The sequence below is a fragment of the Patulibacter medicamentivorans genome (genome assembly GCF_000240225.1).
Classification (GTDB): domain Bacteria; phylum Actinomycetota; class Thermoleophilia; order Solirubrobacterales; family Solirubrobacteraceae; genus Patulibacter; species Patulibacter medicamentivorans.
In genome coordinates, this window is sequence record NZ_AGUD01000299.1 from 1 (window position 1) to 54213 (window position 54213).

Genomic DNA, 54213 nt, shown 5'->3' on the forward strand with positions numbered 1-54213 from the left:
CCCCGAGCGCGACCCGCGCCAGCGACCCGGCGACGTTGAGGCCGGCGACCGTCGCGGCCGCGACGGGGCTCCGCCGGCGCGCCAGCCAGCGGTAGGTCGAGGCCATCGCGCGGCGCTGGCGGGCGTCGCCCCAGGCGGCGGCCGTCGCGGCGCTGACCTCGTGCCGGACGTGCGCGTCGGGGACGTAGCGAGTCGCCCAGCCGGCCCGGTTGGCGCGCCAGCAGACGTCGAGGTCCTCGGCGTACATCCACATCGCCTCGTCGAAGCCGCCGATCGCCCGCCACGCCTCCGCCCGCACCAGCAGCAGCGCCCCGTGGGCCCACGGCACGCGGCGACCGCGGTCGGCGTCCCAGGCGCCCTCGAGGACGTGCTGCCGCCGCAGCCGTGGGCTGCGATCGACCGCGCCGGCGTTGAATGCGGCGGTGAAGCGGACGCTCGGGAAGGGGTGGACCGAGTGCTGCGTGGCGCCGTCGGGCATCACCAGCCGCGGGGCGAGGATGCCGGCGCCCGGGTCGCGCTCGCCGGCCCGCAGCAGCGCCTCCAGGGCCCCGGGCTCGAAGGCGATGTCGGCGTTCGCCGGGGCGATCCAGGCCGCGTCGCTGCCGCGGGCGCCGAGGTTGACGGCCGGGCCGAAGCCGAGGTTGGCGCCGGGGTCGATCAGCGTCGCCCATCCGTGGCGTTCCCGGACGATCTCGGCGGAGCCGTCGCCGGGCGCGTTGTCGACCACCGCGACCGTCGCGCGGCCGGCGTCGACCTCGGGACGCAGCGACGCCAGGCAGCGGTCGAGCAGCTGCGGCGTGCGGTAGGAGACGACGACGACGTGGACGGGTGCGGTCACGGGCGGCGGCGGGTCGGCGGGGCGGGGCGGGAGCTCATCGCGGACGCCAGCGGTCGACGTCGTCGGCCCGCTCGGCGACGATCGCATCGTCGTCGATCAGCAGGTCGAGGTGTCCGAGGACCTCGGAGATCACGAGGAACGGCTGCTTGAGGGCGGTGTCGCCCCACATCCGGCGGGCCAGGTCGAACGCCGAGGCGGGCTCGCCCTCGCCCAGCAGGCCGAGGATCTTGCCCTTGCGCCGCTCGTGCAGCCGCAGCCGCTCGGCGACCAGCCCCGCCACGTCGGTGACGGCGTCGCCGTGGCCCGCCAGCACGACCGCCGGCGCCAGCGCCGCGGTCTCCCGCAGGCTGGCGACGTAGCGGCGCAGCGTCGAGACGCGGGCCTCGGCCTCGGGGGCGGGCAGCCGCGGGTCGAGCGCCGCGGGATCGCAGGCCAGGATCGGGTTCGACGAGATCGCCCCGATCAGGTGGTCGCCGCCGATCGCGATCGAGCGTTCGCGGTCGAGCAGGACCGTGTCGGTCATGCTGTGGCCGGGACGGTAGAGGACCTCCAGCGAGCGACCCGCGAACGGCAGTCGATCGCCGGCGGTCAGGGCGCGGCCGACCGGCACCGGGTCCCCGGCCCACGCCTGGTGGCCCTGCTGGAGCGCGACGAGCGCGACCGCGACGTCGGACGGCAGGCCGTGGCGCTGCATCGCGCGGGCCATGAAGCGGGTCTCGCGGCGGCCGATTCCGGCCGGGTCGGCGAGTCGCGGGGCGAGCAGGTCGATCGCGGCGACCTCGGCCCCGGAGCGCTCGACGACGATCGCCGCCAGGCCGACGTGGTCGACGTGCTCGTGGGTCAGGACGACCCGCTCGAGGTCCTCGATCCGGTGCCCGCGAGCGGCCAGGCCGGCCTCGAGCGCCACCAGCGCCCGCGCGCTGCCGGGTCCGACGTCGACCAGCGTCAGCGGGTCGTCCTCGATCAGCCAGGCGTTGACGTCGCCGACCGGGAACGGCGTCGGCAGCGGGATCGGGTGGACGCCGGCCGCGGCCGCCAGCGGATGGCCGGGACCGCCGGGCGCGGGGGAGGAGCTGCTCACCGCGGGACCATCGCTCGGACGCCGGGCCGGCCCGTCCTCACGAGCGGATCAGCCCGAGGACCTCGTCGCGCTTCTGCTCCATGTGCTCGACCGAGACCAGCGATTCCAGGCACAGGCGCAGCAGCGGCTCGGTGTTCGACTGGCGGACGTTGAAGTGCCAGTCCTCGTAGTCGACCGAGACCCCGTCGACGTGGGTGATCGTCGCGTCGGCGTAGCGGCGCTCGATCTCGGCGATCCGGCCGTCGCCGTCCTCGACCGTCGAGTTGATCTCGCCCGAGATGAAGTACTTGGCGCGGTAGTCGCCGACCAGCTCGGAGAGCTTGGCCCCCCGCTCGCTGAGCAGCTCGAGGATCAGCAGCGCCGGGATCGTCCCCGAGTCGGCGTTCGAGAACGCCTCGAAGTAGTAGTGCCCGGAGACCTCGCCGCCGAAGATCGCGCCGGTCTCGCGCATCCGGGTCTTGAAGAACGCGTGGCCGACGCGGTTGATCAGCGCCGTGCCGCCGGCCGCCGTGACGACGTCGGCGACGGCGCGCGAGGCGCGGCAGTCGTAGAGGATCGTCGCGGCCGGGGTCCGCTGCAGCAGCGCCTCGGCCAGCAGCGCGGTCAGGAAGTCGCCGTCGACGAACTGGCCCTGGTCGTCGATGAAGAAGCAGCGGTCGGCGTCGCCGTCCCAGGCGATCCCGAGGTCGGCGCCGGTCTCGCGGACCTTGCCGATGATGAACTCGCGGTTCTCGGGCAGCAGCGGGTTCGGCTCGTGGTCGGGGAAGTTGCCGTCGGGCGTCCAGTAGGCGGTCACGAGGTCGAGCCCCAGCCGCTCCAGCACCGGGCCGACCATCGGGCCGGCCATCCCGTTGCCGCCGTCGACGACGACCTTCAGCGGCTTGATCGCGGCCGGGTCGACGAACTCCAGCGCGGCGGCCTGGAACGGCTCGTAGACGTCCTCCTCGACGACGTCGCCCGGCGTCGAGGCGGGCTCGCGGGCGAGGAACGCGACGTCCTGCGCGAGCTTGCGGATGTCCTGGATCCCGCGATCGCCGGACAGCGCCAGCGCCCCGCGCTCGACGAGCTTGGCGCCGGTGTACGCCTTCGGGTTGTGCGAGGCGGTGCACATCAGGCCGCCGTCGAGCCCACGGCTGCCGACCGTCCAGTAGAGCATCTCGGTCCCGACCTGGCCGACGTCCAGCACCGAGGCGCCCTCGCGGACGATCCCGTCGCGGTAGGCGCGCGCGAGCTCCGGGGCCGAGAGCCGCATGTCGCGGCCGAGCCCGACGCGGATCTCGGTGACGGGCTTCTCGGCCAGCTTCGCGATCACGTGGGCGAAGGCGCGGCCGATCCTGTGGGCGACCTCGGCCGTGATCTGCTCACCCGCGATGCCGCGGATGTCGTAGGCCTTGAAGATCTCCGAGGGGACGGACATGGGGCGGCATCCTATGGGTGGGAGGCCGCCGACGGCCGGGTCGCGGTGACGCCCGCGATCAGCGGACGGCGCCACGCAGGTAGCCGCCGATCTCCCGCACCAGCGACCGCTCGAACAGCAGCGTGCCGGCGAGCAGGAGCACGAGGAACGTGCCGATCGAGGCGCCCAGCGGCAGGTCGGTCCGCAGCAGCCCGTAGCCGGCGGCGGTCGCCGGCAGCACCGGCAGCAGCGAGCGCAGCGCGAGCCCGATCGGCGACCAGTGCCCGAACCGGCGGCGCACGTAGATGGTCCGCACGGCCAGCTGCCCGAGCGCCTGGGCGACGGCGCTGATCGCCAGCCCCTCCAGGCCCCAGAGCAGCACCGGCGGGATCTGGAGCACGACGAAGAAGACGATCGCCATCACGCCGTTGACGGCCATCGGGCGGGCGTCGCCCTGGACCAGCTCGTACTGCCACCAGTTGGTCCCGAGGTGGGCGATCGCGATCGCGATCGCGAACCACTGGACCACCGGGATCGCGTCGCGCCACTCGTCGCCGTAGAGCAGCGGCACCAGCTCGGGGCCGAAGACGACCAGCAGCGCCGCGACCGGGACCGCCCACGCCAGGCCGACGCGGTTGGCCTTGCCGAAGGTCTCGTGCAGCACGTCGGGCTTGTCCTGCGCGGCCGCGATCGCCGGGTAGAGCACGGTCGAGACCGCCTGGTCGAGGCGCTGGGCGAAGAACGTCAGGTTGGCGGCCAGCGTCACCGCGCCGACGGCGACCAGGCCGATCTCCCAGCGGGCCAGGACCATCAGCCCGAGCGAGACCAGCGACGCGGTGACGGCGCTGAGCCACAGCGGCACCGAGATCCCGCCGTAGCGCCGCAGCGCCTCGCGGTCGAAGCGCGGGCGCAGCTTGTAGGGGCTGATGACGATCGCGATCAGCGCCGTGCCCCAGGCGCCGACGAGGATCCCGAGGACGATCGCCCAGGCGCCGAGGCCCGCCACCGCGAGGCCGATCGCGACGATCGTGCCGATCACCGGGTCGACCGACTGGATCAGCCGCAGGCGGCCGAACTGCATCGTGCGGTTGAGCATCCACAGCGGCGCCTGCAGCGTCTGCGCCGGCCAGGCGAGGGCGGTCGCCATCCCGAGCAGCAGCAGCCGATCGTCGCCGTACATCAGCGCCAGCAGCGGCGCGACGGCGACCGTGATCACCATCAGCAGGGCGTTGACGGTGACCTCGATCGCGAAGACCCGCTGGAAGGCCTGCTCCTGGTCCTCCTCGTTCTGGCCGACGAAGATCTCGTTGGCGCCGGTCGTGCGGAACGCCGCCAGCAGCGCGCCCGCGACCAGCAGCGCGCCCCAGAGCCCGTACTCCGAAGGGCCGACGACGGCCGGCAGGACCAGGTTGCGCCCGGTCTGGACCGCGCCCATCACGGCCATCCAGACGCCGCTGATCAGGACCCCGCGGGTGGCGTGCTCGCGCAGCGAGCGGCGACCGAGCTGGACGCCACGCGCCCGCGCGGCCTCGGCAGCGGACCCCGGTGCCGGCGTCGGCGCTGGGCTGCCCGGAGGCGGAAGGGGCGATGGAGTGGGAGAGACGCTCACCAGCAGGGCCACGGACCGGAGGTCGCGGACGGACCCTCCGCGACGACCGGGCCAGTGTACGGCTCGCGGGCGGCGTTGTCCGGGGTGAACGTGCATGCGCCACGGTGCGTACAGCGGTCCGCCGGCGGGCTGCGTTCGCGCGCGGGGTCGCGCCCGCTTACACTCCGCGCCGTGGCTCAGCCGATCACCCGCGAGTTCCTGGCCGATGTGCTGGCGCTCGTCACCGCCAAGGACCCCGTCGTCGAGTTCGGATCGATGCAGGTCGAGGCCGACCAGGACATCGACCTGCGGCGGTTCTTCCCCGACCGGCCGTTCATCGGCACCGACTTCCGCGAGGGGCCCGGCGTCGACCGGGTCGAGGACCTGCGCGGCCTGACCTTCGCCGACGGCGAGATCGGCACCGCGGTCAGCCTCGACACCCTCGAGCACTGCGCCGACCCGGTCACGGCGGTCCGCGAGATGCACCGCGTCCTGCGCCCGGACGGCGGCCTCTGCCTGATCAGCTCGGTGATGCTGTTCGGCATCCACGGCTACCCGAACGACTACTTCCGGTTCACGCCGGAGGGCTTCCGTCAGCTGCTGGAGCCGTTCGACGACGTCTGGGTCTGCGGAATCGGCGAGCCGGGGATCCCGCGTGAGGTCTTCGGGGTCGGGATCCGCGGCGGCTCGCTGGACGCCCTCTCGCTGGACCGGATGCCGCAGCTGGCCGCCCACCAGAAGTGGTGGGACGACGCCGCCGGGATGGTCCGGATCGGGCCGCTGCGCTACCCGCCGCGGCAGCTGGCCAAGGAGCTGGCGCGCGAGTCCAAGCGGCTGGTCCGCGAGCGGCTGCGCGGGCGCTCCTCCTCCACCCGCGGCTGAGCGCGGGCGCCGCCGCCCCCCGCTCGACGGGGGTTCGCGCCGCGGGCGGCGCCGGGCCGGTCGCGAGCTGCCTACGCCGCAGTAGCCTTTCGACCTACCGACCAGTAGCCTGGTGGCGACCCGCCCCCGTCCCGTGGAGCACCCGGTGCCTGAGACGATCATCACCCCGGCTGGCCTCGGCCAGCCGCTGGAGCTGCCGCGCGGCGCGCGGCTGGCCAACCGCCTGGCCAAGGCCGCGATGAGCGAGCAGCTCGGCGACCGCGCGAACGCGCCGACCGAGGACCTGGTGCGGCTCTACGAGCGCTGGGGCCGCGAGGGCGCGGGGCTGCTGATCACCGGCAACGTGATGGTCGACCGCCGCCACCTCGGCGAGCCGCGCAACGTCGTCGTCGAGGACGATCGCGACCTCGACCGCCTGCGGCGCTGGGCGCGGGCCGGGCAGGCCGGCGGCTCTCGGGTCTGGGTCCAGATCAACCATCCCGGTCGCCAGGCGATGTGGTTCGCCGGCGGCAACCGGCCGGTGGCCCCGAGCGCGATCGCCCCGAAGATCCCCGGCTTCGTCACGCCGCGGGCGCTGACCGGTGCCGAGATCGAGGAGATCGTCGGCCGCTACGCCGCGACCGCCGCGGTTCTCCGGCGCGCCGGCTTCGACGGCATCCAGCTGCACGGGGCGCACGGCTACCTGATCTCGCAGTTCCTCTCGCCGCTGGCCAACCAGCGCGACGACGAGTGGGGCGGCGATCCGGAGCGGCGCCGGCGGTTCGTGCTCGAGGTCCTGCGGGCCACCCGGGCCGCCGTCGGTCCGGACTTCCCGGTCGGGATCAAGCTCAACTCCGCGGACTTCCAGCGCGGCGGCTTCAGCGAGGAGGAGTCCGCCGACGTGCTCGCCGCCCTCGCCGCCGAGGGGATCGACCTGGTCGAGATCAGTGGCGGCACCTACGAGGCGCCGGCGATGGTCGACGCCGCGCCGGTCCAGCGCGAGAGCACGCGCAGCCGCGAGGCCTACTTCCTGGACTACGCCGAGCGCGTCCGCGAGCGGGTCCCCGGCGTGCCGCTGATGGTCACCGGCGGCTTCCGGACCACGCGGGCGATGGGCGACGCGATCGGCGACGGCAGCTGCGACCTGGTCGGGCTCGGGCGGCCGCTGGCCGTCGAGCCGGACGCCGCGGCCGGCCTGGTGGCCGGCACCCGCCCGCGGATCGACGCCGGCGACAAGCGGATCGGGATCCGCGCCATGGACGGCGCCGTCGACCTCTACTGGCACACCCGCCAGCTGCACCGGATCGGCGCCGGTCGCGAGCCGCGCCCCGGCGAGCCGGCCTGGAGGACCGTCCTCGCGATGGTCGTCGACAACGGCTGGGGCGCCCTGCGCCGCCGCCGCGGCGGCTGAGTCCCGCGCCGCCCGACGCGGCTGCCGCGACCAGGCCGCCGCCGAGCTAGCCGGCCGCCGCGCGGCGCAGGGCCGGCACGACGTCCGGCCCGGTCAGCGGCCCGAGGTGCCCGGGGACGACGATCGCCGGCTCCAGGTCGGCGAGCTTGGCGATGCTGGCCCGCGCCCGGTCGCTGTCCTGGTTGTAGGGGTCGAGCGGCACCGCCGGCGGCTGCGGCTTGCCGTACATGCTCGTCATGTAGATGCAGTCGCTGACCAGCGCCACCCGGTCGCGCTCGCGGAAGAGCCCGATCAGCCCCGGCGCGTGGCCCGGCAGGTCGACCACGCGGAAGCCCGCGACGTCGTCGCCCTCGGCGACGGTGCCGGCGATCGGCGTCGGACCGCCCTCCCACGAGATCCGCATCAGCGTCCGGTGCAGCAGGTTGACCGGCAGCGGCAGCTCGTTCATCCGCCAGTAGTCGCGGTGGCCGCCCGCCTCGGCCGCGGCGACCTCCAGCCGGTGGCAGTAGACCGGGGCGTCGACGTGCGGGGCGGCGCCGCGGTGGTCGTTGTCGGCGTGCCCGAGGACGATCCGCTTGATGCCCCCGCGGGCCGCGCCGGCCGCCGCGATCGCCTGCGCCATGCGCTTCTCGCCGGCGTCGAAGACGGTCACGCCGCTGCCGTCGGGCTCGTCGATCAGGACGACGTTCATCGCGCCGCCGAAGCCGCCGCGCAGCAGCGAGACGCCGTCGGCGATCGGTTCGAGCGTGGGCGTCTTCGACATCGAGGCTCCTTCGGGCGACGGGACCGCAGCTGCTGGTACCGTGCGGTACCGATGTCGCACGCTACCAGCGGCGGCGACCGCGATCCACCGAACGCATGAAGCAGCGCACGACCCCCGCCGACCCGATCGCCGCCGCGCGGACCGCCGACCAGCGTCGGCGGCTGCTGCGCGGGATCGCGACGGCCGTCGACGAGAAGGGCTTCGCCGCGACCACGATCGCCGACATCGTCGGCCACGCCCGCGTCTCCAAACGGACCTTCTACGAGCACTTCGACGACAAGCTCGACTGCTTCCTGGCGTCGTACCGGGCCGGCAGCGCGCTGCTGCTGCGACGGATGGCTGCCGGTGCCGAGGGCGACGGCCCGTGGCCGCAGCGGATGCAGGCGGCGATCCGCGCCTACCTCGGGGTGCTGGCCGACACGCCGGCGGTCACGCGGACGTTCGCGATCGAGATCCAGGCCGCGGGTCCCGAGGCGCTGGAGCTGCGGCGCGAGATGCACCGCCGGTCGGCCGAGCAGCTGCGGACGCTGGTCGACGAGGTCCGGCGCGAGCACCCCGAGCTGCGGCCGCTCTCGCCGGCGATGGCGGCCGCGATCGTCGGCGCGATGACCGAGCTGATCGTCGTGGCGCTGGCCGACCGCGGCGACGAGACGCTGCGCGACCTCGACCGCGAGATCGTCTTCCTGCTGCACGCGGTGCTGACCGCTCCGGAGCTGCCGGAGGAGGTCGGGGCACCGCATCCCCAGACCACCGATCCCGAAGGACCCATGCCATGACCACACGCGCCGCCATCGTCACCGGGGCCAGCAGCGGCATCGGCCTCGCGACCGCGCGGATGCTCGGCGAGGAGGGCTACTCGCTGACGCTCGCCGCTCGCCGGGCAGACAAGCTCGAAGCCGCCGCCGACGAGCTGCGCGAGGCCGGGTTCGCCGTCCACCACGTCGCGGCGCCGCTGCAGGAGGAGGACGCGGTCAAGCGGGTGGTGGCCGAGCACCGCGATCGCTACGGCCGGCTCGACGTGCTCGTCAACAACGCCGGGATCGGGATCGGGGCGTCGGTCGCCGAGATCGAGACCAAGAAGCTCGACCTGCAGCTGGACCTCAACCTGCGCTCGATCATCCTCTTCTACCGCGAGGCGGTCGGGCTGCTGCGCGAGGCGGGCAAGGAGCACTCGAGCGCGCTGGTCGTCAACACCGCCTCGATCGCCGGCAAGTACGGCCAGGCGTGGATGTCGGTCTACGCGGCGACGAAGGGCGCCGTCGTCAACTGGACCGAGTCGATGCACAAGGAACTGGCCCAGGAGGGGATCAAGAGCACCGCGCTCTGCCCGGGCTTCGTCGACACGCCGATGACGGACTTCGTGAAGGGCACGGTTGCCGCGGAGGAGATGATCACCCCGCAGGACATCGCCGAGTCGGTCCGGTTCCTGCTGCGGGTCTCGCCGGCCTGCTGCGTGCCCGAGATCCAGTTCGTGCGGCCCGGCGACGCGATGTAGCGGGTCGGCTGGCCCGTCCGTGGGGCGTGCCGGCGCGGGCCCCACGGGCCGACGCGCGGATCCGGCTTCGGTCAGCCGCGGGCGCGGCGGGTGCGCATCCGCAGCTGTCGCAGCGCCGCGCGCGCCGGGCCGACGGTCGCGTCGGTCCGGTAGGCGACCAGGTGCGAGCGCTCGTAGTGCAGCTCGTGGCGGACCAGCCCGGGGGCGGCGCGGGCCAGCAGCCGCCGCAGCGGCATCGGCTGGTGCAGCTCGAGGTCGTCGCCGTCGGTGTCGAGCAGGTTGGCGACGACCAGCCCGCCGAGGCCCTCCATCCGTGCCAGCACGGCCTCGGGGTCGCTGGCGTGCTCGACGACGTCGAAGGCGTAGACCGCGTCGAAGCGCTCCAGCGGCGGCAACGCGTCGAGGTCGAGGATCGGCGCCCGCAGGCCGCGATGCTCCAGCCGCCACGCCAGGTACGCCGTCGAGGGGTTGGCGAAGTCGGCGAACGTGACGTCGTAGCCGTCCTCCAGCAGCGACAGCCCGTCGGCCCCGATCCCGCAGCCGAAGTCGAGCAGCCGCGCGCCCGGCGGGACCAGCTCGCGGAGGGTCGCGTGGTAGGGCGCCTTGGCCCCCGACATCGCGAACGCGGTCAGGTCGTAGAGGTAGCTCTCCGACGTCCGGTAGAAGCGCTCGGCGTCGGCCACCGAGCGCCACTCGTCGCGGACGCCGGCGTCGTGGTTCTGGAGCCGGTCGAGGTCGAAGCGCGGGCCGAGATAGGCCTGCAGCTCGGCGAGGTCGCGCTCGGGATCCAGGGCCACGGCGGCATGCTCGCAGCCGCGGCCGGGCGACGTCCTGCGGGTGGTGGAACACTTCGCCGGTGCCCGAGCCCGAGATCAGCGTCGTGATGCCGACGGGCGGCCGGCGCGACCTTCGCGGGCCGCTCGACGCGGTCGAGCGGGCGCTGGTCGGGCAGCGGGGCGAGTTGGTCGTGGCGATCGACGCCGGGGCCGCCGAGGACGCCGCCGCCGCGATCGCCGGCGACGTCGCGGCGCGCGGCCACCGCAGCGTCCGGGCGGCGGTTCCCGGGGCCTCGGCGACGCGCAACGCCGGCTGGCGCGCCACCGCGGCGCCGGTCGTCCTGTTCGTCGACGACGACGTGCGGCTGGATCCGACCGCGATCGCCGCCCACGCCGCCGCCCACCGCGAGGGCGATCGGACGCTGGCCACGATCGGCCGGCTGCGGTGGCCGCCGTGGCGGCGGACGACGCCGTTCGAGCTGTGGGTCGAGGACGCGCTCCAGTTCGGCTTCCACGAGATCCCGGCCGACGGCCGGACCCGCTGGTGGCACCTCTTCACCTGCGACTGCGCGGTCCGCCGCGAGCCGCTCGAGGCGATCGGCGGCCTCGACGAGCTGCGGTTCCCGTTCGGCTACGAGGACCTCGACCTGGGCTTGCGGCTGGATCGCGAGGTCGGCGGCCTGGCCGTCCGCCTGCTGGCCGACGGCGGCGCGATCCACGACACGCGGATGACGCTGGGGGAGTGGCGGCAGCGGATCCGCCGGATCGCCCGCGCCGAGCGCTCCTGGCAGGCCGCCCACCCCGACGTGGCGACCGTGCTGGGGCCGCGGTTCGAGCGCGTGGGCCGCGACCAGACGCCGCGCTCTGGTCCGTTGGCCGGCCGGCTGGCCCGGTGGCTGCCGGAGGCCACGCCGGGGATCGGGCCGTGGCTGCACGAGCGGGCGCGGGTCTGGTGGGAGCACGACCTGGCCGCGCGCTTCCGGGAGGAGTGGGCGCGGTTGGAGGGGGACGGCGGGTAGCGGTCGTCCGAGTCCGTGGGCGGGGTGTTGGGCCCGCGTAGTCGCGGTCGGTTGGGCGTGGTGGCGTCATTTCGCCCCGGGCCGGTCGAGGTGGCGTCAGCCGTCCGCGCTCGGCAGGGCGAAATCCCCCCACTGGCAGGTGACCCGAACGGGCGGGTGGCCCGCCGTCCACTCGCTCCTCGATGACGGGCTGGAGTGCCGTGCCGGTCAGCCGAGCGATCAGCGCTCGCCGACCGCCGACGAGAGGCGGCAGACACCCCGATGCCACCAGCCCGCCGAGCCGCGACCGGTGACCAACCCGCCGATCACCGTTGGCGCGGAACGGCGCAGCGCCCCTACGCTTCCCCCGAGACCCCAGCGCCAGCCGAGGCCCCGGCGTCCGTCGTCGCGCCGGGCTCGCCGATCCGGCGCAGGACCCGCGCCGGGATCCCGCCGGCCATCACGTTCGCCGGCAGGTCGCGGTTGACGACCGAGTTGGCGGCGACGATCGTGCCCTCGCCGATCGAGGCGGTGATCGTGCACTTGTTGTTGGCGCCGGCGCCCTCGCCGATCACGATCGGCCGGAAGACGAACGGCTGCTCGTACCAGCGCTTGTCGGGGTCGTCCCAGCCGTGGCGCCCGTCGTAGATCGTCGTTCCCTGGGCCAGGCCGACGCCGTCGCCGATCTCCAGCCGGGTCGTGATCTGGACCAGCGCGGTGTTGGTGAAGATCACGCGCTTGCCGATCACGACCTCGGCCTCGGGGCCCAGCTCGATCGTCGTCCCGCGCCGGAACTCGGCGTAGGGGCCGACGACGAGCCGGCCGCCGTAGGGCGCGATGAGCTGGAAGCCCGGTCCGATGTGCGCCGTCGGATCGATCTGCAGGTCGACGATCGGGTGCCGCAGGTAGAGCCACCGCCGGCGCAGCTGCGACGCCCAGTGCGGTGCGCGCAGGTCGAGGTCGCGGGCGAGGCGCAGGTGGATCCGTCGGAGCAGGTTCATGTCGGGCGTCGGGCGGTCGCGAGCAGGTTGCCTCGGGTCAGCGGGTGCAGCGGCCGCAGCCGGTCGGCCCACGCGAGCAGGCGCCGGGCCTTCGCCGACGGCACGAACCCGAACCAGTGGAGGTCGCCGTGGCGGACCTGGACGTCGTCGAAGCCGGCCGCGGTCAGGGCCGCGCGCAGCTCCCTGGCCGACAACTCGCCGACGTGCATCTGGTGCTCGATCGGCTTGCGGGGGTCGAGCGGCCACCGGCGCCCGCGGGGCCACAGCGCCCGGACGGCCCGGTAGGTGCGGTCGTAGACCAGGCGGTTGGGCATCGTGTGGACCAGGAGCGTCCCGCCCGGTCGCAGGACCCTGCGGGCCTCGACCAGGGCCTGGGCCAGCTCTGGCCCGGTCAGGTGCTCGACGACGTCGAGCATCGTCGCGTGGTCGGCCAGCGCGTCCGCGAGCGGCACGTCGCGAACGTCGGCCTGGTGGAACTCGACCCGTTCGGCGACGCCGTGGGCGGTCGCCGTGTCGTGGGCCAGCCGGATCGCGTCCGGCGAGTACTCGACGCCGATCGCCTGGCGGGCGCCGGCCAGCAGCGCGGCCACGACCAGCTCGCCGCGGCCGCTGCCGAGGTCGACCAGCGTCGTCTCGGGACCGACGCCCAGCGTCTGGACGACCCAGGCGTAGATGCCGTCGACGGCGCGCCGCTCGTCCCAGGCGACCGCGTCGCCGCAGGCCTCGCGGAAGTACTCCTCGTCGTAGGCGGACGCGGGGACGCGGGGCGGGGTGAGCTTGGCGGGAGGCATCGTCTAGGCGGTGAGGCCGCGACCCAGCAGGTACCGGGCGGCCTCCTTCGCGAGCCGGCGCTCGAAGAGCCCGACGGACGCGAGGACGATAGCGCCAAAGACCCCGATGCGGACCCCGACGGGCAGGGGGTAGCAGGCCAGCGCGGCGGCGCTCGCGAGCACCGTCGGGGCCAGGGCGCGGCCGGCATGGCGGGCCATCGAGAGCCCCGGGAACAGCCGCCGCGCGAGCACGGCGCGGGTCAGCAGGCCGATCAGCGCGGTCAGGGCCAGCGCGATCCCGTAGCCGTCGACCCCCTGCCAGGCGAGCAGCGGGACCGTGAGCGCCACGAACCCGCCCAGGTGGACCGCGGCCAGCGCCAGCAGCGAGCGGGCGTGGCCGCGCACGAGCAGGAACTGCCAGAGGTTGGTGCCGACGTGGCCGATCACGATCGCGATCCCGAACCAGCGCAGGACCGGGATCATCGGCTCCCACCGCTCGCCGAGGATCACGTGCACGAGCGTGGTCGGGAACAGCGCGCAGGCGGCGCCGACCGGGCCGGCCCACAGCAGCGACATCTGGTTCGCCTTGCCGAAGGCCTCGACCAGCAGCCCGCGGTCCTCGCGGCGGGCGCTGATCGCGGGCATCACCGCGTCGGCGATCGCCGCGTCGAGCCGCTGGGCGGCGAGCGCGACCGTCGATGCGAGCGTGATCGCGCCGACCGCCGCGGTCCCGACCAGCAGCTCGGCGGCGATCACCGATCCGAGCAGCACGACCGCGGCCGAGCCGGTCGCGGCGGCGACCGGGGCGGAGACCTTGAGCCGCGACCGCAGCCGCTCGACGTCGCGGATCGGCCGCAGCGGGAACGGGCAGGCGCGGACCGCCAGCGCGGCGGTCGCCCAGGCCCCGACGAGGCCGCCGATCACCAGCGACCATGCCCCGAGCCCGGCGACGGCCAGGGCGACGGTGATCGCCGTTCCCAGCAGCGGCTCGATCGTCTGCATCAGCCGCAGGCGACCGAACTGCAGCGACCGGATCAGCGGCCACATGCCCGCCTGCAGGACCATCGCCGGTGCGGCGAGGGTCGAGGCGAGCACCAGCCACAGCATCTCCACGTCGCCGTAGACCACGGCCATCACCGGCGCGGCCAGCACGATCAGCCCGGTCAGGATCGCGTTGACCCCGAGCTCGAGCGTGAAGCCGGCCCGGAAGCTCCGCTCCTCGTCCTCGTCCTGGTCGGCCAGGTAGGCCTCGAGGATCCCGACCTGCTTGAGGACCCCGGCGGCCCCGATGATCGCCAGCACGCCGCCCCAGAGCCCGTACTCCTCGGGCGCCACCAGCGCGGCCACGAGCACCCCGCGCAGCAGCTGCACGACCGTCGCGAAGGCCTGGAAGGCGGCGTTCCAGGCGATCCCGCGCGTCATCGCGACCCGCATCGAGCGGGGGACGGGCAGGGCGGCGCGGCGCCGCGGCCGCTCGGATGGGACGGGATCGGTCATCGACGAGCAGCGCGAGTCTAGGCCGGCCACGTCCGCGGGGCCCGGCGGTCGCGGCCGACCCAGCCCGTTCGCCGACTCAGCCCGCTCGCCGTCCGCGCAGGACGTGCTGGAAGGTCACCAGCGACCGCAGCCGCCGGGGGACGACCCCGGGCAGCCGCGGATCGACGCGCGTGGACCGGAACGGCCGCAGCTTCATCACGCGGTGGACGTCGGCGTCGAGGTCGGCGACCGGCACTCCGGCGTCGGCGAGCAGCTCGACGGCGTTGAGGAAGCTGAACCAGCGCAGGTGGGTGCGGTCGAAGATCCCCATCTCGTGGCGCGGCCAGCGGTCGTGGCGCAGCAGCGACCAGTGGGTCTGCCAGTAGCCGACGTTCGGCAGCGAGACGACGGCGACGCCGCCCGGCCGCAGCAGCGCGGCGGCCGAGGAGAGGACCTGCTCGGGGTCGCGGACGTGCTCGAGGACGTCGGCGCAGACCACGCAGTCGAAGCCGTCCCCGACCAGCGCCCGGGCCGCGTCGGCGTCGGCGAAGGCGGCCTCGAGGTCGGCGACCTCGACCCGGTCGAGGCGCGTGGCGGCTCGCTCGGCGTAGACCGGATCGACCTCGACCCCGATCACCTCGACGGGCCCGCGGGCCTTCAGGCCGGCGCCGAGCGCCCCCGACGAGCAGCCCAGGTCGAGGACCCGCCCGACGTCCGCGGGCACCATCGCCTGGACGTCCGGACGAGGGTTCTCGTAGGCGAAGCGCCGCAGCTCGTGGGAGACCTCGGGCTGGGGCGCTTCCGCCATCCCGGGCTCAGCCGCCGTAGGTCGAGTGCAGCACGACGTGGGGGACCGTGAAGCGGTCCTTGCCGCGGCCGGCGTGCATGTCGAACTTGCCGTGCACGGTGGTCGTGTCGAAGCCGGCGGTGTAGTGCATCGCCTGCCAGGTCTTGACCGTCGGCATCCAGAACACGACCGCGGCGTCGCGGTTGGCCAGGAAGCGGGCCGAGCGCCACGGCAGCAGCGCGCCGCGCTTGTCGTACTCCTCGGCGGAGATGAAGGTCCCGCCCGGCTTGACGAGGTTGCGGATCCGCTCGAGCGCCAGCAGCTGGTCGCGGAGGTGGATCAGGACCGAGCCGCAGAAGACGATGTCGAACTGCCCGTACTCCTCGGGCGTCGCGAAGTAGATCGACTTCACGACCCGCTGGACCTTCGACTGCTTGACCTCGTGGGCCAGGTGGAAGCCGGCGCCGCGCTGGTCGTCGCGCATCTCGCTCTCCGGCGGGCGGCGACGCGGCGGCCAGTCCAGCTGCCGCTCGTCGTCGAGGTCGAGGGCCACGACCTCGGCGCCGCGGCGCTCGAACTCGAAGGCCCAGAAGCCGTCCCAGGTTCCGACGTCGAGCACCCGCTTGCCGGTGAGGTCGTCGGGTAGGCCGTAGTGCTTGACGTCCTCGCGGAGGTCGAACCAGCCATCCGTCACGACCCCCGGCGCGAGCTCGAGGGTGTGGTACCAGGGGCGGGAGTCAGCGGCTTGGCGGGCGTCCATCGCGGCGGAGTGTAGAGCCACGTCGCGGCGTCGCAAGCTCGAAGCGCGGCGAACTAGCACTTCGGAGCGATGTGGACGCCGTACTTCAACAGATCGATGACGACAGGGGCCGCGGCGGGCCCTAGACTCCGGCGCCGTGGAAGGCCAGCACACTCCCGATGACCTCCCAGTCGTCGTCCTCTGCGGCGGACGGGGCACCCGTCTAGGGGCGGGTCAGACCCTGCCCAAGCCGCTGGTCGACGTCGGCGGGCGGCCGATCGTCCAACACGTCGTGTCGATCTACGCCGCCCAGGGGCAGCGCCGGTTCCTGCTCGCCGCGGGCTACAAGGCGGACCTCCTGAGCGAGGCGGTGGCCGCGATCCGGTGGCCGGAGGGGGTCGAGGTCCGGTGCATCGACACCGGCGTCGACACCGAGACCGGCGGCCGCGTCTACCGGCTCCGCGACCAGCTCGCGGGCGAGCCGTTCCACCTGACCTACGCCGACGGGGTCGCCGACATCGACCTCACCGAGCTCGACGCGCGCCATCGGGGCGGCGGCCGCTCGGCGACCGTCACCGTCGTCCGGCCCGAGCTGCAGTTCGGCGTCGTCGACATCGCCGACGACGGCGCGATCACCGGATTTCGCGAGAAGCCGCGCTCGACGCACTGGATCAACGGCGGCTTCATGCGCTTCGAGCCCGACGTCTTCGACGTCCTCGACGAGGACTGCGTCCTCGAGCGCGAGCCGCTGGAGCGCCTCGCCGCCGCGGGCCGCCTGCACAGCCACCATCACGAGGGGTTCTGGGCCTGCATGGACACCTACAAGGACGCGCGCCGGCTCAACGAGCTGTGGGACGCCGGCGTCGCGCCCTGGGGCGACCGTCAGCTGCTGGTGACGCTCGGCCTCGACGCCGGGGTGTCGCGATGAGCGCCGGCACCGTCGACCAGGACAAGGTCGCGGCCGCCCGCGCCGCGATCGCCGAGAACCCGGTCTGGTACCACGCGATCGAGCTGGCGCCGGGCGTCGTGACGCCCGGCTTCGTCGACCACCGGCCGATCACCGCCAAGGTGCTGCCGGACGACCTCTCGGGCATGCGCACGATCGACGTCGGCACCTTCGACGGTCACTGGGCGTTCTCGATGGAGCAGCGCGGCGCCGCCGTGACGGCGCTCGACCTGCCGGACTTCGACGCGACCAGCTGGCCGCCGATCCACCGCGAGCGGCTGCTGCGGGAGGCCGCCGAGCGCAACATGCAGCTCGGCCGCGGCTTCAAGCTGGCCAAGGGGATCCTCGGCTCCAGCGTCGAGCGGGTCCAGGTCGACGTCCAGAAGCTCGAGGTCGACGATCTCGAGGGCGAGTACGACCTGGTCTTCGTCGGGGCGATCCTGCTCCACCTGCGCGACCCCGTCGGCGCGCTCGAGCGGCTCGCGGCCCAGCTGAAGCCGGGCGGCCGGCTGGTCATGATGGAGGCGTTCTCGAAGACGGCCACGCTGCGCGCGCCGCGGCAGCCGATGGCCAGCTTCCAGACCCTCAACACGCCGTTCAACTGGTGGGTCCCGAACCTCGCCACGCTGAAGGCGTGGCTGATGACCGCCGGCTGGGTCGACATCAAGCGCCACGGCTTCCTCCGCCCCCCGGGCGAGAAGGAGATGCGCCAGACCTACATCCAGATGTCGGCCCGCAAGCCGTGAGGCCCGAGGCGCTCCAGCGGCTCGCCGAGCTGCCCGACGACGCCGTGGTGCTGGACGTCGGCGGCTGGGCGTCCCCGCTGGCCCGCGCCGACTGGGTGATCGACCTGCTGCCGTACGAGACTCGCGGGCTCTATGGGCACAGCGCGCCGGCCGACGAGCGGTTCACGGCCGACAGCTGGGTCCAGGCCGACATCTGCGGTCCCGATCCGTGGCCGTTCGAGGACGACCAGTTCGACGTCGTGCTCTGCTCGCACACGCTCGAGGACGTCCGTGACCCGGTCTTCGTCTGCCGCGAGCTGTCGCGGGTCGCGAAGGCCGGCTACGTCGAGGTCCCGGCGCCGATCGAGGATTTGACCTACGGCGTCCAGGGCCACTGGGTCGGCTGGTCGCACCACCGCTGGATCAGCGAGGTCGAGGCGACTCCGCTGGGCCAGGGGTTCGTGCTGACCCACAAGCCGCACCTGCTCGCCGCCGAGGGCCGCCACCTGCCGCCCGGCACCCACGAGCGGGTGCCCGAGGACCAGCGGGTGCTCGCCTGGTGGTGGGAGGGGTCGATCCCGGCTCGCGAGCGGGTCCACGTCGCCGCCGAGGAGTTCGACGCCTGGCTGGCCGGGCTGCTCGCCGACTGCGCGGCCGCGGCCGCCGTCCCCGTGCCGCGGGCCGGGGCGTTCGAGCACCCGATCGGTGCCGACGATCGACGATTCACGCCACGCAGGATCTCCGCCGCGCTCGGACGGCGGACCGGCTTCTGGAAGGATGCGCGCCGATGACGGGGTTCGGACAGTCGATGAGGGGTCGCTCGGTGTTCGTCACCGGGGCCTACGGGATGCTCGGGGCGTGGCTGGTCCGCGCGTTGCTGGAGCGGGGTGCGCACGTGACCGTGCTGCGCCGCGACCAGGTGCGCGCGTCGATGCTGCGGCTCGACGGCCTGGAGGACCAATGCGCCGTCGTCCAGGGCGACCTGGTCGCCGAGGGGGTGGTCGAGCGCGCGATCGGCGAGTACGAGTGCGACACCGTCTTCCACCTCGCCGCGCAGACGATCGTCGGCACCGCCAACCGCTCGCCGGTCTCGACCTTCGAGGCCAACATCAAGGGCACCTGGGTGCTGATGGAGGCCTGCCGGCTGCAGGGCGTCGAGCGCGTGATCGTCGCCGCCTCGGACAAGGCCTACGGCCCCCACGAGACGCTGCCGTACCAGGAGCACTTCGCCCTCCAGCCGAAGTTCCCCTACGACGTGTCGAAGGCGGCGACCGACCTGATCGCCCGCTCCTACTGGCACACCTACGGCGTGCCGACGGCGGTCACCCGGCTGGCGAACATCTACGGCGGCGGCGACCTGAACCGCTCGCGCCTGCTGCCCGAGGCGATCGCCGCGGTCCTTCGCGGGCGCGCGCCGGTGATCCGCTCCGACGGCTCGCCTGAGCGCGACTTCCTCTACGTCGAGGACGCCGCCAACGCCTACCTGGCGATCTGCGACCAGCTCGACGCCGACGCCGATCGCCCGGACGAGCCGCTGCAGGCCCGCGGCCATGCGTTCAACGCCGGCGGCGACCGACCGCACAGCGTCAAGTCGGTGATCGACGCCGTCGTGCGGGTCAGCGGCGTCGACCTGCAGCCGGACATCCGCGGCAAGGGCACCCCGTCGGGCGAGATCGACCGTCAGTACGTCGACTCGACCAAGCTGCGCGAGCAGACCGGCTGGGCGCCGCTGGTCGGCCTCGACGAGGGCATCGAGCGCACGATCTCCTGGTACCGCGAGCACCCGGACGCGATCGCGACGTGATCCCGGCGGACGGTGCGGGGGCGGCGGACGGGGCGGGTCGGCCGGATCGCCCCGCCGCACCGGACGTCTCGGTCGTGATCGCGACCGCCGGGCGGCGCGTCGGACTGCTCTGGGCGCTCGACGCGCTGGCCGCCCAGGAGCTTCCGGCCGGGACGACCTACGAGGTCAACGTCGTCCACGGACCGGAGCGGACACCGGTCCTGGAGGCCGCGCGCGAGCACCCGCTGGTGCGCTCCGGGATCGCCGCGATCATCGCCTCCGAGGGCTTGGTGGCGTCGCAGAAGCGCAACATCGCCTGGCGGTTGGGCCGCGCGCCGCTGATCGCCTTCACCGACGACGACTGCCGGCCGCGACCGGGCTGGCTGGCCGCGTTCCTGGCCGCCCACGCCGAGCACCCGCAGGGGCTGCTGCAGGGCGGGGCGGCGATCGATCCCGACCAGCACGAGATCGCGATGCGGGCGCCGCGCCCGCGCCTGCAGCGGTTCGCCCCGCCGACCGCCTGGGCCGAGCTCTGCAGCATGGCCTTCCCGCGCGGGCTGCTCGAGGCGGTCGACGGCCTCGACGAGGGCTACGGCAGCGTCGGCGAGGACACCGACCTGGCGTGGCGGATGCGTGAGCGGGGAGCGCCGTGGGTGGCCGTCCCCGACGCCGTGGTCGATCACGCGGTCGAGACGCCGGGCCTGCGCGGCTGGCTGCGCACGAGCACCCGCTTCGGGGAGTCGACGCGGCTCAAGCGCCGCCACCCGGAGCTGCGCGGCCACTACCCGCTGGGCGTCTTCTGGGTCCCCAACCACGCTTGGCTGCTGGTCGCGGCCGCCGGGGCCGGCTGGGCGCTCGCCCGCCGCGACGTCCGCCCGGCGGCGTTGACCCTGCCCTACGTCGCCTGGCACGTGACCCGCTACGGCCGCAGCTGGCGGGGGGTGGCGCGGGGGATGACGGAGCTGCCCGGCGACGTCCTGGTCGATGGCGCGCGGGTCGCCGGCTTCGTCGTCTGGTCGGCGCGCGAGCGGACGGTGCTGTTGTGAGCGCGCTGCGCCCGACGCTGCTGCACCCGACCTTCTGGCCCGAGGTCCGGCGCGGGTCCGAGCGCGCGATCCGGCTGCTGGCCGACGGGTTGGTCGCCGAGGGCCACCGGCCACGGCTCGTCTGCGGCCAGCCCGGCCGGACCCCGACGCGCGGGGTCGAGGACGGGCTCGAGATCGTCCGCCTGCCGCGCCCGTCGCGGCGGACGTTGCTGCGCCATCGCTACGACGAGCACGCCGCCCACCACGCGCTCGCCGCGCCGCTGCTGGTCGCGAACCCGGGACAGCTGCTGCACGCCTTCTACCCGACCGAGGCGGTGCTGGCCGCGCGCGTGATCGGGTGCCGGCGGCGCCTGCCAGGGCGGCTGCCGCGGCTGCCGCTGGTGGTCAGCGTGATGGGGCCGCCCGACCGGCCGTGGGCGGTCGCGCAGCGCGGCCGCCTGGAGGGCCTGGTCGACGCCGCCCGCGGGGCGGCGGTGGTGACGACGCTGAGCCGCTTCGCCGCCGACCGGCTGTGGCGGACCTTCGCCGTCCGCAGCGAGATCGTCGCGCCGCCGGTCGACCTCGACGCGTTCACGATCGACGAGGCGGTCCCGCGGGACCCGGTCCCGACGCTGCTCTTCTCGTCCGACCCGGCCAGCGGGGCCAAGCGGCTGCCGCTGCTGCTGGACGCGCTGGCGCTCCTGCGCCGCGAGCGCCGGGACCTCGAGCTGCTCGTGTCCCGGCCGCGCGACCCGGCGCTGCAGCGCGATCTCGAGGCGGTGCCGGGGGTGCGCCTGCGGGACCTCGACGAGCGACCGGCGCTCGTCGACGCCTATCGCCGTGCCTGGGTCACGGTGCTGCCCTCGTTCAACGAGGCGTTCGGCCTGGTGGTCGCCGAGAGCCTGGCCTGCGGCACGCCCGCGGTGGCCTTCGCGGGGGAGGGGCCGGCGGAGGTCATCACCGACGACGCGGTCGGCCGGATCGCGCGCGAGGCGACTCCCGAGCGGCTCGCCCGCGCGATCCGCGAGGCGCTCGAGCTGGCCGCCGTCGACGGCGTCCGCGATCGCTGCCGGGCCGCCGTCGACCACCTCGGCGTCGCCGGGCACGCGGCGCGCACGCTCGAGCTGTACGCGGCCGCGCTCTCCGCCTGACGTCCTGCGGTTCCGGACGAGTGGTGGTCCGCCGCGCTGACGCGGCGGACGTCGTCCACGGGCGCGCCGGCGACCGCCGATCGGCGTCGAGCTGCCGGCGGTAGCGCCGCGTCGCACGGCGATGAGCCGCCGAATCCGGGTGCTCGCGTACGACGTTCGCCAGGGTCGGTCGGGGAAAAGAGTGGGGTGGGCACCCCACTGGCGGTGGTGGGGTTCCACCTGGGACGATCCTCTGGTGATCGCCGGCCGACCAGGCGACCGCGTCCGCGTGTCCGGGGGGTCACGTAGGGCTGCGAGCCGGTCGGTCGGATCGATCGCCGCGACGGTCCATGAGACATCACGGACTCCTGAGAGTGGGACCGCGGGTCCTCGGCCGCGCCACGGGGGGTGCGCCGTCGAGGACCCGCCGTCGCCGTTCGCGTCGGTGCGCCCGGCCTGACGGCGGCCGCGCCGCGCGGCGCTCCGCGTCGGCGTCGGAGCGACCCCCGCGGTACGCTGGCCTGCATGGCCGGGCACTCGAAATGGGCGGGGATCAAGCACAAGAAGGCGATCGTCGACTCGCGTCGCGGGAAGCTCTTCACCAAGCTCGCGCGCCACATCACCGTGGCGGCGAAGGAGGGCGGGGGCGACCCGGTCGGCAACGCGGCGCTGGCGCTGGCGGTCCAGAAGGCGAAGGACGCCTCGATGCCCAAGGACAACATCCAGCGGGCGATCGACAAGGGCACCGGGGCCGGGGCGGACGCGGCCAACTTCGAGGCCGTGATGTACGAGGGCTACGGCCCGGGCGGGGTCGCGGTCCTGGTCGAGGCGCTGACCGACAACCGCAACCGCACGGGGTCGGAGGTCCGCCACATGTTCTCCAAGCACGGCGGCAGCCTCGGCGAACCGGGGTCGGTCGCCTACCTCTTCGACAAGAAGGGCGTGATCGTCGTCGACGGCGACAAGCACGACGAGGACGACCTGATGGTCGCGATCGAGGCCGGCGCCGAGGACATCGAGGAGGACGACGGCAGCTTCGAGGTGATCTCCGAGCCCGGCTCCCTGACCGCGGTCCGCGAGGCGCTCGACGCCGCCGGCATCGAGTACGAGCGCGCCGAGCTGGTCTACCGCCCGCAGGTCCGCACGCCGCTCGACGAGGAGCAGGCGACGAAGCTCGCGAAGCTGATCGACACGCTCGACGACAACGACGACGTCAGCGAGGTCCACGCGAACTTCGAGGTCGACGACGACGTGCTCGAGCGCGTCTTCGGTTGAGCAGGCGGCGCGGACGCCGGCGCGGCGCGACCTGCGGCGACAGGAACGCACGTTCGCGTGCAGGCGTCCGACGCTCCCCGCAGAATGACGGTGTGGTGATCGTCTTGGGCATCGACCCCGGCCTGGCCAACACCGGCTTCGGCGTCGTCCAGCGGCGCGGCAGCACGCTGCTCGCGCTCGACGGCGGCGTGATCGCCACCGCCGCGGGAGGCGAGCTTCCCGACCGGATCCGGCGGATCCACCAGGCCGTCGCCGACCTGCTCGACCACTACCGCCCGGACGCGCTGGCGATGGAGTCGCTCTACTTCGGCAAGAACGCCTCCAGCGCGCTGCTGGTGGGCCAGGCGCGCGGTGTCGCGCTGCTGGCCGCCGCCCAGCGCGGCGTGCCCTGCAGCGACTACACCCCGCAGCAGATCAAGGGCGCGGTCTGCGGCCGCGGGGGCGCCGACAAGGGGCAGGTCCAGCGGATGGTCCAGGCGCTGCTGCGACTGCCCGAGCCCCCGGCGCCCGACCACGCCGCCGACGCCCTCGCGGCCGCCATCTGCCACGCCAACCACGCGCCGCTGCGAGCGGCGCTGCCGGCGTGATCGCGCTCCTCCGCGGCACCGTCCACGAGCGCCGGGCCGACGCCGTCGTGCTGCTGACGCCGGGCGGCGTCGGCTACCAGCTGGGGTGCTCCACGACCACGATCGCGGGCCTGCCGCCGATCGGGGCCGACGTCGAGCTGCTCTGCCACCTGGCGGTCCGCGAGGACGCGATGACGCTCTACGGCTTCGCGGACGAGGCCGAGCGGGATCTCTTCCACCTGCTGGTCGGCGTCCAGGCCGTCGGGCCGAAGATGGCCCTGGCGGTGCTCTCCGGCGGCACCCCGGACGAGATCGCCGCCGGGATCGCCGGTGGCGACGCCAAGCGGCTGCAGCAGGCGCCGGGGATCGGCAAGCGGCTGGCCGAGCGGATCGTCGCCGAGCTGCAGGAGAAGCTGGCCGGGCATGCGACGCTCGGCCGCGACGCATCCCTGCCGGCCGGCCTCGGCGACCCGCGGTCGCCGGTCGGGGAGGCCCGTGAGGGCCTGCTCGGGCTCGGGCTGCCGCTGGCCGAGGTCGATGCCCTGCTCGCCGTCGCCCGGGGCGAGACGGCCGCCGAGCTGATCGCCGACGCCCTGCGCAGGTCCCGCAAGTGAGCTACGGCGACCCCGACGACCCGCTCGGACGTCCGCTCGGCAGCGGGATCCGGACGCCGGACGACCTCGGCGCGGGTGCCGCTGCCGCCGACGACGGCTGGACGCCGGTCCGCCTGCCCGACCCGACCGCGCGCTCCGGCGAGGACGTCGAGGACCTGTCGCTGCGGCCGCGGTCGCTGGACGACTTCGCCGGGCAGGACCACGTCCGCGACCAGCTGCGGATCGCGATCGACGCCGCGCGCGGTCGCGGCGAGCCGCTCGACCACGTCCTGCTGGCCGGCCCGCCGGGCCTCGGCAAGACCTCGCTCGCCCGGATCCTCGCCGAGGAGCTCGAGGCGCCGTTCGTCCTGACCGCCGGCCCGTCGCTGGAGCGCAAGGCCGACGTCGCCGCGCTGCTGACCGCGCTGGAGCCCGGCAGCGTCTTCTTCGTCGACGAGCTGCACCGGCTGCCGCGCGCGCTCGAGGAGACGCTCTACCCGGCGATGGAGGACCGGCAGCTGCCGGTCACGATCGGCCAGGGCCCGGGCGCGCGGGTCGTCACGCTCGACCTGCCGGCCTTCACCCTGGTCGGCGCCACCACCCGCGCCGGCCTGCTCTCGCGGCCGCTGCGGGATCGCTTCGGCCTCCAGCACCGGCTGGAGCCCTACCTGCTCGACGACCTGGTGGCGATCGTCCACCGCTCGGCGCGGCTGCTGGACCTGCGGGTCGACGAGGAGGGGGCCGCCCTGATCGCGCTCCGGGCCCGTGGCACGCCGCGGGTCGCGAACCGGCTGCTGCGACGGGTGCGGGACTTCGTGGAAGTCCGCGCCGCGGGCCGCGTGACCGCCGCGGCCGCGACCGAGGCGCTCGACCTGCTCGGCGTCGACAGCCTCGGCCTCGATCGCCTCGACCGCGAGATCCTGCGCTCGATCTGCGCGATGTTCGCCGGCGGGCCGGTCGGGCTGGCGACGCTCTCGGCCGCGGTCGGCGAGGAGGCGGACACGATCGAGGACGTCTACGAGCCGTACCTGCTCCAGCGGGGCCTGCTCCAGCGCACGCCGCGCGGCCGCGTCGCCACGCCGTCGGCCTTCGAGCACCTCGGGTTGACACCGCCCACCGGCTGATCTTCGGGTCCGTCGCTGTCTCCAGGTCGACGGCGGCGGGCCGGGCGCAGAGCGGACCCGCCGTCGGACCGCCTATCTTGCGTGATCCCCGTCACGCGCCGATCGCGTCGCCGAAGAACCGGCGCGCGATCCGACCGCGGCTCGGTCCGGCCGGACGACGGGTACCCTTCCGACTCGCGCCATGACCGATCGTCGCCGCAACCTCCTCATCCTGCTCGCCGTCGCCGTACTGGTCGTCGCGTCGGGCGTCGCGCTCGCGGCCAAGCCGACCAAGCTCGGACTGGATCTGAAGGGCGGCGTGCAGCTGATCTACAAGGTCAGCCCGCTCCGCGGCGAGACGCTGGACTCGAACTCGATCCAGCGCACGATCGACGTGATGCAGAAGCGGGTCAACAGCCTCGGCGTCGCCGAGGCCGAGCTGCAGCAGTCCGGCAAGGACCAGATCGAGGTCTCGCTGCCGTCGGCCGACAACCCGGAGGAAGCACGTCGGACGGTCGGCACGACCGCCCAGATGTGGTTCTACGACTGGGAGGCCAACATCGTCGGCCCCGACGGGCAGCCGAGCCCGACGGACCAGGCGGTCACCGGCGGGCCGTTCGCCGGCTCGCGGCAGTCGCCGGCGGCGCTCACGCAGTACGACGCGATCATGCGGGTCAAGAACCTGAAGCCGCAGGCGCTTCAGGCGGGTGCCCCGGGCGGCCAGTGGTACCTGGTCGACGACAAGGCGAAGACCGTGCTGGCCGGCCCCGAGGGCACCGAGCGCGAGCTGGCGACCAGCACGAAGACGGAGCGGATCCTCCGCAACCAGCCGCCGTCCAAGCCGCGCCGGTTCGTCAAGGTCCCCGACGGCTACCGCGTCATCCAGGCCGAGAACGAGGTCGCCCGCGACGGCAAGGTGACCGAGGCCGGCAACCGCTGGTTCACGATCCTCGACCGCCCGGCGCTGCTCGGCAAGGACATCAAGAACCCGGCCCAGGGCTTCGACAGCCGGCCGGGCGCCGGCAACCAGCCGAACGTCGTCTTCGAGTTCTCCTCGCACGGGCAGGACGTCTGGAAGAACGTCACCAAGACGATCGCCCAGCGCGGGCAGGCCAACTGCGCCCCGGTCGTCGGCGAGAACCGGGTCCAGACCGGCGACCGCTGCTCGAACCACTTCGCGATCGTCCTCGACAACCAGCTGGTCTCGACGCCGAAGATCGACTTCATCGACAACCCGAACGGCATCAGCGGCTCGGGCGGGTCGGAGATCTCGGGCGGGTTCACGATCAAGAGCGCCCAGGCGCTGGCGACCCAGCTGCAGTCCGGCTCGCTGCCGCTGAAGCTGACCGAGATCTCGCAGCAGCAGGTCTCCGCGACCCTCGGCCAGGAGGCGCTCGACCAGGGCCTGCTGGCGGGCATCGCCGGCTTCATCGGCGTCGCGCTCTTCCTGCTCGCGTTCTACCGCGCGCTCGGCGTGATCGCGATCGTCGGCCTGGTCGTCTACTCGGTCTTCTTCCTGGCGCTCGTCAAGCTGATCCCGATCGTCCTGACGCTGCCGGGCATCGCGGGCCTGATCCTGACGATCGCCGTCGCCGCCGACGCCAACGTCGTCATCTTCGAACGCGTCAAGGACGAGCTGCAAGCCGGCAGATCGGTCCCGCGCGCGATCAAGGACGGCTACCGCAAGGGCCTGTCGGCGATCATCGACGGCAACGTCATCACGTTCCTCGTCGCCTTCATCCTCTTCATGGTCGCGACGGCCGGGGTCAAGGGCTTCGCGCTCAACCTCGGCGTCGGCGTCCTGATCTCGATGCTGACCGCGATCGTGCTGACGCGCGCGATCCTGGGTCTCGTCGGCCGCTCCCGGCTGATCACCCACCCGTCGATGCTGGGCGCCCGCAAGCGCGATCCGATCTGGCACCGCTTCGACTTCGTCAAAGCCTCGAAGTGGTTCTTCGCGATGTCGGGCGTGATCCTCGCCGTCGGCGCGCTGGCGATCGGCTCCAAGGGCCTGAACTTCGGCATCGACTTCGAGTCGGGCACGCAGATCAAGGCGACCGCCCGTCAGGGCACGACGGTCGACCAGGTCCGCGACTCGCTGCGGCCGTTCGGCCTCGCCGACGCCAAGATCCAGCAGGTCAAGCTCAGCGGCAAGGCGGCGCAGAAGCCCGGGACGAGCTTCCAGATCGCCACCAAGGACCTGACCGGCGGCAAGCTGCAGCAGGTCAGCAACGCGCTGGCCAAGGACGTCGGCGTCGACCAGCGGACCGGCCTCAGCACCAACAGCGTCGGGCCGACCTTCGGCCAGACCGTCGCGCGCCAGGCGATCATCGCGATCATCGCGTCGTTCGCCGTGATCGCGTTCGTGATCTGGTTCCGGTTCGGCCTCCGCTACACGATGCCGATCCTGATCGCGGTCATCCACGACCTGCTGATCACCGCCGGCATCTACGCGCTGACCGGGGCGGAGATCACCGCCTCGACGGTGGCCGCGCTGCTGACGATCATCGGCTACTCGCTCTACGACACGATCATCGTCTTCGACCGCGTCCGCGAGAACCTCAAACGGCTGCCGTCCGCGGCCTTCAGCCAGATCATCAACCGCTCGATGAGCGAGGTCCTCGGCCGCTCGCTGGTGACGTCGTTCTCGGCCGGCCTGCCGACCCTGGCGCTGCTGCTGTTCGGCGGCGACACGCTCAAGGACTTCGCGCTGGCGATGCTCGTCGGCACGCTGTCGGGCGCCTACTCGTCGGTCTTCATCGCCTCGCCGGTGCTGACCGAGTGGGTCGAGCGGCTGCCGGCCTTCAAGGCCCGCCGCCGGCGGCTGATGGCGCAGTACGGCGGCACGCTGCCCCCGTACCCCGACAGCGCCAAGGGCGCCGGCGAGGTCGATCCGTTCGCCCAGCGCGAGAAGCGCGCGCGGCTGACGGCGCCCGAGCCCGAGGGCGCGGCGGTCTCGGCCAGCGAGTTCCGGCAGATGGTCGCCGACCTCGGCATCGACGAGGCGACCAAGCGCGAGCCGAAGGCGGCCGCGGCCAAGCAGAAGGCCGACAAGGCGGAGAAGCGGCAGTCGCGGCGGGCCAAGCCCGAGCCGGCCGCCGAGCCGCCCGTCCGTCCGGCCGGACCGCAGGCGGGCTCGACCCCGGGCGAGTCGCCTGAGGGCGCGCCGACGGTCGACCACCCCGACCGGGCGGCCGACCTCAGCCCGGAAGAGGTCGTGATGCGCGACGAGAAGCCGCGCGGATCGAAGAAGAGCAAGCAGCCGCGTCGTCACGGGAGGCCGCGATGAGGCCGCCGGCGACCAGCACCAACGACGCGACGGAGGTCCTCTCGTGGCGATCCTGACCTGGGTCCTGATCTCGCTGGCCGTGTGGCACTTCGCGGTCTTCGTCCCGGACAAGTTCGCCGGCGGGATCGTCGGCGCCTTCGCCGCGGCGATCTTCGGCGGGATCGTCGGCGGCCTGCTGCTGAGCGGCCTCTCGCTGCCCAGCCGTGCCGACACCGACGTCGCGACCGTGCTGCTGGGCATCCCCGGCTGCCTGGTCGCGCTGGCGGCGCTCTGGCTCGTCGGCGCCCGCGCCGAAGCGCAGCGGGAAGCCTGACCGGCCAGGCGGGCGCCGGGGCCGCGGGCGCGGCCCGATCTCGTCGTCCCCACCCCGTAGCCTCGGGGTCCGTGGACGTTCGCTTCGAGATCCCGCCCGCCTCCGAGGACGCTGTCGCCCGCCTGCGCGAGGCGACCGGCCTCGGCGACGTCGCCGCCCAGGTGCTCGTCCGGCGCGGCCTCGGGGATCCCGAGGCGGCCCGCCACTTCCTCGCCGCCGACGAGCACCATCCGCTGTCGGCGTTCGACGGCCTGGGGGACGCGGCCCGGCAGGTGCTGCGCCACGTCCGCGCCGGCAGCCGGATCGTCGTCCACGGCGACTACGACTGCGACGGCGTCTGCGCGACGGCGACGTTGGTGCGCGCGATCCGGCAGATCGACGGCGACGCCAGCTGGTTCCTGCCGCACCGGATCGACGACGGCTATGGCCTGGCGGCGGACACCGTCCGGCGGCTCGCGGCCGAGGGCGCGGGGCTGGTGATCACCGTCGACTGCGGGATCACCGCGGTCGACGAGGCGGCGCTGGCGCGCGGGCTGGGGCTCGACCTGATCATCACCGACCACCACCGGCCGCGGGCCGACGGCGTCCTCCCAGACGTCCCGCTGGTCCACCCGGGGATCCCGCCGGCGGACGGCGGTCCCGACGCGGCGGCGACCCGCTATCCGGCGCCGCAGCTGTGCGGGGCCGGCGTCGCCTGGCGGCTGGCGGGCGCGCTGCTGGAGGCCGCGGGCGCCGACCCGGCCGACGCCGACATCGACCTCGACGTGGTCGCCCTGGCGACGATCGCAGACGTCGTCCCGCTGACCGGCGAGAACCGCTGGATCGTCCGCCAGGGCCTGGCGGCGATCACCGACGCCCGCCGTCCCGGACTGCGCGCCCTGCTCGACGTCTCGTCGACCGCGCCCGCCGACGTCGACAGCACCGCGGTCGGCTACCGGCTGGCCCCGCGGATCAACGCCGCCGGCCGGATCGGGCACGCCGACACCGGCGTCGCGCTGCTGCTCTGCGACGACCCGGTCGAGGCCCGTCGCCTGGCCGACCGCCTCGACGGCGCCAACCGCGACCGCCGCGAGCTCGAGGCCCGGATCCTGCGCGAGGCCGAGGAGCAGGCCACGGCCCAGGGCGAGCAGCCGCTCTACGTGCTGGCCGGCGAGGGCTGGCACGCCGGGGTGGTCGGGATCGTCGCCTCGCGGATCGTGGAGCGGTTCCAGCGCCCGGCCGTGCTGCTGAGCATCGACGGCGAGCAGGCCAGCGGCTCGGCGCGCTCGGTCCCCGGCTTCGACCTGCTGGCCGGCCTCGACGCCTGCGCCGAGCACCTGACCCGCCACGGCGGACACCGCGCCGCCGCCGGCTGCACGCTGCCGACCGACGCGATCGGCGACTTCCGGGTGGCGCTGGTCGCCTACGCCGCCCAGCACCTCGACGTCGCGGCGCTGACGCCGGTCGAGCGGGTCGACGCGGTCGTCGGCGGCCAGCAGCTGGGGATGGCGCTGGCGGAGGAGCTGGCCCGGCTCGGTCCCTTCGGCGAGGGCAACCCGGAGCCGGTGCTGCTGGTCCCCGCCGGCTGGGCGGAGGCTCCGCGTCCGCTCGGGGCGGCCGGGCTGCACATGGCGTTCACCCTTCGCAGCGGCGGGTCGCGCGTGGCCGCCGTCGCGTTCGGCCGCGATCGGCTGCCGGTCGCCGACGGGCCGCTGACCGGCAGCTACGCGCTCGAGCGCCACGCGTTCCGGGGCTCGGTCACGCCGCGCCTGCGGGTCCGCGAGCTGGCGGCCCCGGCGCCCGCGGCGATCGACCGGCTGGACGGCGACCCGGCCGACGTCGCGCTGGCGGTGCTCGACGCGGCCGACCCGTTCCCGATCGCCGACGGCGACGGCCGTTCGGGGGGCTGGGGCGCGGCCTTCGCCGACCGCTCGGCGGCCGGTCCCGCGGCCGCGATCGCCGCGCTGGTGGCCAGCGGCGACCCGGTCACCGTCGTGACCGCCGACGCGGCCCGCCGGGCCCCGCAGCTGGCGTCCGTGGTCGGCGGCTTCGCGCTGACCGACTGGTGGTCGGTGGCCCGCACGCCGCGGACGCTGGACGGCACCGTCCACCTGGTCGCGCTCGACCCGCCGAGTGACGCCGTACAGCTGGCGGCGGTCGAGGAGCTCGACGGGCTCTCGCGGTGGCGGGCGTGGGGGGACCCTGAGCTACGATTCACCGTGGATGCGTTGCGACGCGAACACGATCTGCGCTCCGGCGCACAACCGCTCTACCGGCGCCTGCGCGACGGCGGCCCGACCGCGGTCGCGGCGCTCGCCGGTGACGAGCGCTGCGGCTGGTGGCTGGGCCTGCTGCTGCGCGTCCTCGAGCAGTCGGGGGCCGTGGTCGTCGACCGCGCCGAGCGAGTCGCCGCGATCGGGCCGGGACCGGTGCGGCCGCTCGAGGCCGGCGACACCCACCGTGCGTGGACCGCGCGCCACGAGGAGCGGCAGCGATGGCTGAGCGGCACGACGACCGTCCGGGTGCCGTCACCGGCACCGTGAGCGTCGCCCGCGACGCCGACGACCAGCGCAACGGGGGCGGCGTTCCCGTCACCGACGAGCGGACCCGCGAGCGGATCGGCCTCAGCGCGGCCGACCTGGCGGCCGGCCACCACGTCCCGACGCCACCGGAGCCCGCCGACGACGAGGCCGAGCGCGGGCCAGAGGCGCTGACCGCCGAGGAGCTGTCGCTGCGGGCGGACCTGCACGCGGTGATCGCCGAGCACGCCGAGCCGGATCGCTCGCCGGTCGACCTCGAGCGGGTCGACGACGCCTTCCGCTTCGCCTGCCTGCACCACCGCGACCAGCGGCGCAAGTCGGGGGAGGCGTTCATCGCCCACCCGACCGAGGTGGCGAAGATCTGCGCCGGCATGCGGCTCGACACCGACGCGATCGTCGCGGCGCTGCTGCACGACACCGTCGAGGACACCGCCGCCGAGCTGGAGGAGATCGAGACCCGCTACGGCTCCAACGTCCGGCTGCTGGTCGACGGCGTCACCAAGCTCGACGGGATCCAGTTCACCAGCCGCGACGAGGCGCAGGCGGAGAACTACCGCAAGATGGTCGTGGCGATGGCCGCGGACGTCCGCGTGATCCTGATCAAGCTCGCGGATCGGCTGCACAACGCCCGCACGCTCGAGCACCACAAGCGCCCCAAGCAGCTGGAGATCGCCAAGGAGACGCTCGAGGTCTACGCACCGATCGCCCACCGGCTCGGCATCCACGCGATCAAGTGGGAGCTGGAGGACCTGGCCTTCGCGACGCTGCACCCGCGTAAGTACCAGGAGATCAAGGGCCTGGTCAACCAGCAGCGCGGCGAGCGGGAGACCTACGTCGCCAAGGCCGGCGAGTACCTCGGTCGTGAGCTCGAGGCGGTCGGCATCGATGCCGAGATCTCCGGCCGGGCCAAGCACTTCTACTCGATCTACCTGAAGATGACCCGCAAGGGTCGCGAGTTCAACGAGATCTACGACCTGACCGCGATGCGCGTCGTGGTCGACTCGGTGAACGACTGCTACGGCGCGATCGGCGTCATCCACGCGCTCTGGAAGCCGCTGCCGCGCCGCTTCAAGGACTTCGTCGCGATGCCGAAGGCCAACATGTACCAGTCGCTCCACACCACGGTGGTGGGGCCGGAGGGGCGGCCGCTGGAGATCCAGATCCGCACCAACGACATGCAGCGGACGGCCGAGTTCGGCGTCGCCGCGCACTGGATGTACAAGGAGAGCGCGCCCGAGCGCGGCACCGCGACCGCGCGCCCCGGCGAGCTCGCGGCCGCCGCCGGCAACGCCAAGGAGGCGCGCTCCGACGGCGACAAGTTCTCCTGGCTGCGCGCGATGCTCGACACCTCGCGCGACAACGACGATCCCGCCGAGTTCATGGACGACCTCAAGGTCGCCCTGTTCGAGGACGAGGTCTACGTCTTCACCCCCAAGGGCGACGTCAAGTCGCTCTCGCGCGGGGCCACGCCGGTCGACTTCGCCTACGAGGTCCACACCGACGTCGGCCACCGCTGCGTCGGGGCCAAGGTCAACGGCAAGATCGTCCCGCTCAGCTACCAGCTGCGGTCGGGCGACATCGTCGAGGTCCTGACCGCCAACCGCGAGCGGGGACCGTCGCGCGACTGGCTCTCGCTGGCCCAGACCAGCCGCGCCCGCAGCAAGATCAAGGCCTGGTTCAAGGCCGCCGGTCGCGAGGACTCCGAGCACCAGGGCCGCGAGCTGCTGCAGGAGCAGCTGCGCAAGGCCGGCCTGCCCGCCCAGCGGATCGTGGGGTCGCCGCTGCTGGCGGACGTCATCCACGAGATGGGCTACAAGAAGGCCGACGACTTCTACATCGCGGTCGGCGGCGGCAAGGTCAGCCCGAAGGTCGTCGTCAACAAGGTCCTCAAGCACCTCAAGGAGGGCGAGGCCGCCGACGACGAGCCGGCCGGCCCCGTCGAGCAGCTGCTGCGTCCCGACGTCGCGCGGCGCCAGCCGACCGGCACAGCGTCGAGCTACGGCGTCACCGTCGACGGCGTCGGCGACGTGATGCTGCGGATGGCCAAGTGCTGCCGCCCGGTGCCGGGCGACCCGATCGTCGGCTACGTCTCGCTCGGCCGCGGGATCACGATCCACCGCGACGACTGCCAGAACGCCCAGCAGCTGCGCAAGGACCCGGAGCGGTTCGTGCCCGTCGACTGGGCCGGGCAGCACCAGCAGTCGTTCAAGGTCGAGATCCAGGTCGACGGCTACGACCGTCATCGGCTGCTCGAGGACCTCACGCGCGTCTTCGCCGAGACCGGCGTCAACATCGTCAGCGCGGTCTGCACGACCACCCCGCCGATGGTCCGCAACCGGTTCGTGGTCGAGGTCGGGGACACCAAGGTCCTGCGCTCGACGATCAACCGCCTGCGCAACATCGACGCGGTCTTCGACGCCTTCCGGATCACGCCCTCCGCCTAGGCGGGTGGCGTGAGGCGCACGTAGACGCTTCGGATCTCGGTCGAGGTGGTGGGGATTCGTGGCGCTCCACGCGGTCGAATGACGCCACCTGCTGGCGCGCGCGGCGGCATGACGCCGCGACCCATGGCGGCGCCGTCAGGGCGACGCGCTTCGCCATCCCGAGCGGCCCCGGCGGGCGGTCGCGGGGGCGGCGCCGGTAGGGTGCCGATCCGTGCCGAACGCCGAGCAGAGCCCTGACGCGCGCGACGACGACGCGATCCTCGCCGAGGCGCTGGGGCAGCCGTGGTACCACACGATCGAGGTCCGTCCCGGCGTCTTCACCGACGGCACCGTCGACCATCGCGAGATGTCGCGCGTACTGCTGCCGGGCGACCTGCGCGGGCAGCACTGCCTGGACGTCGGCACCTTCGACGGCTACTGGGCCTTCACCATGGAGGAGCGCGGCGCCGAGCGGGTCGCCGCGATCGACCTCGAGCGCTTCGACCAGGCCGAGTGGCCGCCCCGCAACCGCCCGCGGCTGCTGGCCGACGGCGGCGACGCCGAGCCGGGGGAGCGGTTCAAGCTCGCCCATCGCCTGCGCGCGTCGCGGGTCGAGCGGGTGCTGACGCCGATCTACGAGATCGAACCCGGCCGCACCGGCGGGACCTTCGACCAGATCGTCCTCAGCGACCTGCTGCTGCACGTCCGCGACCCGATCGGCGCGCTCGAGGCGGTTCGCACCGTGCTGCGCCCCGGCGGTCGGCTGCTGGTGGCCGAGGAGGTCAACGTCCGGCTCTCGATCGCCTCGCCGCGGCGCGCGGCCGCTCGGCTGCAGACCGGCTGGACCGACTACGGCTGGTGGCAGGCCAACGTCGCCGGGCTCCGCGAGTGGCTCCACCAGGCCGGCTTCCGGATCCGCGCCCGCGCCTTCTACACGCTCGACGCCAAGGGCGCGATGGCCGTCCCGCACGTCGCCTACGAGGCCGAGCTGGACCCGACGGCGCCGCAGCTCCGTCGCGGCGGGCGGATGCCAGGCGCCGCCCGCTAGCTGACGACGTGCAGCGCGCCGGGCCCGACGCCCAGCTCGGCGCTGGTCAGCTGGCCGGCGTAGTCGCCGTCGACCTGGAACGGCAGCGCGCGGTCGTCGGCGCTGCGAAGGGTGGCGGTGGTCAGGTCCCTGGCCGGGTGGACCGCGCGCGATCCGGTCACCTCGAGCCGCGGCACCAGCGCCCGGGCCATGATCCCGGGCATGATCGTCGGGCGGGTGTGGCGCAGGACCGCGCCGCTGATCCGACTCGAGTCGAGGGTGACGTCGTGCAGCAGCCGCACCGGCGAGCTGGCGAAGTAGGTGAACTCGCGGGCGTTCTGGAAGACGGCGGTCGCGCCCTCGAGCGCGGCGCCGTCCGGCAGCTCCAGCACCAGCCGCGGCGGGCGGACCGTGTAGTGCCGGAGGAAGGTCGACACCGCCACCGACGCGAAGAACCACGGCCCGAACCGCGCCTTGATCCGCGGGCGCGCGTCGACCCGCTTGACGACGTCGGCGTCGAGCCCGATCCCGGCGGCGAAGGTGAACCAGCGGTCGCCGATCCGGCCCAGGTCGACGGCACGCGGCTGCCAGCGGTCGGCGAGCGCGAGCACGTGCTCGGTGGCGTCGACCAGGTCGCTCGGCATCCCGATCAGCCGGTGGTAGACGTTGGTCGCGCCGCCCGGCAGCGGCACCAGCGGCACCCCGCTGTTCGCCAGGCCGTTGGCGACCTCGTTGACCGTCCCGTCGCCGCCGAGGGTCACGACCGCGTCGACGCCGGCCGCGACGGCCTGGCGCGCCAGCTCGGTCGCGTGCCCCGGCGCCTCGGTGTCGACGGCGGCGATCTCGTAGCGGTGGTCGAGCGCGTGGACGACGAGGCTGCGCAGGCGCGCGTTGGTGGTCGTCGCGTTCGGGTTGACGATCACCTGCAGCCGGCGCCGCTCGGTCGAGGTCAGCGCCGTGGCGGCAGGGGGCGACGAGGACTCCACGGAGGCGGACACGCAGACTGGAGACACCGCAGGCGTCCGTCCGTTACCCGCCGGATCGTGTGGCGGGTTACGCAGCGTTCCCACGTATGCCCTGGAGCCGGCACGCGGCCCCGTTCAGGGGGACGGTCCAGCAACGCTCGGTGACGCGCTGATGTGCGTGGAGCGTGCGTCTGGCAGGGCGGCCCGGCGATGACTGCCCCTTGCTCGATCGAGCGCACCGAGCGGCTCCCTGGCGCGTGCTGTGCGCTGCCTGCTCCGCCCGACGCGCTTGACCTGTCGAGCGCGGAGCGGAGGGCCATTCGCGAGGAGCTGGTCAAGTGTCTGACGTGGAACGCGGGCGAGCTTCGTTCGCTCGTTGAGGGCCCTGCGAGTGACGCGCGCCAATGCACGTGGCACGCCAACGACACCATCGACGAGGCCACTTCGTTGCTCGCTGCGTTGCGCTTGCTGCGAGTCACCGAAGGGTCTCGCCGCAAGCGCACGATTCACGATCGCAACGCAATTGCACGCATCGGCGTTGTGGTCGACAACGCGAACGAGCTCGCGATGGCCGAGTGTCGACCCCTGAACGCGCGGCTACAGGCGGTCGGTGACCGATTGGGGATCTGGAGGACGGACGATGAGCTGGACGACTGAACCCCACAGGCGCATCCCCGGCACGTACCGGCGCCTGCCGGCCCTCGCGTGGGCCCTTCCGCTCACCGCTGCCGAACGCGACGCGGTGCGACGAGAGCTCACGCGGCACCTCAGCGAGTTGTCCGACAGCCTGCTGCGCATGGGATGCCTCTCTCCGGACCTTTCCGAGGAGGAGAGGCACCTCTGGGCGACCGAGGCGATCGAGGGCGCCAGATCGACGCTCAACGCGCTTGAGGCGCTCGGGCACTCCGACACGGATGCGTGTGAGCGCACGGTGACGGACCTAGATGTCATCGAACGCATCGCGGCAGCAGTCGACAATGCCCGCTTCCGAGCGGAAGACGACGGCAAGGAACTGGGCGAGGCACTCACCTGGGTCGCCGACCGGCTGGAGCTCGAACGAGTCGTCGACCTTGGACACGCAGCGGAGGGGACCCCATGAAGGCCGCTAGCTTTGGCTCACCCCATGGAGCGGTGCCGCTCGGTGTGACATGCCGAGCGAAAGCCAAGAGCACCGGAAAGCGGTGCAAGCTCACCGCTATTCCGGGAGGAACGGTGTGTCGGCGGCATGGCGGCGGGGCGCCGCAGGTGCGTCAGGCGGCAGCGCGGCGTCTCGCACTCTCTGCGGCCTACGTCGCGGCCGCGGACCTCGGCCTGCCAGTTCGAGACCCCACCGATGGCGAGCGCGCGGCAGCGAGGGGATACCGCCAGTTGAGGGAGCGCCCGCTGTGACCGGTCGCCCGTCCGCGCTGACGGCAGATCGCGCGTTGGTGACCTCGCGCGTCGAGTCGGGATACCGCGAGTTTCGCGAGGCCCTTGCGCGCGCGAGGCGGCCACGGCCGAGGTCGACCGCGATGCGGCAGCTAACGGGCAGCATCCCCAGAACGCCTATCGCGACTGCGTGTGGTGTCGCGGTTCTCGACGCAAACGCACGCTGCGCGCACAGGCCTCGAAGAACGTCCGCCACCCACGCGAGGATGAACCCGTGAGCAACTCTCGATTACCAGCTCAGGACGGCTGCTGATGGCGACCGCTGACGAGGTGCTGATCCGCGTCCGAGTCGGGGGCGGCAAGGCGGCGGCCAGGGAGGTCAGAGGCGTCGAGGCGTCGGTCACCAGCCTGGGAAGGTCGACGTCCCGCACCGGGACGATCATGGGCGGCGCGTTTGGTCAGGTCCGCAGGACCACCGCTGGGTTAGGTTCAGATCTTCGTCGCGCGGCCGGCGGCGTGGCGAAGTTCGTTGCCGCAGCTGGGGCGCTGACCAGCACGGGCATGGCGGTTGAGGCGGCCCGTACTGGAGCCGCGTACAACCAGATGCAGGATCGCCAGGAGGTTGCCTTCGCGACGATGTTGCGGTCCGAGTCGAAGGCCGCGGTTCTGATGAAGGACATTCAGGCTCTTGCGCTCGACTCGCCGGTGCTGGACCCCGGAACCACTGGCGAGGCCGTCCAGAGGCTCCTCAACGCAGGCTTGGATATCGCGAAGGTGCTGCCACTCGTTAAGACGCTTGGCGACGCATCTGCGGCGTCCGGAAAGGCGATCACTGAGGTCATGCCGCAGGCGGCGCTTGCGCTGGGCCAGGTGGTCTCTCGAGGAGCGCTTCAAGCGGAGGAGCTGAACCAGCTGACTGACTCGGTCGGGGTCAACCGCCGAGCCTTGGCGAAGGAGCTTGGCTACACGTCGGCGGAGTTCGCCAAGGTGATGCAGTCGGGCCAGATCAGCGCCGAGCAGGCGCTGCCGGCAATCGAGCGCACGTTGCAGCTGACCTCGAAGGGGGCCGCAAGGCGCCTTTCGAAGAAGACCGAGGGCCAGGTCGGGCAGCTTCGCGAAGTTCTCGCGAAGCAGTTGGGGCAGCTCACGCGGCCGTGGTACGACGCGGCCGGCCGTACCGCTGGTGGTGTCGCGAAGATCCTCCAGCGCAAGGATCTCTCGACCGACCAGCGGGTGAGGCTGTCGTTCGACGTCGCCAAGAAGGAGTTCGGCCCGCTGATTCGCAACGCGCGCAAGGCGTTCAAGGACGCTGGGGTCGGAAAGTGGATTGCGGATGGTGTCGAGGAGCAGACGCCGAAGATCATCACGGCGGTCGCGAACGCCTTAGCGTCCGCCGCTCCGCGCGCTGCCGAGGCGTTCGTCAGGGGGTTCGTCAGCATGGGCCCGTGGGGCCAGTTGCTCACGGTGGCGTTCTTGTGGCGACGGCTTCGCCTGCCGTTCTTGTCGGTCGGACAGCGCGCTGGCACCGCGCTGGTGGACAGCATTGGCGCGTCCGCCTCGAAGCGGATGCCGGGCCTGGGCCGTCGCCTGGGTCGACTGATGGGGCCGGCCTTCGCTATCGCAGCTGGCGTGCTGATCGCCAACAAGCTCGACAGCGCTATCCAGGGCAACATCGATGCGCAGTACGCCGCGGAGACCGATCCGCGAGTTCGCAAGTTGCGCGGTCAGGCGAACGACGCACGGAAGCGTGCTGGGGGCCGCAGGGGACTGAAGTCTGCCTACGACCGCTGGAAGGCCGACAACCCGGATCTCGAGCGCGAGATGCGTGCCGAGCAGCGCCGTAACGGCGGGGCGCTGAGCGACAAGATGGCCAGGAAGCTCCTCGCATCACAGATGCCTGGGTTCGTCTGGAACGGTAAGCGTGCCGGCGCCAAGTACCTTCGCGCGCGAGCGACCGGTGGCACGACTGGTCGCGATGAACAGACGCTCGTTGGCGAGCGTGGGCCTGAGCTCGCGGTCTTTCCGAAGGGGACGCGGATCAACCCCGCCCAGCATCCTGCGACGAAGCGCGCGGTCCGTGAGCGCCAGGGTCGCGCTGCGCCGCTGGGTGGCCGGACGGTCGTGGTGCATACGCAGGTTCGGCTGGACAAGCGAGTTCTGCTGGACGCGGTGAAGGAAGCAAACGAGGTGGTCGAGCTTGCACGCTAGTCCTGTGCCGTCCGTTAGCTCGCTGTCAACGGCACCTGGACCGTCCAGCCAGCTTGGGACTGGCGCCAAGGCCGTGTCATCAAGTGTCGAGACGCACTCGGCACGCACAAGGGGTCCTGAATGCAGTTAGAGATCTCGGTTCTCGGCGAGGCACCCGTGATGCGGATGCTTGGTCGGGTGAAGCACGACCTCGGGGACATGGAGGAAGCGTGGGGGCCTATCGCCTCGATCTTGCGCGAGGCGACCAAGCGTCAGTTCCAGTCCGAGGGCCAGTACGGATCTGGCGGATGGGCTCCGCTTGCTCCAGCGACTCTGGCGGCGAAACGCGCGAAGGGGCTGCCGCCAGACGTTCTCCAGGCGACGGGGCGAATGCTCGATTCATTGACGAACCAGCGGAGTCCCGACCACGTTGAGCGGGTCCACGGCGACCTGCTGGAGTGGGGCACCGCAGTGCCGTACGCGTTCCTGCACCAGCGCGGCACGTCCAAGATGCCGCGCCGTCGGCCCGTCGAACCGCCTGAGAGCGTCCGCCGGGAGATCGTGCAGGCGATCCAACGTCGGGTGCTGGCAAACGAGTCGCACATCATGGGGAGAAGCATCTGATGGCGGTCACGATCTCGTCCCGAAGGAAGCCGAAGAAGGCCGTCACGGCAAAGCCGTGGCTGAGGCTGCCTGTTCGCCCACAGGCCACGGACGAGGACGTCGTCCGCCTCTACCGACCCAAGGCGAAGGGTGGCCACGAGCTCGTCGCAGAGGTCACGGAGCAGGCCACGAGCCTGCCGGTAGAGCTTGACCTAGATGCGGCGGCGACAGTCACGATCGCGGTCGCCGATCCGGCGGGCGCTGGCACGCTGCGCGTCCTACTCGACGCCAACGAGGACCAGCTACTCGACGGCATCGACGTGCGCTGGCGCCGCGTCTGGTGGCGCCTTGCACGGATCGACCGGGCAGATGACGGGTGGACACTCACCTGCGAGGACCGCGTGGCGGCGTGGATGCGGGAGCACGACCGACCGGTGAAGGAGTCGCGACGCAAGACGACCCGTGCCGAGTTCGTGTACCGGCTCGTTCGGGCCGTCAAGAAGGGCGGCGGCATCGCCACCTACATTCCCGAGCTCCACGACAAGCAGCGGATCGCCGAGCCTGAAGAGCCGAAGACCAAGAAGGACGCTGCCAAGGCCGTGAAGTCGTCCGCGCCGGCAATCTCAGGATGGGGCCCTGCCGCGTCGAAGGTGAAGGTGAAGCGCCGCCTCGCGAACAGCGCGCAGCTGCGCTGTCTCGATGCTGTGCTCACGGAGGCGCATCGGTTAGAGGCTTCGCGGCGTGTGCTGATCGCGGTCGTGATGTGCGTGACTCAGGAGACGAATGCCGGCCTCGAGATCGGTGGCAACAGCATCGCCCCCGATGTTCGCGGCCCGTTCCAGCAGCGCACGAACGCACAGTCCGGGTGGACGCGCAGCGTGAGGTCCGCGATGGACCCAACCGCGTCGTGCAAGCGGTTCCTGACTGGTGGCGACAGGGGCGCTCCGGGCTGGAAGCAGAAGCATGGCAGCGTCCGAAACGGCTCTGGCAATCTCGGGCAGATGGTCGACGCGGTCCAGGTCGCCAACACTCCCGGCGCCTTCGGCCAGTGGGAGGCGGAAGCAACTCGCACGGTCGCTCTTTGGCTTGAGCGCAACTCCGATGTGGGAGCGGAGTCGTCCGATAGTGACACGGCCACGGCGTCCTACTACAAGGCGCAGTACGCGTTCCGCACCGGCGCCGCCGGCAACAAGACGCGATCCAACTACTGGGACGCCACGGGCCAGCTTGCCGAGGAGGTCAACTGGCATCGCTGGGCGTGCGCGAACACCATCAGCTACGCATCCGACAACGAGTTGATCCGCGGCACCCCGGTCATGTCGATCTCGCGCGAGATGACCGAGGCGCACGGCCTCACCTGGTCGTGGGATCACCGACGTGAGGCGTCAGAGCTCGTCGTGGAGATCGCCCTGAAGGACACCTGGTCGCTGATGCCGGGCATGGTTGTGATGGTCGACGACGAGGGGCCGGTGGACGGCCGCTGGATCGTTCAAACGGTCCGTATCGATTCGACGACATCGAACATCGCTGAGGTCACCTTGCGCCGTCGCGGCGCGAAGAAGCTCGAGCCGGCCCCGCAGCTGCGGCAGCGGGATACGACGAGCACGATCGGCGGGAAGACGTCGTATGGCGCCAGCAGCAAGGTCGTGCGGAACCCCGCCGGCTCACCGAAGCGCATCATCGACGAAATCGTGCTGCCGGTCGCACGGAAGCACGGGATTGACGTGACGGCGGCATCGGTGGCTGCCGCGAACGCGCGGCACGGGGCGACATTGGGCGGCAACCGCTCGGACCACCAGGGGCCGCCGTCGGACGCCTGGGCCGCCGACATGTCGAACGGGTCGAGCCCAACGCCGCAGATGGATGCGCTCGCTCGTGAGCTCGGCCAGATGTTCAAGATGCAATGGAAGGGCTCCGGCACGGTCAACAGCACCTATGGCGGGTACCGCTTCCAAATGCTGTACCGCATGTCCAGCGCCCAAGCCGGCAACCACTTCAACCACGTCCATTTCGGGGTCCGCCGGGTCTAGCCGCCCCGGAGCGCCCGAGGCGCCGCTACTCGCCGTACTCGGCGTTCCAGGCCATCAGTGTGCGCCCTCGGCGAGCGCACTCAGCGGTTCTTCCGCCGTAGTCGTAGATGGTCCAGCGGCATCGCCACCCGCTGATCGTCGTCTTGGCACCGTTGGGCATCGCCTGATCAAACGTCATACGAAGCCGCTTACGGGCGCCGGCACAGTGAGGCAAGGGGCGCCCAAACGTTCGAACGGAGTAGCGCTCGCCGACGACGACGATCGGGGCGCAGGTGCGGCGCTTGGCAGGGGCCTCGGCTGAGACAGGGTCGGCCACGCCGGCCACGAGCAGCGAAGTGAGGGCCACGGCGAACAATCTGCGCACGCCGATGATCCTAGACTGAAGCGCTGCGCCCGAAGCACTAGATTGGGCCGTGCGGGGACGCTCGCTGGGGCGCCTGCACCCATTCCACCGGAGTGGGCACCATCCGAGAAGGAAAGCGCCGTGAGCACTGAGAAGATCCACGCACTACTCCGCGAGCACGCATCGGCCAGCCTCATGGTCGCGAAGGGCGGCCACCGCGCGCTGCGGTACGGCGACATTGCGGACCACCGCATCGGTGAGCAAACCGTTGCGAGGGAGGTCATCGCGCTCGGTGGCAGCTACGAGCACTACGAGATCCCGACATCCCGTGGGCTGATGGCCGGGCAGAACCTCGTCGCTCCCACGGGCCCGCGCCAGGAGGTTGTCTTCCAGGTTCCAGAGTCCTTCTTCGCGGACTAGTCGAGGAACGCTGGGCGGGCCGGCCGCCACAGACTGTCTCGGACCAGTTTCAGCCTCATTCCGTCCGTAGAGGGCGGGGGAGGCGCTCGGCGTCACCCGCCTTGCTATCACCCAACTGGTGCTGGACGAGAACAGCCTCCCGCGCCCAAGGGCGGAAGCGAGCCGCTACTACGATCTCGTGGCGAGAAGCGAACGCTCCGTCTACAGGCGCCATCGTGCGAGGTGCCCGGCGAAGGCTGACGGCCACAATCGGCGCTGCAGGTGCCCACCGACGTACTTCGCTCGCGTGCAGCGGAACGGCGGCCGCCATGCGTCGCCGATGGTCGAGACGGTCGCCGACGCAGTCCGCTGGCGTGACCAACTGGCCGCGGCCGCTTCAGCGAACCAGCAGAAGGCCCTGACGCTTGGGACGGCATGGGGGCGCTTCATCGAAGACGCCCGCGCTGGAGTCGCGCTGAATCGTGCGGATCGCCGCTACAAGGCGACAACGCTCGACGACTACGAGATCGCGATGCACCAACACGCGCTGCCGGCCCTCGCCGACCGGAGGCTCGACCAGGTTGAGCGCGGCGACGTCCAGCAGTTGATCGACACACTGGTTCGCGACGGCGTCGGCTGGTCGCGGATTCAGTCGTGCGTGACGGCGATCCGGGCACTGTGGCGGTGGGCGTCGTTGCGCAAGCACGCCCGCCATGGCGAGATGGCCGGCCTGTCGATTCCACGCCAGCCAGAGCGTGACGAGCCGGTGGTGCCGCTCGAGCCCGAGCAGGTGCTGGCGGCCGTGTCAGCGATTGAGCGCTTGGACGTTCGGGCGTGCTGGGCGCTGGCTGCATGGGTCGGCGCGCGAGCACAAGAGTGCGCGGTGGCGACCTGGTCCGACATTCTGTGGGACGACCGGCTGGTGAAAGTAGCGAAGGACCCGTTGGCCCAAAAGACCGTGAATGCGAAGCGCACGGCCGGGCTGATCGGTGTCGCTCGACGTGTTCTGTGGCACTGCTGGACGGGTCTAGGACGGCCGGACGGCCCTATCCTGGACGCGGGCCGTGGTGGCAGCGTGCGCACGAGGACGCAACGCCTACGACGCCTGGCCGCGGCGTCATGGGAGGCATCCGGCGTGGAGCCCATCGGCATGCAGCAGGCGCGACACGCCGTGACATCGTGGATGTTCGACGCTGGGGTCCCGCTGCCGGTGATGCGGGATTGGCTTGGCCACTCGTCGGGCGCGAGCCTAGACGCCGCGCTAGACGGCCGCGCGGGCGCTGCGGGCGTGACGTTGGACGTCTATGGCCACTCGACGGCGGACGCCGTCGGCAGAGCGACGAGGACTCTTGAACTGTGGCTCGCTCGCCAGTCGCGTGCGCTTCCCACGATCGTCACCTGGTTGGTCCAGTGCGGCGGAGTGCGCGGGGTCGCGCGGCTCGTGTGGCGCGGACGCGGCTGAACGGCCGTCCGGCGGGACAAGTACCCGGACAATCCGAAGGACAAAAAACAGGCCGATAAGGCCTGGGTGGTAGCCTGCACTCATGGCAACCGCTCTGAGCGCGCAAACTGCGCGCGACGCTCGCTCTTACAGGAAGAGCCATCCGTGGATCGATTTCCAAGCGCCGATCGACAAGCTCGGCCACCGCTTCTGGATGCACATGGGCTCCGCCGAGTCGAAGTGCCTGCACATCACCCGCTCGCCGCTCAAGCCGGATCTAGCGCGGCAGTTGCACCAGACGGCGGTCACGAAGGGGGCCCGTGCCACGACCGCGATCGAGGGCAACACCCTGACCGAGGAGCAGGTAGCCCAGGCTGTCCGCGGTGAGCTGGAGGTGCCCCCGAGCCAGGAGTACCTGGAGAAGGAAGTTGAGAACGTCATTCGGCTCTTCAACCGCCTGACCAAGGACCTCATCGATGAGGAGCAGCCGTTGAAGCTGACGCCTGAGTTCCTCGATGATCTCAACCGCGAGCTTCTCGTCGGCACAGAGCTTCGCGACGGTGTTGTGCCCGGTGAAATCCGGGACTACAGCGTCACCGTCGGCGGCGTCTACCGCGGGGCTCCAGCTCAGGACTGCCCCTACCTCGTCGAGTGCTTGTGCGACTGGATCAACGGCCGAGAGCTTCGGCCCACGGGTGCCGACGCCGACGACCCAGCGACGAAGTTCAGCGCCGCCTTCCTCCGCGCCACCCTCGCTCACCTCTACATGGCCTGGATTCACCCCTACGGCGACGGAAACGGGCGCCTGTCGCGCCTCATCGAGTTCGCGATCCTGATCGAGGCCGGCGTCCCGCTCACCGCCGCACACCTGCTCTCCCATCACTACAACCAGACGCGTACCAGGTACTACGCGCGGCTGGACGAAAGCAGCCGCAGCCTGGACGGGAGCGGCGTGGCAGGCTTCATCGCTTACTCGGCACAGGGCTTTGTTGACCAACTCGTCGAGCAGCTCGTCGAGATCTCCCGCGCGGTCTTCGCTACCACTTGGCGCGAATACGTCTACGACACGCTGCCGGCCGACACCGTCGCGAAGCGGCGCCAGCGCAAGGTTGCGCTGGCGCTGCCGATGGATACAGCGGACGTCGCGGATTGGCCTCGTCGCGTCGACATCCGACGGATGACCCCCAAGCTGGCGGAGCTCTACTTCGACAAGGGGCCCCGCACCGTCGCTCGCGACATCAACGCGCTAGCCAAACGAGGCGTCGTCGTCTGCGCTGGCGACCGGGCAGCCGCCAACAGCAGCTTGCTCATTCGTCACATGCCCTCAGCACGAGACTCCGACCACACGACCATCGTGTAGCGCAGGCCTTCCGGCTGTGACCCGGAGACTCTGGGGATCGGCGCCGGCGATATCTACGTCTAGAACGTCCTCGTAGCACCCCGCCCTTGTGCGGCGTTGGTGCGCGACTGCGTCGAGGTGACCCGATGAAGCGCCGTCCCGCTGAGACGACCGCGGCCGGCGGCGGCCTCCTCGCCGTCGTGGCCGCGCTGCTGGGGCTGCCGGTGGAGGTGGTCGCCGCGATTGCCGCGGTTGGTGGTGCGCTGCCTGGGGTGGTGTCGTGGCTGGTCGACCACGGAGGGGTTCGCGGGGTGCTGCGGGCCGTGTGGGCTGGGCGGATCTGAGCCGAGCATCCAAGATCAGCGCGGACAGCCGAGAAACGTCATGATGTCCGCGTGGTTGTGCCGGCCATCAGTAGCGCGACGTGGACCGCCGCGCCGCCAGGAAACACGATCGGCCTGCCTGGGATGACGACGAGCTCCGTCATGCAGGCAGATTCAGGACCCATCCCGCTCGCCCTCGTCAAGTCAAAGGGAGGCGACGCCACAGTCCTCTCGATCGGGATGGAGCGCGTCGCCTACGTCCTTGGCACCCAGATCGGACTTCCGATCCCCGAGACGCAGCTGGCCGAGATTGGCGGCGCGCCGTCGAGCATCCAGCGCTGGATCGCTGGCTGTAAGACGCATCGCCAGCTCCCTCAGGTTCCGGCCATGACCAAGGTTCGGAACGAGCACATCCTGCCCTTGGCGGCCCTTTTCGACGTGTGGATGGGCAATACAGATCGGCGCGATGCCAATCTGGCATACGAGCCTCACCCTCCGGGATGTCGTCCAGCGATGGCGGTCGAGTGCCGCCTTTGGCTGATCGATCACAACCAGTGTGGGCTCTGGCCTGGCGACAAGTTCGCTGGCTGTAGACCGGACTCGACGCCGGCCCTTGAAGAGATCGACGGATCTCTGATCGATGTCGCCGAAGGGCGCATCGCTGCGCTGATGCCCCCGGAGATGCGCATGGCATTGCGGCAAGCTCAGGGCGAGAATCGCTTGCGTCTACTTGACCTCATCGCGAATGTCAAGGACGATGAGATCAGCGACCCCGTCCATGAAGTCCCCGACGCCTACTTTTCGTCCAGCGAGCGGGACGCGACGATCACGTTCCTGCAAGCTAGACGCGACATTCTCTGTACAGTCCTCTCGAAGTTCTGGTAGAAGCACCCCGTTTCGCGCCTAAGGAGCCTCACATGCCGCACCGATTCGCCGTCCTCTGGGAGCCTCTCGGCTCTGGCTCGCGTCCGGTCGGGATCGCCCTGGAGCGCGAGGGGCACGTCGAGGTCGACGTGCCAGACGAGTACTGCATTCCCCAGATCTACCGGGAGCCGTTTGTCGTGGGGGGCCCGGACATGACCGTTGTCAAGTACAAGCCTAGTGACGCCCAGTACTTCGACCACGTTCTCCTAGATCTGTCGCGCACCTTCGCCATCGAGGAGCAGGGTTCCGTCCCGACTCAGCAGCGGAACGCCATGATGGACCTGCTGCATCACAAGGTGCTCTCGCGCTGGCGCGCAAACCACCAGGAGCACTACCGGCAGCATCTTCGAGGCTTCAAGACCGTGAAGGACCGCCATCGGCGCTACGCAGCTGCGGCCGAAGCCGTCCACGCCGCCGAACCTGCCACAGCGGATCGCTCGCGGACCCGTGTCGCGGCCTGACGTCTTCTTCCCATCGTCGGTAGGCCAGTTGCAGGACGTCAGCCTGGCCAATGTCAATTTCGCGCTGAATAGCAGCTTCGACGAAGACCACGACAACCCGTTGTACAGCGTGGTGACGTCCCTGAGCGTCGAGCTCTCTGACGAGCGCGACGCCGCCATTGTTTGGATGGACGCCGACATCGAGTGGAGCGCGGGCGAGGACGGTGAAGTCCGACCGCCATTTGACCTTAGCCTTACGCTGAAGGCGGCCTTCGATTGGGCTCTTCCCGATGTCGAGCCGGGCGATGTCGTCTCCTGGCTCACGTATAACACCCAGCACCTGGTCTGGCCCTACCTGCGCTCCTACGTGCAGCAGATTACGGCGATGTCAGACTTGCCGCCACTGGTGATCTTCACGATCTCGGTCCCTAGTCTCCGCGAAACCCGGCCGGTGACCGACATCCATTAATCGGTCCCAGACCGTACTTTCAGCTCTAGGCCCCGTCCTTTCGCCGGGGCGTTTGCGATCTGGGGTCGTGGGAGTTGGTCGGGCATGCGGGCGTAGGCGCTGAGGCCGCCCGGCTTGAGCCCTGGGGTCTTAGCGCTAGCCCTCGAGGCCATCAGCGATTCGGTCAACGATGCTGCGGAGCTCACGCAACTCGGACAAGATCTCGGACGGGACCGTGTCGACGGCGTCAGGCCGGTGCGCTTGGTCGAGTGCGTCCACGCCGGCGACGAGGTACCACAACGGCATGCCCGTCACGTCAGCGATCGCGGCCAGTTGTTCCGTACGAACGGGCTGGCGGCGGCCGAGCGCGCGCAGGTTGGCAAACGATAGGCCCATCACGGACGAGTGCTCATCGGCCAGGCGGCTCGCCAAGCGCTCGAGTGACAGGCCGGCGTGCGCTGCTGCGGCACGGATGCGCAGGTCGACATCGGGGGCGATGGTTGGACTTGGCGGCGTGGGCATCCGAAAGTGGTCCGTGAGGTCCGAAGGCGACGAATCTACCGGCGCAGGCCGAGGGACATGACTTCGGACCGAGCGTAGACGCCTTCGGCGGGCCTCGCTCATCGACACGGGCTTCGCTTGCGCTCTGTGCCCGTGCCTCTTCACGCGGCTAGGAGCCGCAGCCGACGATGCGTAGTGCAGACGGCAGGAAGCGGGAGGAGGGAGCAGAGAGACCGCCCCTCGCAAGGAGGAGCGGAAGATGCATCCGGCGAGGTCGTCGTCGGTCGCGTCGATCGCAGAGTCGAAGGCGCCCAGGTCCAGCGTTACCACCTGCCCTACACGCTGACTGCGTTGAGGGCTTCTCTGCGCCACCCAGCCCGAAGGCTCTGGGACGGTCACAAGGTCAGGGAGATCCAATCGCCCATCTGAGGTCGAATCTGCGGCCGGTCCCCGATCGGTGGGCCGCGTGCTGTAGCGTATTGCGCAACTTGGCGGTTGCGAAAACGGCGTCTGGTCTTCGGGCCGGGCGCCGTTTTCGTTGTAGTGCAAGCGTAGAGCACTTTCAGACGGAATTCAGATCTAAATCGCCGATCGATGCGGGCTGCTATTCACCCGGTAGTGGCCCGACAGTGGTCGCATCGCAGGCGTGCGGGCAGTCCGCCCGACCGAGATCCCGGGAGACGCACACTGGGCGTACGCCCAGATCTCTCGCTGCTGTTCGGGCGGGTCTCGCTGGTACGCTGCGGGAGCAGCTTCAGTGGTCTGGCTGTCCAAGTCTCGAGCGCGACCCGCCATATGGCGGGTCGCGCTCGTTCCGGGGCGACGATCGTCAGGCGTAGTCGTTTTAGATCTGAATTCGCGCTGTTTCCGCTTGTCGCGGCGCTATGATCGGCTCACCGCGTTTGGCTAGACACCGCGCGGGCGTCAGACCCAAATGAGGAGCTGCCATGTCGCTCACTGCGGCCTCCGTGACGGAGACCCACACCCAAACGCCAAGGGCGAACGTTCTCGCAACCGTGCGCGTGCGCACCCCTCTGATGTCCCGGCTGCATCTCGCCCGTCGGATGCACCAGCGCGTGGGCACTGAACCGGAGGTGGCGTTACGCAGCCTCATCGAGGGGCGCCGGTGATGGCCCGCATTTCCCAAGCGAATCGCGTGCTGGCTCTCTTGCGCCAGCGCGGCGAGGCCGGAACCTCGGCGCTGGAATGGGCGGCAGTCCCGCCCGATGGCGCCACGCCCATCGTCGACCTGGCAGGCGTAATCAGGCAACTGCGGCAACGCGGCTACAACATCGAGTCAAACGAGCGAACCACCGGCAACGGAGTCCGCCATGCCAGGTACGTCCTTCGTGAGCCGCCCAGCGGCGTACCGAAGACGAGCGCCGACCGTGCCGCTGCTGCGTCCGACGCTATCCGCGCCGCTCGCGTGCGAGCACAAGGGGCCACCACGTGAGCGCGGCGGTCGCCGAAGCCCTGGTCGCTTCGCTCGACGACGCGTCGCTAGAACGTCTCGCCGACCTCCTGGCCGACAGGATCGGCCGGCGCCTCGGTGCCGTGCCCGCGGCGCAGCAATCGACAGCGGAGGCCGCCCAACGGCTCGGCGTGCACTGCAAGACGATCGAGCGCTGGTGCCGCGAGGAGCGTATGCCCGGCGCGGAGCGGGTCGGCCGCACCTGGCGGGTTCCTGTCGACGCGATTCCGCAGCCTGTTTCGGACCGAATTCAGACGCATTCCGTCGGCCCGGCACGGCGGCGTCGAACGGGTGTCGAATCGCCTGCTGCTAAGGCCATTCTGGGGTCCCAGTCGGGTAGAGTGGACCGACATTCAAAGAGTGGCCCCGGCGACGTTGGCGCGTCCCGGGGCCTGGCCCAACGAAGGAGTACTTCGATGGACATGCAGGACGGTATCGACCGTCGCGCCGAGGCGCAGGTCGTCCAGCTGAACCGCAGCACGAGGGGCGCGCGATGAGCCTCCTCCAACTCAGCGAAGAGTTCGAGGCGGTCGCAGCCGGGCTCGACGCGCTCGTCCAGGACTCGGGAGACGACGAGATGGCAGGACTTCGCCAGCTCGTCGACACCGACCGTGAGCGCGAGGCAACCATGCTGGTCCGCTTCGAGTGGGCGAGATGGCGCGATCGTCCGCGGGCTGGCGCCGGACTCTTGGTCTCCATGCACGCAGCGGAATGCCTGTGGCGCGAAGTCGAAGGGGGGAGCCCCAACGAGGTTGCGCGTCGCATCGCCTGGCTCGAGCGCCGTGCGCGACGGCGAGACGTGGACTCCGCTGACGGAAGGTCTGGCGGGCTCGAGTTTGGTCCGGACAGTGTCACTGGCCCTGCGATGGGCCGACTGAGGCGAGCCATCGGTGACACGGAACTCGGCGCGTTGGGCGTTGGCATGCTGGACCTACTGAACGAGTACGGGCCGGGCGCTCTCGACTCGGCAGTGTCGCTCGCGCTGCGGGTGGTCGCAGTCGACCGCTCTTGCCGGGCGGTTTCGACGGGAGCCCTCGCGTGAGTGTGGTCCTGGACCTTGCTCAGCGTGCTGCCGTTGAGCGTTGGGTGCGCGACATTTGGCTGAGCGGCGACCCGACTGAGGCAGACCCCGAACAGCTGGCGGCGCACGCGCACTGGCTCGCCCGCTCCCGCCGGCTGCTCTTGGCGATCGATGCCGCGCCCGGGGCGCCGGCGATCATTACCGAGCGCTACCCATGCTTGCTGCTTCTGATGGCCTCCCGAGAAGCGAATGAGCACTTCGCGCAGCGCGGGCACGGATCGAAGGAGCAACGCGTCGCGTGGCGTGAGATCGCCAGCCAACTTGAGGGCGAGCTGTTTCCGGTAGCGGGCTTCGCCTGCATGGTGGAGCTCCACGACCTGGCGGTCAGATCGCTCGCTACGATTCGACGCGACGACCCGTGCCGCACGGCGATCGCACACGTCGAGGCCGAGGTCGGTCGGTTCGTTGCCGATGTCGAGGCGGCGCCGGCGCCGTGAGTGTCAAGAAGAACCCGCGGACTGGCTCCTGGGATGTGCGATGGCGGCAAGACGGTCGCCATCGGTCCAAGGCGTTCCGGACCCGCAAGGACGCGACGACGTTCGAGGCAGAGGTCGTTCGGCGTCAGCAGCTGGGCACTCTCGCCCAACTGGACGCCGGGACCCGGTCGCTTGGTGACTACGTGGCGAAGGTGTGGGGGCCGCAGCACGCCGCGGGCCTGGCACCGAACAGCAGGCGGACCTACGCGATCTTGTACCGGGTGCACATCGACGAGCCGTTGGGCGGCGTCCCGCTGCGCGACATCACGCCCGCGCGCGTGCGCGAGTGGCAGGCGGAGCGACTGCGGCATGGGGCAGGGCGCAAGGCTCTGAACCAGGCGCTCACACTGCTCGGTTCGATCCTTCAGCGAGCTGCCGAGGACGAAGAGGTCATGCGCAACGTCGTTCGGATCGTGAAGAAGGTCCCGACGGAGCCAGCCAATGAGGTCCGCCCGTTGGCGCCCACGACCGTTGAGCAGGTGCGGGTGCACTTGGCGGGCGCGGACGCTCTGCTGGCCGCCGTCCTTGCCTACGCGGGACTCCGGCCTGCCGAGGCATGGGCGTTGAGGTGGGGCGACATCCGCGAGAAGACGATCCACGTGCATCACGCGACGGACGGGTACGGCGATATCAAGGGGACAAAGACGGGGGCGACGCGCACTGTGCGGCTGCTTGCCCCGCTGGCCCAGGATCTCGCCGAACATCGCCTCGCGGTCGGGCGGCCGGACGACAGCGCGTTGATCTTCACCGGTCCCAATGGGGAGCTTGGAACGGCAGCTCTGCAGCACCGCTGGCGTCGACAGCGGTGGCGTCCCGCTTGGATGGCTGCCGCGGCAGCGGCAGCCGAGCGCGCTGGTGCGCCGCTGGGTACAGATGAGGCCGCCGCGGCCTCTCGAGCGGCGGGTGTCGATCCAGATGCCATTCCCCGCGTCTACGCGCTGCGGCACAGCTTCGCGTCGCTGCTGTTGGCTGAGGGTCGGCAGCTGCACTACGTGGCGAAGCAGATGGGGCATAGCCCCAAAGAGACGCTTTCCACGTACGGTCACGTCATTGAGGAGTACGACGACCGCGACCGCATCGATCCCGAAGGCGAGATCCGCTCCGCACGGGAAACCTGGTGTACGTCTGGTGTGCGTTTCACACTGCAACAGGAGGCCGTCTGATGCCCGTTCGAACCCGCAAGAGCCCCGTCCGCAACAGGCGATCCCCACACCATCGGCGGAACGCCTGCCCGCAATCCGCCGGATAGCATCGCGCGACGTGAACCTCGATCACGACCCGGCCCTGCAGCGGATCCAGCGCTTCTGGGAGGCCCGGGCCCGCGAGGACCCGCTGCGCTACTCGGTGCCCGGCGGCGTCGCGCCGGAGGACGAGCAGGCGTTCCTGGACAGCGGCGACGAGCTGCTGCGGGCGGCGACCGAGCTCGTCGGCTGGCCGGCGGACGGCCTGCGGCTGGCGGTCGACGTCGGCTGCGGGGCCGGCCGCGTGACCGGTGCGCTGGCCGATGTCGCCGACGCGGTGGTGGCGATCGACCTGGCCCCGACGATGATCGAGGCCGCGCGCGCCCGCCACGCGCGGCGCCGCAACGTCAGCTGGCACGGGGGGCACGCCGCCGACCTGCGGCCGATCGGCAGCGAGGCGGCCGACGCGGTGGTCGCGATCGGCGTGCTCGGCCACCTGCCGACGGTCGATCTGGTCCTCGACGCGCTGTCCGAGATCGGGCGGGTCCTGCGGCCCGACGGCACCGCCCTGCTCGATCTCCACGACCGGCCGCCGCCGCTGCGGCTCCCGGGCGAGTCGGCGGTGCCCGAGCGGGTCGCCCGCCACCCGCTCTGGCAGGGCGCGGTGGTCGATCTCGAGACCCTCGCCGCGGCCGCGCACCAGGAGCGCCTGATCATCGAGCGGATCGAGGGCTCGGGATCGGGTCGCTGCCTCGTCCTCGCGCGTCGCGAAGCGATCTGAGCGGCCGGGGTCGCGCTCCGCGCCGCCGGCCCGTACAGTGCCCGACATGAGTGACGCGACCTCTGCGGCGACCACGCCGACTGCTGACGAAGTACGCCAAGCGGTCGACTCGGTTCCGCTCTGGTACCACACGATCGACCTGCCCCACGGCATCTCGACGCCCGGCTGGTTCGATCTGCGGCCGATCCTCGACAAGATGCTGTGGCCGGACCTGACCGGCAAGCGCTGCCTCGACGTCGGCACCTGGGACGGCTTCCTGGCCTTCGAGATGGAGCGTCGCGGCGCCTCCGAGGTCGTCGCGATCGACATCCCGGACCACACCCAGTGGGACGTTCCGGTGCGCGGTCGCGCGCACGTCGCCAAGACCCTCGACGTGATGGTCGGCGAGGAGAAGGGCAACGGCTTCGAGACCGCCCACCGGTTGCTGGGCTCGAAGGTCCAGCGGACGATCAGCTCGGTCTACGACCTGACCCCGGACAAGGTCGGCGAGTTCGACTTCGCGATCTGCGGCAGCCTGCTGCTGCACCTCCGCGATCCGGTCCGCGCGCTCGAGGCGATCCGCTCGGTCACCCGCGGCCAGTTCCTCTCGACCGACTTCCTGCGGCTGCGGACGACGATCATGCACCCGCGCAAGCCGATCGCCCAGCTCGACGGCGATCCGGCGCTGGTCCAGTGGTGGCATCCGAACCTCGCCGGCCTGCGGCACATGATCCACACCGCTGGCTTCGAGATCACCAAGCAGAGCCGGCCCTACGCGATCCCGCTCGGCGTCGGCCACCCGCCGGTCACGGCGCTCAAGGACAAGGCCTTCGGCCTCGGGCGCCGGGCGCTGCTCGGCCGCGACGGGCTGCCGCACGTCGCGATCCTGACCGAGCCCAGCCGCCTCGACTGAGCCCGGTCGGGCTCAGGACATCGCTCGCCCTGGGTTCGTCCGGGGCGAGCCGTTCGGCACGGCTAGAGCAGGCTGCCCGGGCCGGGCAGCGCCGTAGCGTGCCGCCCGCGCCGCCGTGGCCCCGGCGAAGACCCGCCGCGGGCGCTCAGAGCACCGGCGTCCGCTCGCGCAGCGAGCCGACGACCAGCGACGCGCTGGCGACCGCGTCGCCGGCGACCAGGCCGGCGGCGATCGCCGCGGTCGCCCCGATCACCATCCACGGCGTGCCGTACCGCGGGTGCAGCCGGCCGACGCGCGTGGGCAGCTGACGGTGGCGCGCCATG

The 54213-nt window shown here is 71.9% G+C and carries 53 protein-coding genes; 39 read left to right on the top strand and 14 right to left on the bottom strand.

Going from position 1 to position 54213, the window contains the following annotated elements; translation table 11 throughout:
- The 4 genes from PAI11_RS21025 to PAI11_RS21040 all read right to left on the bottom strand — a co-directional run.
- The coding region (locus PAI11_RS21025; RefSeq protein ID WP_170320764.1) for a glycosyltransferase family 2 protein at positions 1-838 on the bottom strand (838 nt) is incomplete at its 3' end.
- Between the two features lie 34 nt (positions 839-872).
- Positions 873-1919, bottom strand: coding sequence for an MBL fold metallo-hydrolase (locus PAI11_RS21030; protein WP_007578504.1), 1047 nt, complete (start codon positions 1917-1919; stop codon positions 873-875).
- Between the two features lie 37 nt (positions 1920-1956).
- Positions 1957-3336, bottom strand: coding sequence for a phosphomannomutase/phosphoglucomutase (locus PAI11_RS21035; protein WP_007578506.1), 1380 nt, complete (start codon positions 3334-3336; stop codon positions 1957-1959).
- Positions 3337-3394: 58 nt separating this feature from the next.
- The gene (locus PAI11_RS21040) at positions 3395-4924 is read right to left on the bottom strand and encodes an oligosaccharide flippase family protein (protein ID WP_170320765.1); all 1530 of its coding nucleotides are present in this window, start codon (positions 4922-4924) and stop codon (positions 3395-3397) included.
- Between the two features lie 171 nt (positions 4925-5095).
- On the opposite strand from PAI11_RS21040, the gene PAI11_RS24940 reads away from it, so the two are divergent.
- Positions 5096-5785 carry a methyltransferase domain-containing protein gene (locus PAI11_RS24940; RefSeq protein WP_050897344.1) on the top strand — a complete coding sequence of 230 codons (690 nt, stop codon included), beginning with the start codon at positions 5096-5098 and terminating at the stop codon, positions 5783-5785.
- A 145-nt stretch (positions 5786-5930) separates the two neighbouring features.
- Positions 5931-7175 carry an NADH:flavin oxidoreductase/NADH oxidase family protein gene (locus tag PAI11_RS21050; protein ID WP_007578511.1) on the top strand — a complete coding sequence of 415 codons (1245 nt, stop codon included), beginning with the start codon at positions 5931-5933 and terminating at the stop codon, positions 7173-7175.
- A gap of 46 nt (positions 7176-7221) precedes the next feature.
- On the opposite strand, the gene PAI11_RS21055 is transcribed toward PAI11_RS21050, so the two are convergent.
- Positions 7222-7938: an MBL fold metallo-hydrolase gene (locus PAI11_RS21055; protein ID WP_007578512.1), complete on the bottom strand. Its 717-nt coding sequence runs from the start codon at positions 7936-7938 to the stop codon at positions 7222-7224.
- A 95-nt stretch (positions 7939-8033) separates the two neighbouring features.
- On the opposite strand from PAI11_RS21055, the gene PAI11_RS21060 reads away from it, so the two are divergent.
- Both PAI11_RS21060 and PAI11_RS21065 read left to right on the top strand, forming a co-directional pair.
- Entirely contained in the window at positions 8034-8714 is a 681-nt protein-coding gene (locus PAI11_RS21060) for a TetR/AcrR family transcriptional regulator (RefSeq protein WP_007578513.1), read from the top strand.
- A complete protein-coding gene (locus tag PAI11_RS21065; protein WP_007578514.1) occupies positions 8711-9433 on the top strand; it encodes an SDR family oxidoreductase in 723 nt (240 codons plus the stop codon). Before PAI11_RS21060 ends, PAI11_RS21065 begins: the two co-directional genes overlap by 4 nt.
- Before the next feature lie 71 nt (positions 9434-9504).
- Here the strand turns inward: PAI11_RS21065 and PAI11_RS24945 are convergent, their stop codons facing one another.
- Positions 9505-10230, bottom strand: coding sequence for a class I SAM-dependent methyltransferase (locus PAI11_RS24945; RefSeq protein ID WP_007578515.1), 726 nt, complete (start codon positions 10228-10230; stop codon positions 9505-9507).
- A gap of 59 nt (positions 10231-10289) precedes the next feature.
- Between PAI11_RS24945 and PAI11_RS24950 the strand changes: the two genes are divergently transcribed.
- Complete coding sequence (locus PAI11_RS24950; protein WP_007578516.1) at positions 10290-11228, top strand: glycosyltransferase family 2 protein; 939 nt, start codon at positions 10290-10292, stop codon at positions 11226-11228.
- A gap of 335 nt (positions 11229-11563) precedes the next feature.
- Here PAI11_RS24950 and PAI11_RS24955 read toward each other — a convergent pair whose 3' ends face one another.
- The 5 genes from PAI11_RS24955 to PAI11_RS21105 all read right to left on the bottom strand — a co-directional run bounded on the left by PAI11_RS24955 (position 11564) and on the right by PAI11_RS21105 (position 16001).
- Entirely contained in the window at positions 11564-12208 is a 645-nt protein-coding gene (locus PAI11_RS24955) for an acyltransferase (protein ID WP_007578517.1), read from the bottom strand.
- Positions 12205-12999 (bottom strand): class I SAM-dependent methyltransferase, encoded by a 795-nt coding sequence (locus PAI11_RS21090; RefSeq protein ID WP_007578518.1) that lies wholly within the window; start codon positions 12997-12999, stop codon positions 12205-12207. Before PAI11_RS21090 ends, PAI11_RS24955 begins: the two co-directional genes overlap by 4 nt.
- 3 nt (positions 13000-13002) lie before the next feature.
- Positions 13003-14475, bottom strand: coding sequence for an oligosaccharide flippase family protein (locus PAI11_RS21095; protein WP_007578519.1), 1473 nt, complete (start codon positions 14473-14475; stop codon positions 13003-13005).
- A gap of 76 nt (positions 14476-14551) precedes the next feature.
- A complete protein-coding gene (locus tag PAI11_RS21100) occupies positions 14552-15262 on the bottom strand; it encodes a class I SAM-dependent methyltransferase (RefSeq protein WP_007578520.1) in 711 nt (236 codons plus the stop codon).
- Between the two features lie 7 nt (positions 15263-15269).
- Positions 15270-16001 (bottom strand): class I SAM-dependent methyltransferase, encoded by a 732-nt coding sequence (locus PAI11_RS21105; RefSeq protein ID WP_040601254.1) that lies wholly within the window; start codon positions 15999-16001, stop codon positions 15270-15272.
- A 136-nt stretch (positions 16002-16137) separates the two neighbouring features.
- Here PAI11_RS21105 and PAI11_RS21110 point away from each other — a divergent pair, with 136 nt between their 5' ends.
- The 15 genes from PAI11_RS21110 to PAI11_RS21180 all read left to right on the top strand — a co-directional run bounded on the left by PAI11_RS21110 (position 16138) and on the right by PAI11_RS21180 (position 34718).
- Complete coding sequence (locus PAI11_RS21110; RefSeq protein ID WP_007578522.1) at positions 16138-16908, top strand: sugar phosphate nucleotidyltransferase; 771 nt, start codon at positions 16138-16140, stop codon at positions 16906-16908.
- On the top strand, positions 16905-17672 hold the full coding sequence (locus PAI11_RS21115; protein WP_007578523.1) for a class I SAM-dependent methyltransferase: 768 nt from the start codon (positions 16905-16907) through the stop codon (positions 17670-17672). The genes PAI11_RS21110 and PAI11_RS21115 overlap by 4 nt, the downstream gene beginning before the upstream one ends.
- On the top strand, positions 17669-18442 hold the full coding sequence (locus tag PAI11_RS21120) for a class I SAM-dependent methyltransferase (RefSeq protein WP_007578524.1): 774 nt from the start codon (positions 17669-17671) through the stop codon (positions 18440-18442). Before PAI11_RS21115 ends, PAI11_RS21120 begins: the two co-directional genes overlap by 4 nt.
- Entirely contained in the window at positions 18439-19455 is a 1017-nt protein-coding gene (locus PAI11_RS21125; protein ID WP_007578525.1) for an NAD-dependent epimerase/dehydratase family protein, read from the top strand. Before PAI11_RS21120 ends, PAI11_RS21125 begins: the two co-directional genes overlap by 4 nt.
- Positions 19452-20480 carry a glycosyltransferase family 2 protein gene (locus PAI11_RS21130; protein WP_040601255.1) on the top strand — a complete coding sequence of 343 codons (1029 nt, stop codon included), beginning with the start codon at positions 19452-19454 and terminating at the stop codon, positions 20478-20480. The genes PAI11_RS21125 and PAI11_RS21130 overlap by 4 nt, the downstream gene beginning before the upstream one ends.
- Positions 20477-21610 carry a glycosyltransferase family 4 protein gene (locus tag PAI11_RS27925; protein ID WP_007578527.1) on the top strand — a complete coding sequence of 378 codons (1134 nt, stop codon included), beginning with the start codon at positions 20477-20479 and terminating at the stop codon, positions 21608-21610. Before PAI11_RS21130 ends, PAI11_RS27925 begins: the two co-directional genes overlap by 4 nt.
- A 504-nt stretch (positions 21611-22114) precedes the next feature.
- On the top strand, positions 22115-22864 hold the full coding sequence (locus PAI11_RS21140) for a YebC/PmpR family DNA-binding transcriptional regulator (RefSeq protein ID WP_007578528.1): 750 nt from the start codon (positions 22115-22117) through the stop codon (positions 22862-22864).
- Between the two features lie 95 nt (positions 22865-22959).
- Positions 22960-23451, top strand: coding sequence for a crossover junction endodeoxyribonuclease RuvC (gene ruvC, locus PAI11_RS21145; protein ID WP_007578529.1), 492 nt, complete (start codon positions 22960-22962; stop codon positions 23449-23451).
- A complete protein-coding gene (gene ruvA, locus PAI11_RS21150; RefSeq protein ID WP_007578530.1) occupies positions 23448-24044 on the top strand; it encodes a Holliday junction branch migration protein RuvA in 597 nt (198 codons plus the stop codon). The genes ruvC and ruvA overlap by 4 nt, the downstream gene beginning before the upstream one ends.
- Positions 24041-25147 (top strand): Holliday junction branch migration DNA helicase RuvB, encoded by a 1107-nt coding sequence (ruvB, locus tag PAI11_RS21155; RefSeq protein WP_007578531.1) that lies wholly within the window; start codon positions 24041-24043, stop codon positions 25145-25147. The genes ruvA and ruvB overlap by 4 nt, the downstream gene beginning before the upstream one ends.
- Before the next feature lie 181 nt (positions 25148-25328).
- A complete protein-coding gene (locus PAI11_RS21160) occupies positions 25329-28415 on the top strand; it encodes a protein translocase subunit SecDF (RefSeq protein WP_007578532.1) in 3087 nt (1028 codons plus the stop codon).
- Between the two features lie 43 nt (positions 28416-28458).
- Entirely contained in the window at positions 28459-28728 is a 270-nt protein-coding gene (locus PAI11_RS21165; RefSeq protein ID WP_007578533.1) for a hypothetical protein, read from the top strand.
- Between the two features lie 71 nt (positions 28729-28799).
- Entirely contained in the window at positions 28800-31250 is a 2451-nt protein-coding gene (gene recJ, locus PAI11_RS25655) for a single-stranded-DNA-specific exonuclease RecJ (protein WP_007578534.1), read from the top strand.
- On the top strand, positions 31202-33691 hold the full coding sequence (locus PAI11_RS21175) for a RelA/SpoT family protein (RefSeq protein WP_007578537.1): 2490 nt from the start codon (positions 31202-31204) through the stop codon (positions 33689-33691). Before recJ ends, PAI11_RS21175 begins: the two co-directional genes overlap by 49 nt.
- A 211-nt stretch (positions 33692-33902) precedes the next feature.
- Positions 33903-34718 (top strand): class I SAM-dependent methyltransferase, encoded by an 816-nt coding sequence (locus PAI11_RS21180; protein ID WP_007578539.1) that lies wholly within the window; start codon positions 33903-33905, stop codon positions 34716-34718.
- On the opposite strand, the gene PAI11_RS21185 is transcribed toward PAI11_RS21180, so the two are convergent.
- Complete coding sequence (locus tag PAI11_RS21185) at positions 34715-35695, bottom strand: diacylglycerol/lipid kinase family protein (protein ID WP_170320766.1); 981 nt, start codon at positions 35693-35695, stop codon at positions 34715-34717. The two genes, PAI11_RS21180 and PAI11_RS21185, sit on opposite strands and share 4 nt — an antisense overlap.
- A gap of 177 nt (positions 35696-35872) precedes the next feature.
- Here PAI11_RS21185 and PAI11_RS21190 point away from each other — a divergent pair, with 177 nt between their 5' ends.
- The 5 genes from PAI11_RS21190 (at position 35873) to PAI11_RS21210 (ending at position 41850) form a co-directional block, all read left to right on the top strand.
- Positions 35873-36319: a hypothetical protein gene (locus PAI11_RS21190; RefSeq protein ID WP_040601256.1), complete on the top strand. Its 447-nt coding sequence runs from the start codon at positions 35873-35875 to the stop codon at positions 36317-36319.
- Complete coding sequence (locus PAI11_RS21195; RefSeq protein WP_040601257.1) at positions 36303-36761, top strand: hypothetical protein; 459 nt, start codon at positions 36303-36305, stop codon at positions 36759-36761. The genes PAI11_RS21190 and PAI11_RS21195 overlap by 17 nt, the downstream gene beginning before the upstream one ends.
- A 581-nt stretch (positions 36762-37342) precedes the next feature.
- Complete coding sequence (locus PAI11_RS21200) at positions 37343-39238, top strand: tape measure protein (protein WP_040601258.1); 1896 nt, start codon at positions 37343-37345, stop codon at positions 39236-39238.
- Positions 39239-39358: 120 nt separating this feature from the next.
- Positions 39359-39841 (top strand): phage virion morphogenesis family protein, encoded by a 483-nt coding sequence (locus tag PAI11_RS21205; RefSeq protein WP_040601259.1) that lies wholly within the window; start codon positions 39359-39361, stop codon positions 39839-39841.
- Positions 39841-41850, top strand: a complete 2010-nt coding sequence (locus PAI11_RS21210; protein WP_040601260.1) for a hypothetical protein — start codon at positions 39841-39843, stop codon at positions 41848-41850. Before PAI11_RS21205 ends, PAI11_RS21210 begins: the two co-directional genes overlap by 1 nt.
- A 25-nt stretch (positions 41851-41875) precedes the next feature.
- Here the strand turns inward: PAI11_RS21210 and PAI11_RS21215 are convergent, their stop codons facing one another.
- Positions 41876-42214, bottom strand: a complete 339-nt coding sequence (locus PAI11_RS21215) for a hypothetical protein (RefSeq protein WP_040601261.1) — start codon at positions 42212-42214, stop codon at positions 41876-41878.
- A gap of 120 nt (positions 42215-42334) precedes the next feature.
- Between PAI11_RS21215 and PAI11_RS21220 the strand changes: the two genes are divergently transcribed.
- From PAI11_RS21220 to PAI11_RS21250, 7 genes are all read left to right on the top strand, one after another.
- A complete protein-coding gene (locus PAI11_RS21220; protein ID WP_040601262.1) occupies positions 42335-42613 on the top strand; it encodes a hypothetical protein in 279 nt (92 codons plus the stop codon).
- A gap of 319 nt (positions 42614-42932) precedes the next feature.
- Complete coding sequence (locus PAI11_RS21225) at positions 42933-44054, top strand: tyrosine-type recombinase/integrase (RefSeq protein ID WP_040601264.1); 1122 nt, start codon at positions 42933-42935, stop codon at positions 44052-44054.
- Between the two features lie 82 nt (positions 44055-44136).
- On the top strand, positions 44137-45393 hold the full coding sequence (locus PAI11_RS21230) for a Fic family protein (protein ID WP_050897349.1): 1257 nt from the start codon (positions 44137-44139) through the stop codon (positions 45391-45393).
- Between the two features lie 125 nt (positions 45394-45518).
- Positions 45519-45716 carry a hypothetical protein gene (locus PAI11_RS21235; RefSeq protein ID WP_007578546.1) on the top strand — a complete coding sequence of 66 codons (198 nt, stop codon included), beginning with the start codon at positions 45519-45521 and terminating at the stop codon, positions 45714-45716.
- A gap of 51 nt (positions 45717-45767) precedes the next feature.
- Positions 45768-46580, top strand: a complete 813-nt coding sequence (locus tag PAI11_RS21240) for a hypothetical protein (protein ID WP_040601265.1) — start codon at positions 45768-45770, stop codon at positions 46578-46580.
- 32 nt (positions 46581-46612) lie between these two features.
- Complete coding sequence (locus PAI11_RS21245; protein ID WP_040601266.1) at positions 46613-47080, top strand: hypothetical protein; 468 nt, start codon at positions 46613-46615, stop codon at positions 47078-47080.
- A 28-nt stretch (positions 47081-47108) separates the two neighbouring features.
- Complete coding sequence (locus PAI11_RS21250) at positions 47109-47528, top strand: protein-export chaperone SecB (protein WP_138974465.1); 420 nt, start codon at positions 47109-47111, stop codon at positions 47526-47528.
- Positions 47529-47663: 135 nt separating this feature from the next.
- Here PAI11_RS21250 and PAI11_RS21255 read toward each other — a convergent pair whose 3' ends face one another.
- On the bottom strand, positions 47664-48029 hold the full coding sequence (locus PAI11_RS21255; protein ID WP_040601268.1) for a helix-turn-helix domain-containing protein: 366 nt from the start codon (positions 48027-48029) through the stop codon (positions 47664-47666).
- 1108 nt (positions 48030-49137) lie between these two features.
- Here PAI11_RS21255 and PAI11_RS25660 point away from each other — a divergent pair.
- The 7 genes from PAI11_RS25660 (at position 49138) to PAI11_RS21285 (ending at position 53890) form a co-directional block, all read left to right on the top strand.
- Positions 49138-49461: a helix-turn-helix domain-containing protein gene (locus PAI11_RS25660; RefSeq protein ID WP_081488574.1), complete on the top strand. Its 324-nt coding sequence runs from the start codon at positions 49138-49140 to the stop codon at positions 49459-49461.
- Positions 49458-49976 (top strand): helix-turn-helix domain-containing protein, encoded by a 519-nt coding sequence (locus PAI11_RS25665; RefSeq protein WP_081488575.1) that lies wholly within the window; start codon positions 49458-49460, stop codon positions 49974-49976. Before PAI11_RS25660 ends, PAI11_RS25665 begins: the two co-directional genes overlap by 4 nt.
- Positions 49973-50521, top strand: a complete 549-nt coding sequence (locus PAI11_RS21265; protein WP_040601270.1) for a hypothetical protein — start codon at positions 49973-49975, stop codon at positions 50519-50521. Before PAI11_RS25665 ends, PAI11_RS21265 begins: the two co-directional genes overlap by 4 nt.
- On the top strand, positions 50518-50997 hold the full coding sequence (locus tag PAI11_RS21270; protein ID WP_138974466.1) for a hypothetical protein: 480 nt from the start codon (positions 50518-50520) through the stop codon (positions 50995-50997). Before PAI11_RS21265 ends, PAI11_RS21270 begins: the two co-directional genes overlap by 4 nt.
- Positions 50994-52199, top strand: a complete 1206-nt coding sequence (locus tag PAI11_RS21275) for a tyrosine-type recombinase/integrase (RefSeq protein ID WP_138974467.1) — start codon at positions 50994-50996, stop codon at positions 52197-52199. The genes PAI11_RS21270 and PAI11_RS21275 overlap by 4 nt, the downstream gene beginning before the upstream one ends.
- Before the next feature lie 97 nt (positions 52200-52296).
- Positions 52297-52998 carry a class I SAM-dependent methyltransferase gene (locus PAI11_RS24980; RefSeq protein ID WP_007578550.1) on the top strand — a complete coding sequence of 234 codons (702 nt, stop codon included), beginning with the start codon at positions 52297-52299 and terminating at the stop codon, positions 52996-52998.
- A 46-nt stretch (positions 52999-53044) separates the two neighbouring features.
- The gene (locus PAI11_RS21285; protein WP_007578552.1) at positions 53045-53890 is read left to right on the top strand and encodes a class I SAM-dependent methyltransferase; all 846 of its coding nucleotides are present in this window, start codon (positions 53045-53047) and stop codon (positions 53888-53890) included.
- The last annotated feature ends 323 nt before the right edge of the window (positions 53891-54213 follow it).

What these genes read in the sequence shown, in the direction of transcription:
- PAI11_RS21035 (WP_007578506.1), bottom strand. Translation starts at nt 3,336, where the DNA reads ATGTCCGTCCCCTCGGAGATCTTCAAGGCCTACGACATCCGCGGCATC.
- PAI11_RS21055 (WP_007578512.1), bottom strand. Translation starts at nt 7,938, where the DNA reads ATGTCGAAGACGCCCACGCTCGAACCGATCGCCGACGGCGTCTCGCTG.
- PAI11_RS21060 (WP_007578513.1), top strand. Translation starts at nt 8,034, where the DNA reads ATGAAGCAGCGCACGACCCCCGCCGACCCGATCGCCGCCGCGCGGACC.
- PAI11_RS21065 (WP_007578514.1), top strand. Translation starts at nt 8,711, where the DNA reads ATGACCACACGCGCCGCCATCGTCACCGGGGCCAGCAGCGGCATCGGC.
- PAI11_RS24955 (WP_007578517.1), bottom strand. Translation starts at nt 12,208, where the DNA reads ATGAACCTGCTCCGACGGATCCACCTGCGCCTCGCCCGCGACCTCGAC.
- PAI11_RS21090 (WP_007578518.1), bottom strand. Translation starts at nt 12,999, where the DNA reads ATGCCTCCCGCCAAGCTCACCCCGCCCCGCGTCCCCGCGTCCGCCTAC.
- PAI11_RS21095 (WP_007578519.1), bottom strand. Translation starts at nt 14,475, where the DNA reads ATGACCGATCCCGTCCCATCCGAGCGGCCGCGGCGCCGCGCCGCCCTG.
- PAI11_RS21100 (WP_007578520.1), bottom strand. Translation starts at nt 15,262, where the DNA reads ATGGCGGAAGCGCCCCAGCCCGAGGTCTCCCACGAGCTGCGGCGCTTC.
- PAI11_RS21105 (WP_040601254.1), bottom strand. Translation starts at nt 16,001, where the DNA reads ATGGACGCCCGCCAAGCCGCTGACTCCCGCCCCTGGTACCACACCCTC.
- PAI11_RS21115 (WP_007578523.1), top strand. Translation starts at nt 16,905, where the DNA reads ATGAGCGCCGGCACCGTCGACCAGGACAAGGTCGCGGCCGCCCGCGCC.
- PAI11_RS21125 (WP_007578525.1), top strand. Translation starts at nt 18,439, where the DNA reads ATGACGGGGTTCGGACAGTCGATGAGGGGTCGCTCGGTGTTCGTCACC.
- PAI11_RS21140 (WP_007578528.1), top strand. Translation starts at nt 22,115, where the DNA reads ATGGCCGGGCACTCGAAATGGGCGGGGATCAAGCACAAGAAGGCGATC.
- PAI11_RS21160 (WP_007578532.1), top strand. Translation starts at nt 25,329, where the DNA reads ATGACCGATCGTCGCCGCAACCTCCTCATCCTGCTCGCCGTCGCCGTA.
- PAI11_RS21175 (WP_007578537.1), top strand. Translation starts at nt 31,202, where the DNA reads ATGGCTGAGCGGCACGACGACCGTCCGGGTGCCGTCACCGGCACCGTG.
- PAI11_RS21190 (WP_040601256.1), top strand. Translation starts at nt 35,873, where the DNA reads ATGACTGCCCCTTGCTCGATCGAGCGCACCGAGCGGCTCCCTGGCGCG.
- PAI11_RS21195 (WP_040601257.1), top strand. Translation starts at nt 36,303, where the DNA reads ATGAGCTGGACGACTGAACCCCACAGGCGCATCCCCGGCACGTACCGG.
- PAI11_RS21200 (WP_040601258.1), top strand. Translation starts at nt 37,343, where the DNA reads ATGGCGACCGCTGACGAGGTGCTGATCCGCGTCCGAGTCGGGGGCGGC.
- PAI11_RS21205 (WP_040601259.1), top strand. Translation starts at nt 39,359, where the DNA reads ATGCAGTTAGAGATCTCGGTTCTCGGCGAGGCACCCGTGATGCGGATG.
- PAI11_RS21210 (WP_040601260.1), top strand. Translation starts at nt 39,841, where the DNA reads ATGGCGGTCACGATCTCGTCCCGAAGGAAGCCGAAGAAGGCCGTCACG.
- PAI11_RS21225 (WP_040601264.1), top strand. Translation starts at nt 42,933, where the DNA reads ATGGTCGAGACGGTCGCCGACGCAGTCCGCTGGCGTGACCAACTGGCC.
- PAI11_RS21230 (WP_050897349.1), top strand. Translation starts at nt 44,137, where the DNA reads ATGGCAACCGCTCTGAGCGCGCAAACTGCGCGCGACGCTCGCTCTTAC.
- PAI11_RS21235 (WP_007578546.1), top strand. Translation starts at nt 45,519, where the DNA reads ATGAAGCGCCGTCCCGCTGAGACGACCGCGGCCGGCGGCGGCCTCCTC.
- PAI11_RS21245 (WP_040601266.1), top strand. Translation starts at nt 46,613, where the DNA reads ATGCCGCACCGATTCGCCGTCCTCTGGGAGCCTCTCGGCTCTGGCTCG.
- PAI11_RS21255 (WP_040601268.1), bottom strand. Translation starts at nt 48,029, where the DNA reads ATGCCCACGCCGCCAAGTCCAACCATCGCCCCCGATGTCGACCTGCGC.
- PAI11_RS25660 (WP_081488574.1), top strand. Translation starts at nt 49,138, where the DNA reads ATGGCCCGCATTTCCCAAGCGAATCGCGTGCTGGCTCTCTTGCGCCAG.
- PAI11_RS21265 (WP_040601270.1), top strand. Translation starts at nt 49,973, where the DNA reads ATGAGCCTCCTCCAACTCAGCGAAGAGTTCGAGGCGGTCGCAGCCGGG.
- PAI11_RS21285 (WP_007578552.1), top strand. Translation starts at nt 53,045, where the DNA reads ATGAGTGACGCGACCTCTGCGGCGACCACGCCGACTGCTGACGAAGTA.